Origin of the sequence: Metabacillus halosaccharovorans, from assembly GCF_002019635.1 — a bacterium.
GTDB lineage: Bacteria > Bacillota > Bacilli > Bacillales > Bacillaceae > Metabacillus > Metabacillus halosaccharovorans.
The window spans coordinates 1268472-1326142 of sequence record NZ_KV917371.1; the positions used below are offsets into that span (position 1 = coordinate 1268472).

Annotated in this window: 47 protein-coding genes (2 of these 47 cut by a window edge); 18 read left to right on the forward strand and 29 right to left on the reverse strand. The window is 37.8% G+C overall.

The features are described 5' to 3' along the window. From qoxA to BK577_RS05910, 10 genes are all read right to left on the reverse strand, one after another. Window positions 1–602 carry the 5' portion of a cytochrome aa3 quinol oxidase subunit II gene (qoxA, locus tag BK577_RS05865; RefSeq protein WP_078432071.1) on the reverse strand. It extends 343 nt beyond the left edge of the window, so only the first 602 of its 945 coding nucleotides appear in the window; it begins with the start codon at window positions 600–602; the stop codon falls past the left edge of the window. A 327-nt stretch (window positions 603–929) separates the two neighbouring features. Then, window positions 930–1910: a nuclease-related domain-containing protein gene (locus BK577_RS05870; RefSeq protein ID WP_078432072.1), complete on the reverse strand. Its 981-nt coding sequence runs from the start codon at window positions 1908–1910 to the stop codon at window positions 930–932. Window positions 1911–3171: 1261 nt separating this feature from the next. Further along, entirely contained in the window at window positions 3172–3633 is a 462-nt protein-coding gene (locus BK577_RS05875) for an SRPBCC family protein (protein WP_078432073.1), read from the reverse strand. Window positions 3634–3674: 41 nt separating this feature from the next. Continuing rightward, window positions 3675–5852, reverse strand: a complete 2178-nt coding sequence (locus BK577_RS05880) for a DNA topoisomerase III (RefSeq protein ID WP_078432074.1) — start codon at window positions 5850–5852, stop codon at window positions 3675–3677. A gap of 181 nt (window positions 5853–6033) precedes the next feature. Then, window positions 6034–6876, reverse strand: coding sequence for an STAS domain-containing protein (locus BK577_RS05885; RefSeq protein WP_078432075.1), 843 nt, complete (start codon window positions 6874–6876; stop codon window positions 6034–6036). 32 nt (window positions 6877–6908) lie between these two features. Continuing rightward, the gene (locus tag BK577_RS05890; protein ID WP_078432076.1) at window positions 6909–7541 is read right to left on the reverse strand and encodes a response regulator transcription factor; all 633 of its coding nucleotides are present in this window, start codon (window positions 7539–7541) and stop codon (window positions 6909–6911) included. Further along, window positions 7534–8580 carry a sensor histidine kinase gene (locus BK577_RS05895; protein WP_078432077.1) on the reverse strand — a complete coding sequence of 349 codons (1047 nt, stop codon included), beginning with the start codon at window positions 8578–8580 and terminating at the stop codon, window positions 7534–7536. Before BK577_RS05895 ends, BK577_RS05890 begins: the two co-directional genes overlap by 8 nt. Further along, a complete protein-coding gene (gene liaF / locus BK577_RS05900) occupies window positions 8577–9311 on the reverse strand; it encodes a cell wall-active antibiotics response protein LiaF (protein WP_078432078.1) in 735 nt (244 codons plus the stop codon). The genes BK577_RS05895 and liaF overlap by 4 nt, the downstream gene beginning before the upstream one ends. A gap of 104 nt (window positions 9312–9415) precedes the next feature. After that, a complete protein-coding gene (locus BK577_RS05905; protein WP_078432079.1) occupies window positions 9416–10063 on the reverse strand; it encodes a PspA/IM30 family protein in 648 nt (215 codons plus the stop codon). Window positions 10064–10264: 201 nt separating this feature from the next. Continuing rightward, window positions 10265–10612: a lmo0954 family membrane protein gene (locus BK577_RS05910; protein WP_078432080.1), complete on the reverse strand. Its 348-nt coding sequence runs from the start codon at window positions 10610–10612 to the stop codon at window positions 10265–10267. A 227-nt stretch (window positions 10613–10839) separates the two neighbouring features. On the opposite strand from BK577_RS05910, the gene BK577_RS05915 reads away from it, so the two are divergent. Together BK577_RS05915 and BK577_RS25910 are read left to right on the forward strand one after the other, a co-directional pair. Then, window positions 10840–12378 (forward strand): FAD-dependent oxidoreductase, encoded by a 1539-nt coding sequence (locus BK577_RS05915; protein ID WP_078432081.1) that lies wholly within the window; start codon window positions 10840–10842, stop codon window positions 12376–12378. A 141-nt stretch (window positions 12379–12519) separates the two neighbouring features. Further along, window positions 12520–12669 carry a hypothetical protein gene (locus tag BK577_RS25910; protein WP_169908122.1) on the forward strand — a complete coding sequence of 50 codons (150 nt, stop codon included), beginning with the start codon at window positions 12520–12522 and terminating at the stop codon, window positions 12667–12669. A 273-nt stretch (window positions 12670–12942) separates the two neighbouring features. Here the strand turns inward: BK577_RS25910 and cobA are convergent, their stop codons facing one another. The 5 genes from cobA to nirB (BK577_RS05940) form a co-directional block, all read right to left on the reverse strand. After that, window positions 12943–14370 carry a uroporphyrinogen-III C-methyltransferase gene (gene cobA, locus BK577_RS05920; RefSeq protein WP_078432082.1) on the reverse strand — a complete coding sequence of 476 codons (1428 nt, stop codon included), beginning with the start codon at window positions 14368–14370 and terminating at the stop codon, window positions 12943–12945. 72 nt (window positions 14371–14442) lie between these two features. Then, complete coding sequence (gene nirD / locus BK577_RS05925; RefSeq protein ID WP_026563013.1) at window positions 14443–14766, reverse strand: nitrite reductase small subunit NirD; 324 nt, start codon at window positions 14764–14766, stop codon at window positions 14443–14445. 94 nt (window positions 14767–14860) lie between these two features. Continuing rightward, window positions 14861–17272 carry a nitrite reductase large subunit NirB gene (nirB, locus tag BK577_RS05930; protein ID WP_078432083.1) on the reverse strand — a complete coding sequence of 804 codons (2412 nt, stop codon included), beginning with the start codon at window positions 17270–17272 and terminating at the stop codon, window positions 14861–14863. Between the two features lie 369 nt (window positions 17273–17641). Beyond that, window positions 17642–19774 carry an assimilatory nitrate reductase catalytic subunit NasC gene (nasC, locus tag BK577_RS05935; protein WP_078432084.1) on the reverse strand — a complete coding sequence of 711 codons (2133 nt, stop codon included), beginning with the start codon at window positions 19772–19774 and terminating at the stop codon, window positions 17642–17644. Between the two features lie 31 nt (window positions 19775–19805). Then, window positions 19806–22148 carry a nitrite reductase large subunit NirB gene (gene nirB / locus BK577_RS05940; protein ID WP_078432085.1) on the reverse strand — a complete coding sequence of 781 codons (2343 nt, stop codon included), beginning with the start codon at window positions 22146–22148 and terminating at the stop codon, window positions 19806–19808. A 285-nt stretch (window positions 22149–22433) separates the two neighbouring features. Here nirB (BK577_RS05940) and BK577_RS05945 point away from each other — a divergent pair, with 285 nt between their 5' ends. From BK577_RS05945 to BK577_RS05970, 6 genes are all read left to right on the forward strand, one after another. After that, window positions 22434–23639 carry a nitrate/nitrite transporter gene (locus BK577_RS05945; RefSeq protein ID WP_078432086.1) on the forward strand — a complete coding sequence of 402 codons (1206 nt, stop codon included), beginning with the start codon at window positions 22434–22436 and terminating at the stop codon, window positions 23637–23639. 120 nt (window positions 23640–23759) lie between these two features. Further along, window positions 23760–25241: a spore germination protein gene (locus BK577_RS05950; RefSeq protein WP_078432087.1), complete on the forward strand. Its 1482-nt coding sequence runs from the start codon at window positions 23760–23762 to the stop codon at window positions 25239–25241. An 11-nt stretch (window positions 25242–25252) separates the two neighbouring features. Further along, window positions 25253–26461 carry a Ger(x)C family spore germination protein gene (locus tag BK577_RS05955; protein ID WP_078432088.1) on the forward strand — a complete coding sequence of 403 codons (1209 nt, stop codon included), beginning with the start codon at window positions 25253–25255 and terminating at the stop codon, window positions 26459–26461. Between the two features lie 23 nt (window positions 26462–26484). After that, window positions 26485–27585: a GerAB/ArcD/ProY family transporter gene (locus BK577_RS05960; protein WP_078432089.1), complete on the forward strand. Its 1101-nt coding sequence runs from the start codon at window positions 26485–26487 to the stop codon at window positions 27583–27585. A 178-nt stretch (window positions 27586–27763) separates the two neighbouring features. Beyond that, a complete protein-coding gene (locus BK577_RS05965; protein ID WP_078433477.1) occupies window positions 27764–28156 on the forward strand; it encodes a MarR family winged helix-turn-helix transcriptional regulator in 393 nt (130 codons plus the stop codon). A gap of 14 nt (window positions 28157–28170) precedes the next feature. Further along, window positions 28171–29379, forward strand: coding sequence for an MFS transporter (locus tag BK577_RS05970; protein WP_078432090.1), 1209 nt, complete (start codon window positions 28171–28173; stop codon window positions 29377–29379). A 191-nt stretch (window positions 29380–29570) separates the two neighbouring features. Here the strand turns inward: BK577_RS05970 and BK577_RS05975 are convergent, their stop codons facing one another. The 7 genes from BK577_RS05975 to BK577_RS06005 form a co-directional block, all read right to left on the reverse strand. Then, the gene (locus tag BK577_RS05975) at window positions 29571–30554 is read right to left on the reverse strand and encodes an aldo/keto reductase (protein WP_078432091.1); all 984 of its coding nucleotides are present in this window, start codon (window positions 30552–30554) and stop codon (window positions 29571–29573) included. Between the two features lie 94 nt (window positions 30555–30648). Then, window positions 30649–31401, reverse strand: a complete 753-nt coding sequence (locus BK577_RS05980; protein ID WP_078433478.1) for a nucleoside phosphorylase — start codon at window positions 31399–31401, stop codon at window positions 30649–30651. Window position 31402: 1 nt separating this feature from the next. Further along, window positions 31403–32065 (reverse strand): sulfite oxidase-like oxidoreductase, encoded by a 663-nt coding sequence (locus tag BK577_RS05985; protein WP_026563004.1) that lies wholly within the window; start codon window positions 32063–32065, stop codon window positions 31403–31405. Between the two features lie 18 nt (window positions 32066–32083). After that, window positions 32084–33001 (reverse strand): ABC transporter permease, encoded by a 918-nt coding sequence (locus BK577_RS05990; protein ID WP_078432092.1) that lies wholly within the window; start codon window positions 32999–33001, stop codon window positions 32084–32086. Further along, a complete protein-coding gene (locus BK577_RS05995) occupies window positions 32988–34064 on the reverse strand; it encodes an ABC transporter permease (protein WP_078432093.1) in 1077 nt (358 codons plus the stop codon). Before BK577_RS05995 ends, BK577_RS05990 begins: the two co-directional genes overlap by 14 nt. After that, window positions 34048–35568 carry an ABC transporter ATP-binding protein gene (locus BK577_RS06000; protein ID WP_078432094.1) on the reverse strand — a complete coding sequence of 507 codons (1521 nt, stop codon included), beginning with the start codon at window positions 35566–35568 and terminating at the stop codon, window positions 34048–34050. Before BK577_RS06000 ends, BK577_RS05995 begins: the two co-directional genes overlap by 17 nt. Window positions 35569–35645: 77 nt before the next feature. Then, window positions 35646–36662: a BMP family protein gene (locus BK577_RS06005; protein WP_078432095.1), complete on the reverse strand. Its 1017-nt coding sequence runs from the start codon at window positions 36660–36662 to the stop codon at window positions 35646–35648. Between the two features lie 362 nt (window positions 36663–37024). On the opposite strand from BK577_RS06005, the gene BK577_RS06010 reads away from it, so the two are divergent. Next, window positions 37025–37483, forward strand: coding sequence for a DinB family protein (locus BK577_RS06010; protein ID WP_078432096.1), 459 nt, complete (start codon window positions 37025–37027; stop codon window positions 37481–37483). A 42-nt stretch (window positions 37484–37525) separates the two neighbouring features. Here the strand turns inward: BK577_RS06010 and BK577_RS06015 are convergent, their stop codons facing one another. From BK577_RS06015 to BK577_RS06030, 4 genes are all read right to left on the reverse strand, one after another. Further along, complete coding sequence (locus BK577_RS06015; RefSeq protein WP_078432097.1) at window positions 37526–38347, reverse strand: uroporphyrinogen-III synthase; 822 nt, start codon at window positions 38345–38347, stop codon at window positions 37526–37528. A gap of 307 nt (window positions 38348–38654) precedes the next feature. Next, window positions 38655–39554 carry a formyltetrahydrofolate deformylase gene (purU, locus tag BK577_RS06020; RefSeq protein WP_026562997.1) on the reverse strand — a complete coding sequence of 300 codons (900 nt, stop codon included), beginning with the start codon at window positions 39552–39554 and terminating at the stop codon, window positions 38655–38657. 77 nt (window positions 39555–39631) lie between these two features. Further along, window positions 39632–40084 carry a threonine/serine exporter family protein gene (locus BK577_RS06025; protein ID WP_078432098.1) on the reverse strand — a complete coding sequence of 151 codons (453 nt, stop codon included), beginning with the start codon at window positions 40082–40084 and terminating at the stop codon, window positions 39632–39634. 45 nt (window positions 40085–40129) lie between these two features. Continuing rightward, window positions 40130–40885, reverse strand: a complete 756-nt coding sequence (locus BK577_RS06030) for a threonine/serine exporter family protein (protein ID WP_264142442.1) — start codon at window positions 40883–40885, stop codon at window positions 40130–40132. A 162-nt stretch (window positions 40886–41047) separates the two neighbouring features. On the opposite strand from BK577_RS06030, the gene BK577_RS06035 reads away from it, so the two are divergent. Together BK577_RS06035 and ade are read left to right on the forward strand one after the other, a co-directional pair. Continuing rightward, on the forward strand, window positions 41048–43039 hold the full coding sequence (locus BK577_RS06035) for an alkaline phosphatase D family protein (RefSeq protein WP_078432100.1): 1992 nt from the start codon (window positions 41048–41050) through the stop codon (window positions 43037–43039). Window positions 43040–43258: 219 nt separating this feature from the next. Next, window positions 43259–44989, forward strand: a complete 1731-nt coding sequence (ade, locus tag BK577_RS06040; protein WP_078432101.1) for an adenine deaminase — start codon at window positions 43259–43261, stop codon at window positions 44987–44989. A 281-nt stretch (window positions 44990–45270) separates the two neighbouring features. Here the strand turns inward: ade and BK577_RS06045 are convergent, their stop codons facing one another. Then, complete coding sequence (locus BK577_RS06045; RefSeq protein WP_078432102.1) at window positions 45271–46293, reverse strand: HEAT repeat domain-containing protein; 1023 nt, start codon at window positions 46291–46293, stop codon at window positions 45271–45273. Window positions 46294–46533: 240 nt separating this feature from the next. On the opposite strand from BK577_RS06045, the gene treP reads away from it, so the two are divergent. The 7 genes from treP (at window position 46534) to BK577_RS06080 (ending at window position 55033) form a co-directional block, all read left to right on the forward strand. Beyond that, window positions 46534–47934: a PTS system trehalose-specific EIIBC component gene (treP, locus tag BK577_RS06050; protein WP_078432103.1), complete on the forward strand. Its 1401-nt coding sequence runs from the start codon at window positions 46534–46536 to the stop codon at window positions 47932–47934. 80 nt (window positions 47935–48014) lie between these two features. After that, on the forward strand, window positions 48015–49700 hold the full coding sequence (gene treC, locus BK577_RS06055; RefSeq protein ID WP_139367274.1) for an alpha,alpha-phosphotrehalase: 1686 nt from the start codon (window positions 48015–48017) through the stop codon (window positions 49698–49700). A 52-nt stretch (window positions 49701–49752) separates the two neighbouring features. Then, window positions 49753–50472: a trehalose operon repressor gene (gene treR, locus BK577_RS06060; RefSeq protein WP_078432105.1), complete on the forward strand. Its 720-nt coding sequence runs from the start codon at window positions 49753–49755 to the stop codon at window positions 50470–50472. A 294-nt stretch (window positions 50473–50766) separates the two neighbouring features. Next, window positions 50767–51999: a peptidase T gene (gene pepT, locus BK577_RS06065; RefSeq protein ID WP_078432106.1), complete on the forward strand. Its 1233-nt coding sequence runs from the start codon at window positions 50767–50769 to the stop codon at window positions 51997–51999. 352 nt (window positions 52000–52351) lie between these two features. Continuing rightward, window positions 52352–52792: a GNAT family N-acetyltransferase gene (locus BK577_RS06070; protein WP_078432107.1), complete on the forward strand. Its 441-nt coding sequence runs from the start codon at window positions 52352–52354 to the stop codon at window positions 52790–52792. A 180-nt stretch (window positions 52793–52972) separates the two neighbouring features. Further along, the gene (locus BK577_RS06075; RefSeq protein ID WP_078432108.1) at window positions 52973–54220 is read left to right on the forward strand and encodes an MFS transporter; all 1248 of its coding nucleotides are present in this window, start codon (window positions 52973–52975) and stop codon (window positions 54218–54220) included. Between the two features lie 87 nt (window positions 54221–54307). Then, window positions 54308–55033, forward strand: coding sequence for a DUF421 domain-containing protein (locus BK577_RS06080; RefSeq protein WP_078432109.1), 726 nt, complete (start codon window positions 54308–54310; stop codon window positions 55031–55033). A 200-nt stretch (window positions 55034–55233) separates the two neighbouring features. Here BK577_RS06080 and BK577_RS06085 read toward each other — a convergent pair whose 3' ends face one another. Together BK577_RS06085 and BK577_RS06090 are read right to left on the reverse strand one after the other, a co-directional pair. Then, the gene (locus tag BK577_RS06085; RefSeq protein ID WP_078432110.1) at window positions 55234–57267 is read right to left on the reverse strand and encodes an ABC transporter ATP-binding protein; all 2034 of its coding nucleotides are present in this window, start codon (window positions 57265–57267) and stop codon (window positions 55234–55236) included. Then, window positions 57268–57671 carry the end of an ABC transporter ATP-binding protein gene (locus BK577_RS06090; protein WP_078432111.1) on the reverse strand. It continues 1345 nt past the right edge of the window, so only the last 404 of its 1749 coding nucleotides appear in the window; the start codon falls outside the window, past its right edge — the gene reads right to left on this strand; the stop codon is at window positions 57268–57270.

Here is a 57671-nt window from a genome sequence, read left to right on the forward strand (position 1 = left end):
TACTCGCCTGGTGCATCTGCAGCAAGATGAAGTGTTGTAACGTGATCATTCATCGCATATTTTTGTCCACCAAGCTGTGGAATCCAGAAACTTGTAATCGGTCCATGTGAATATAACTTAAATTCAAGCGGACGATCAGTTGGGATATATAAGTAGTTAACTGTTTCAATGTTTTCCTCAGGATAGCTAAAATGCCATTTCCAGTTAGAAGATGATGCATAAACAACTAAAGGCTCTTTATCTCCGTAACCTTCAGGCTTTGCCTCTACAATATAGTTACTTTGAACAGATACAAAAGAAAGGTAAGCAACGATTAAAATTGGTACACCAACGCAAATCGTTTCAACCCATATATTCCCGTGAATATGAGGTGGCTCATAATCTGCAGGTTGCTTAGAAGCACGATATTTCACTAGCATGTAAATTAAAAGTCCAAATACAGCAAGAACAATAAATAGCATGATACCCATAGTTAATAGAATGTCACTTGCTAGTCTTTCAGCCTGAGGCCCCTTTGGATCCAAAACCAATAATGGCTCACATCCAGTTAAAACAGCAGCAATTGTTAACATCATTGCAAACAAAGACCATTTTAATTTCATAAAAGTACTCCTTTCTTTATCGCATAGACTCAACAGGATCTATACTTTAGTTAGTTTGACTAACATGTAAGTTTAAATTGTTTTGAACTGCTTTTGTGAAAAATTGAACATAGTGAAACTCACACTTACGAATGTCACAATGTTCTTTACCCACATCATAGCAGAGGACTAACCTGAAATTTACTTCTTTTAGGATTTGTCATGCAACGTTCAACGGTTGATCACGATTTTGTAATACTTTCTTCATAAAACGTTCACTTTTTTGGAAAAGATATTGCTTACATGGGTGGGTAGAAGATATAGAGGTAAAATTGGGATTGTGTGAAATTAACAATTTTGGAATTCTTTAAATGTTAATTCGTAGGTTTTACCTTTTGTTATACCTGAAGATGGCAATTTCATCGATTTTAGTATTCTTGAGACTAGAAAAGGTGAAGAGATCATTAAAAATTCTCTTGCGTGTTTGTTGGATATCTGTGATCCATATAAAAGATAATAATCTTTCAACGCTTGAACATGTGCATCTTTTTCACTTATTTTACATTGTTCACAATACCATGCTCCATTAACTCTTATCATAGGAAGATGGCTACACCCTGAACAAACTACTCCTTTACCTACTTCTGTCGAATTTATTTCATACTGATCAAGCACTGAAGTATCTAAAGGTGCATGTTCTTTTAGAAGCAATCTAGTTATTTTCTTTATATCTTTTGATGATAACATGTCTTTTGGATAGTTTCTTTCTATTTGATTGATTCGAGTGCTTAGATAATAGCGGTTTGCAACAATTTGATTGATGTTTTGATGTTTTGGAGACGTTTGGATAATGGCATTGGGGTGGCTGACAACAACTAGCGGCACAATAGGAATCGCTGGAATTTGCTTATTAGTTAACCATTGCTTCAGTTGAAGCATTTGCCTCTTAATTTGAGTGATTGGATCAGGAAAGACTGCTTCCTCTCCGTTATGAGTTCTTATTAGTTGGTGAAACTCTTGATCGAAGAAAAGTGTACCAGTAATATTTTTCACTTCTATTATTAAAATGAATTTTTGAGAAATAACAAGTGTATCTATCTGAAAATAATGATCGGATATATTTAACCTCAAATCATGAAAGATAAAGTACTCTTTTTCATCCAAGAAACTCAGAGGGTAGTTTAATGACAATTCACCTTGGTAACCTGCACTTCTTTTTGCTAAATTTTCTTTTATTAGGAGGTACTTTGGATGTGTAGTTGGAATTCTTCTTAATAATGCTTCTAATTTCAGTTTTATTAGAGGTACTTTTCGTTTTTTAACAATCATTGTACTATTCCACCTTTGTAAGTGACATGCTTTGTACCATTATAAGTAGGTTCACAGATTTTTGGTAACTTTTAAAACTGGATATTAGTTGTGTCTTCGTGGGGTGGAGCCTGATTTTGTTGAGTTTAATTACAGATTTTCCACTTTTATAAAGGTAATTTATTATTTTAGTAGGAAACTTTTGAATTGGATCTAAAAAGTGGGGCTATCTTGCTTTTGACTAGTCTCTTTAGTCTGCAACTGTACTTAATTTTGCAGGTTTGCCTCGTTTTTTTGCAGCTTTGTCTGTTTTTTTGCAAGCCCGCTGCTCTTTTTTGCAGCGTACGAGATTATTCTTGCAAATTCCCTGTTTTTTTTGCAGACAGCAAATATGCGCTTATTTCAATGATGATTAACCTATTAAAATGGCTCCTATATTTAAGATAGACCTCAATTTGTCACTTTCAAGCTACGCGGTGCACTCTATTTTGCAGGTTCACCTTGTTTTTATGCAACTTTGTCTGTTTTTTTTGCAAGCCCACTGCTCTTTTTTGCAGCGTACGAGATTATTCTTGCAAATTTCCTGTTTTTTTTGCAGACAGCAAATATGCGCTTATTTCAATGATGATTAACCTATTAAAATGGCTCCTATATTTAAGATAGACCTCAATTTGTCACTTTCAAGCTACGCGGTGCACTCTATTTTGCAGGTTCACCTCGTTTTTTTGCAACTTTGTCTGTTTTTTTGCAAGCCCACTGCTCTTTTTTGCAGCGTACGAGATTATTCTTGCAAATTTCCTGTTTTTTTTTGCAGACAGCAAATATGCGCTTATTTCAATGATGATTAACCTATTAAAATGGCTCCTATATTTAAGATAGACCTCAATTTGTCACTTTCAAGCTACGCGGTGCACTCTATTTTGCAGGTTCACCTCGTTTTTTGCAACTTTGTCTGTTTTTTTGCAAGCCCACTGCTCTTTTTTGCAGCGTACGAGATTATTCTTGCAAATTTCCTGTTTTTTTTTGCAGACAGCAAATATGCGCTTATTTCAATGATGATTAACCTATTAAAATGGCTCCTATATTTAAGATAGACCTCAATTTGTCACTTTCAAGCTACGCGGTGCACTCTATTTTGCAGGTTCACCTCGTTTTTTGCAACTTTGTCTGTTTTTTTGCAAGCCCACTGCTCTTTTTTGCAGGGTAAGATATTATTCTTGCAGATTTCCCGTCTTTTTTGCAATTCAGCTTTTGGCTATATCCAGCCTAAAAAGGGCCGCATTCAGCGGCCCACTCTCTCTTCAGCAATCTTCTTAATATACCGATTTCTGTTAATTAAAAATTCTTTCATATACTGCTCTAAAAACAGTTGGTCAGCAAGTCTACCAATGATGCCGAAGGGGGAGGTGTAGTCAAAAGTGTCGAGCATCAGGGTTCCGTTTTCTTTTTCGATAAATTCGTGGACGTGGTAGAAGCGTTTAAAGGCTCCTTTTTCCATTTCGTCGACAAATCTCTTAGGGAAATCGAATTCGGTGATACGTACGGTTAGGTTTTGCTTGACCCCAAAGTGTACAGCTTCCCATGTGACGGTTTCGTTTAAACCGATAAGGCCGCTAGTGACCCCTCCGACGGCACATTCATTTGTTTGGCTTGTGGACTCTGTATGAATATCGATATCACGCGCAACGTCAAAGCAGATGTCGCGTGGTGCATAAATAAACATATCTGTTTTAATAATTGGCACGTTGGATCTTCCTTATCTTTTTCGTTTCACAATTGTGCAGGTTAATCTTTAAGGTTCAATTTTGCTAATGCATCTGCTAACGCATTATTTGAGAAGTTATCATCCTGCTTTTTCATATAGTTTGACACTTCACGTTTTGATACCTTACTATTTTGGTTCTTTTTTCGTCTTTCCTGGAAGGTAGACATTTTTTCGCGATGGCCGCATTTGCATACAAAGATTTGACCTTCTCCTTGACCTCGCAGCTCTAGTTTTTTATGACAGTTTGGGCAGCGGGCATTTGTGACCTTGGAAATTCCTTTTCTATATCCACATTCACGGTCCTGGCAAACATGCATTTTCCCTTTTTTCCCGTTGACTTCCAGCATCAGCTTGCCACATTCAGGGCATTTACTTCCTGTAAGGTTGTCGTGCTTAAATTTTTGTTCACTATTTTTTATTTCATTTACTACTTCTTTCGCATATTGCTTCATTTCATTTAAAAAGACTTGTTTTGGCAGAGCACCCTTAGAGATTTTCGTTAGCTTTTGCTCCCAATCTGCTGTAAGGACAGGTGATTTTAACTCTTCCGGAACCAGGTTTAATAGCTGTTTTCCTTTTGATGTGATAAAAATCTCTTTACCTTTTTTCTCTATAAGAAAACTGCTATAAAGCTTTTCAATAATATCTGCTCTTGTCGCAACGGTTCCAAGTCCGCCTGTTTCCCCGATTGTTTTAATTAAATCCTTGCTTTCTCCAGCCATATATTTCGAAGGATTTTCCATAGCAGATAATAGTGTTGCTTCATTAAATCTGGCAGGTGGTTTTGTTTCTCCTGTTGTCTTGGAGATTGATCTAATTGCTAATGTATCCCCTTCTGTTATAGCAGGGAGAGTTTGATCATCTTCACTGTCTTCGTCTACGTGGTCACTGTAAACATCTTTCCACCCTAAGGAGATAACTCGTTTTCCTTTCGCTGAAAATGACTCATCACCAATTTTAGCGGTAACAACCGTTTGTTCATATTGGTAAGCTGGCGAAAGAACGGCAACAAAACGTTTTACAACAAGGTCATAGATTTTGCGTTCTTTATCTGTTAATGCACTTAATGGTACAGATTCTTCTGTCGGAATGATCGCGTGGTGATCTGAAACCTTTGCATCATCTGCAAATGATTTATTCGCTTTAATAGGCTTGCTTAAAATTTTAGCAATAGCCGGAGCATATGGTTTAATTCGGCATGCTTCAAGACGATCCTTTAAGGTTGGTACGAGATCACTTGTGATATAGCGTGAATCTGTTCGCGGGTATGTTAACACTTTATGCTGTTCATAGAGTTTTTGCATGATGGAAAGTGTTTCTTTTGCTGAATAGCCAAAACGTTTATTTGCATCACGTTGCAGTTCAGTTAAATCGTAAAGTGCAGGTGAGTATGTCTTTTTGGGTGTAACCTTCACACTTACGATCTTCGCGTCTTTTCCATTTAAATGATGCAGCTTTTTATCAATGTTATCCATATCAAATGTTTTTGTATCATTTGACTTTTTATCCTGCCATGTAAATGATAGCCCCTTCTCTGTTACTGCTTTTATACCATAGTATTTTTTAGGCTTAAAGTTGCGGATTTCTTCTTCACGTAGAGCGATCATTGCAAGTGTTGGTGTTTGAACACGCCCTGAAGATAGCTGTGCATTGTATTTTGTTGTAAGCGCACGTGTTGCGTTTAAACCAACAATCCAGTCTGCTTCTGCTCTTGCAACTGCTGATGCATATAGATTTTCGTATTCTTTTCCGCTTCTAAGCTTCCGGAAGCCCTCTTTAATGGCTTTATCTGTAACAGATGAAATCCAAAGTCTTTTAATCGGCTTATTTACATGAGCCTTTTCCAGTATCCACCGAGCGACAAGCTCTCCTTCACGCCCTGCATCTGTTGCAATCACAATGTCCCGCACATCCTTGCGCAATAACTGTGATTTGACAGCTTGAAATTGCTTGCCTGTTTTCTTGATAACCACCAGCTTAAGTGGTGAAGGCAGCATCGGCAAATCTTCCAAGCGCCAAGATTTATATTGATCTCCATAGCTTTCAGGATCAGCCAATGTCACAAGGTGCCCAAGTGCCCATGTAACAATATACTGATCTCCTTCAAGAAAACCATTTCCCTTTTTATGACAATTTAACACTCTAGCCAAATCCCTTCCGACTGACGGCTTTTCAGCTAGAACGACTGTTTTACTCATAGAAACATCCTTTCACAACTACATTCTGATTTCTATTATAGATGAATTTGGGACAAAGGGACAGTTGTCCTCGTCTGCCACGAACCTGACTTTTATGAAGACTGGGTAACGAAAGTATGGGATATTGAAGAGTGGGCTTCTAACTAAAAATAAAAAACGCAGATCTTTTGATCTGCGTTTTTTATTTTTGTACATACAACTGATCCAAAGCATTTGCTAACGATGCAGTTGTTTTAATTTCTCCAAAATCAAGTCCAAGCTGAATTGCTGTTTGTGCAATTTCAGGTCTAATTCCGGATAAAATTGCTGTAATACCAAGTAATTTCAATGCTCTTATAAGACTAAATAACTCATGTGCAACCATTGTATCAATAATCACAACACCTGATAAATCAATACACAAATATTCAACATCCAACGCGGCACATTGCTTTAATGTATTTTCAATAATTAGTTTTGCTCTTGCTGTGTCAATATCTCCTATTAAAGGAAGCAGAGCTATTCTGTTTTGAAGGGAAATAACCGGTGCACTTAGTTCATTAATGACTTCTTTTTGTGCTGCAAGTTGCCTCATTGTATTCTTATGTGCTTCATCAATATAAATGTAAATGGATAAATGGCATATCTTTCTCACTTTTTCTAACCAAAGGAAAAGTCTATCAACATCGATTTTATCCATATTTTGTTTGTAGAATTCCTTAATATAGGATATATAAACTTCCTGTGTTCTACCAAACTCTCTTACAACATAATGAACAGGTGTATTTAAATGCTTCTGATCGCGTGCTAGTTCCTCTGACCATTTTGTAAACTCACTGAAAAACTTACCTTCTTCTTCTTTAAAAATTTTATGTAAATGTAGAAAATAATCTTGATTCTGTTCTTTTAATGCTTGTATTACCTTTGGGTCTTTTGATGAATAAACAGAATTTGGATCTTCATCTTCTACCAGTCTGTACCAATCTTCTGTCATTTGCCAGGAGTTTTTTACTAGATATTCGTATAGCTCTATATTTCTATGCATTGACTGTCTCTCTCCCTACATTTTTTTCTTTTCTATTTTACAAGTGAATGTTTGAAAGCATATATGACTGCTTGTGTTCTGTCTTGTACATCAAGCTTGCTTAATATATTACTAACATGTGTTTTAGCTGTTTTCAAGGCAATAAATAATTCATCGGCAATTTCCTGATTTGTTTTTCCCTCAGTCATGAGCATTAAGATTTCCATTTCTCTTGAGGTCAATTGATCGTGCAGATGAACCGTATCTTTTTGGCGCATTTTCATCATCATTTTCCCCGTTACTTCAGGCTCGAGTATGGACTGACCATGAAAGGTGGACCGAACTGCGTTAGCAATTTCACTCGCTTTTGATGTTTTTAACAGATAGCTTGTTGCGCCTGCCTCAAGAGCAGGATATACCTTTTCATCATCAAGAAAGCTTGTGACAATGATAATTTTTGCTTCCGGCCATGCATTCATAATTTCCTTTGTTGCTTCGATTCCATCCATTTCATTCATGACTAAATCCATTAAAATTACATCCGGACGAAGCTCCAGACATAGCTCCACACCTTTACGTCCATTATCTGCTTCCCCAATTACTTCGATATCCGGCTGTGCAGATAGATAGGATGAAACACCGATTCTCACCATTTCATGATCATCAACAAATACGACTTTAATCATTTTCTTCACCACACTCTTCTTCTAAAATTGGAACCTTTACTTCTAATCGTGTACCTTTATTTTTTAAGCTGACAATTTTCATTGTTCCGCCTATTTCCACTGCTCGCTCATACATATTTTGTAATCCATAAGAGCCGGATTTTCCATCTTCCTGATCAAATCCTATTCCATCATCTGTTACACGCATAATTACAAATTCATCACGTTTTATCAGCAAAACATCTAGTGAAGTTGCTTTAGCATGGCGCAAAGTATTGGAGACAGATTCTTGTAAGATCCGAAATAAATGGTCCTCTACCCCTTTGTCTAAAGGAATCGGTTCTACTTTCCATTTTATATTCATTGTGACCTTTTGCATTAGTTCTACTAAAAGCTCCTGAATTCCTTCTTGAAGGGACTTTCCTTTTAAAGCAACCGGGCGCAAATGGAGTAATAACGCTCTCATTTCAAGCTGTGATTGATGAATGGTTGCTTCAATCATTTTTAGTTGTTTTGTTTCCCAATCATCTGACAAAGGCTTTGACTCTGTAACAGCTGACATCATCATGGATGCAGCAAACAACTGCTGACTAACGGAATCATGCAGCTCTCTTGCCAGCCGGTTTCTTTCCTGGGAGACCATTTCCTGAACTCTTCTTTCATGGTCCTCTGCCTTTTCATTGGCAATCTTTTGTGATAGTTTTGTTTGCTCTAGCATTTGTTTTTGAATTTTTGTTAACTTTGTTTTCATTTCTTGGATATCCGGCAATGGGTGTTGTTCGGTTAGAATGGGTCTCCCCTTTGAAATCTCTTGAATATCCAAGTCAATCGAGCGTATATGTTTTTTCCAGCTAAATCCGGTAATAAACCCAAAGCATACACCCGCTAAAATACTCACACTCGGTACAATATAAATAAACGGTAAATCCATTACGTTACGGGTCCATAATTCTCCCCATTCATGTAAAGGGAAGGCCATAAAAAAGAGAAGAGAAAAGATAACAAATGTAATAAGCGTAAAAATGGCACTGCTAATAATTTGCCGCTGAAGCATACTCATACTCTTTTCACCTCAAGCTTTCCTGAAATAGCTGAAGTGAAGATCTTCACCTTTTGATCGGCTTCTTTATATTGTGCAGTCTCGTAAATGACCGTCTCATTGACCACCCGCTGTTCAGATTCTTGAAAAATGGTGATCGTCCCTGCCATTGTAGAATGATGGATATGAAGTTCCACCTCATACGGAATCAAAATTTGAACATTTCCCACTAAGCTACGAATGACAATAACAGCTTCTTCCTTCGGTAAAACAGTATCACTTAAATCAATGACCGTATTTCCTATTCCGACTTGGATATTTATATCATTCCATTCATATGCATGTTCAGGTGACTTTTGGCTGGAAAAAAATTTATTTTCAAAGATTTTTTTCCGTTGTATAAACTGACCGGTTTCAACGGTTTCTTGAGGCTCAATAATAACAGGTTTCACTTGCTTTGGATTTTTTTGTGTTTGAAAGAATTGGACTATAAAATAAATAAGCAGTACAAATAAAAAGTAGCGAAGAGTAATCATATTCAGCACGGTCATAACAAGCCAGATCCATCCACCCCAATACAAGAGCTTGCCTAGAAAACGAGGTCGCCATTTCCGCCCTAAATAAATACTGCCGATCGAGAGGAGAAAGGTAACAATTAAGCCACCGTTAAAAAATAATACCTCTAAAAGAAGGAGGAGAAATCCTATTAAGATGATCCAATTTAAATAGTCTGAATTTATATTTTTAAACACGCGGCATTCCTCCTTCCTGTTTATGAAGAGTTCCTTGAAGTTGAAGTTTATATCATATGAAATAAGGCGCAGAGATCTACGCCTTTTTAGAATACCATGTTGTCTTATGATATTGCATTTGTTTCTTCTGTTTTTAACTGTTTTTCTAATGTAGCAATTCGTGCATCGATTGTACTGCGGTGATAATCCTGATTCACTTTTTGCTCAAGGCGGTCAAGATAGCTTTCCATTTCCTCAAAACGAGTGAAGGCTTTTGTTGAAAAGCTTCCTTGATCTACTACTTTGTTCATACGGTGATGTGCACGTGCAATATTTTCTCTGCCCATCAATTCCATTCTTTTTATATGCATATCCTTTACTTTATGCTTCATTTCCTCATACTTTTGTTCAAGCTCTTCAAGCTGGCGAGTCGTTTGCTGACGTGACTCCTCCAAGCGTGCAACTCTTTCCTCATAATGAGATTGTTCTTTTAAAGCAAATTCATATAGCTCTGTTTCCCCAGCTTTAAGCGCAATCTCAGCCTGGCGTTGACGTTTCTCAGCTAAATGAACAGCTTCATTATACTCCCGGTTGAACTCATCTTTTAATAAATATTGTCTTTCAACAAGTTTGCGCACTTTTTCTGTTTCAGCTTCACACTGTCTTAAATAATGATTTAGAACTGCGATTGGATTTTTTTGTTCCTTTTGATCTAAAGCCTCATGTAAATCTGCTGCAATGGTTTCCTTTAGTCTTGTAAAAATATTTGCCATTATAAATCTCTCCTTTTTAATATGTTGTTGACGCTTAAAAAATTATAAAATTCTTGAACCATGGATAAGCACATGACATCCAGCTCCAGTGCCTAGCCCCTCGAGGTCATAAGCCCCAAATGAATTGAAGACAAAGAACGTCTTCTATTCATTTGCGTCTTATGCTTGTCGGGACTTTTCAAGGCGCTTCCGCTTTTATGCTTATAGATTTCCTTTTAAGTCATTCCATTCTTTTTCAAAGTTAGTGAATGGGTCAGTACTTTCTTTCACCTTTTTAGATGGTTTGTTCCAGTTTTTATACACTACGTATAAAACGTAGATCGCTACAAATCCTAAAATGGCTGGAAGATTTGAAGCTGAAGCAAACAGGGCAATAACTCCAACGATTGCACAAACGACTTTCGTAAACGTTGAATCAGTTTTCAAAAATCCTTTGTACGCATAGTACATGATGAGAAGACTTATCCCTAAAGCAATCATCGGGGCCAAATTTGAAAGCAGCACCATAACAGCCACCCCACCAAGCAATACATAACCAAACTTTTTCATCTTTTTTCCTCCTTTTCTTTTTCTAGCATAAGAGTTTATGTTCTTATGCTGTGCTCCGTTTCTATGTCTTTATCTTACCTACATTCCGAATTTCTCAAAACGAGCCACAGCTTTATTTTGATCTACGACTTGAGACGTAGTATTGATCAGACTCTCTTTGATTGCATGTTTGTTTTGACAGTAGTTGGGAAAAAATAAACTAAGAAATAAACATAGGAGGCCTTTCGATGACAGAAGAATTCCCACAAGGAAAGATGCCATATGAGCCAGAGCCATTTTGGAGAGAATCTACTCAGGTCCATTCTTTTTCTCCTTTGACCATTGATACGGAAGTTGATGTTGCAATCGTTGGAGGAGGTATCACAGGTATAACAACAGGCTATCTGCTTTCGAAGCAGGGCATGAAAGTCGCTATATTGGAAGCTGATCAAATTTTAAATGGTACAACCGGCCATACAACCGCAAAAATAACCGCCCAGCATGGATTAATTTATGATGAATTTATTCAGCATCTGGGGGAAGAAAAAGCTAAGCAGTATTACCAAGCGAATGCCGATGCACTTGATTTTATTCGAAAAACGGTTGGAGAGCTTCAAATAGAATGTGATTTAACCGAAGAAGATGCCTATATTTATGCCATCAGTGATCAATACGCGAAAAAAGTCATGAAAGAATATGAGGCTTATCAAAGACTTGGTATACATAGTGAATTTGTTGATCACATCCCTTTTTCTATTGATATAAAAGGGGCAGCAGTAATGAAAGCACAAAGTCAATTTCATCCTCTCAAATACTTAAAGGTACTTGTTGATGAAATTGTGAAAGCTGGTGGTGAAATCTATGAAAAAACAACGGCTACTGACATCGATGAAACAACACCAAAACCGATGGTCATTACCCGTGAAGGTCGCCGAGTAACTTGTAAATACGCGATTGCCTGTTCACACTTTCCTTTTTTTGATGGAAAAGGATTTTATTTTTCAAGATTACATGCAGAGCGTTCATATATACTAGGAATTACCGCAAAACAAGACTTCCCGGGTGGAATGTATTATAGTGCCGATTCACCAACACGTTCTTTACGATACACGCCTATGAACGGTGAAAAGCTCATATTAGTTAGTGGAGATGGGCATAAAACAGGGCAAGGAACTTCCACACACAAGCACTACAAAGCACTTGAGCAATTTGCCGAAGATGTATTAGGAATTGAAGAAATCAAATATAGATGGTCTGCACAGGATCTATACACATTAGATAAAGTTCCATATGTTGGGCCAATTACTTCCAACAAGCCTAACATCCTTGTCGCAACAGGTTACAGAAAATGGGGCATGACAAATGGTACAGCTGCAGCGCAACTCCTTGCAGATCTAGTTTTAGAAAAAGAAAATGCTTATCAGGAGCTCTATAGCCCTTCACGCTTTTACGCTGATCCTAGTATTAAAAAATTCCTTACGCAAAATCTCGATGTTGCAGGGCACTTAATTCAAGGGAAGATTGATATTGCAGATAAGCGCATTGAGGATATTAGATCTGATGAAGGCTCTGTTGTGGTGGTGAATGGCAAAAGAGCAGGTTGCTACAAAGACAAGGATGGAAATATTAACCTTGTTGACACAACATGCACACATATGGGCTGTGAAGTAGAGTGGAATAGCGGTGACCGTTCATGGGACTGTCCTTGTCATGGATCAAGATTTTCAGTGACAGGAGATGTACTGGAAGGTCCTGCGAAAAAACCGTTGAAAAAAGTGGATATGTAATTTGGAAAAGCCTGCTAGAAGAGTAAGATAGTGCAGTCCTTTATGTGAATTTTTAACAATGAAAAAATCTCTTCTCTCTTCATGTTCCTCCCCAATATGGATAAGCTAACATTAACACCATGAATAAGGAGATGACCCAGCATGAAGAGAGAACAAATGGAAAAAAAACAACCACAATCGTATAAAGGAAAAGTATATCAAAGAAAATCTGAAGCCCTTTCGGAATATAATATTGCACTCGCAGACCAACCGCTTCCACAACCTAAGGATTATGAAGAAATCGAATATTGACACCCTCTAAAAGGCCATGAAGGACAATTATATTCCTTATTCTGTGAGTTTTGTCCTTCATGTGCTTTATGAAGGATATTTCTGTCTTTGATTTGGATTGGCTTGTCTTTCATACACCTTATAATGGACATCTCTCCTTTTGGTCTGGACTATTTTGCCTTTCATATACCTCATGAAGGACGATTCCTCCTCTTAATTTAGCCTACTTCGTCTTTCAAAAAATACCAAAACAAAAAGCAGCCCAATAAATGGACTGCATGCCAATATGTTTTCTTATAAAGATTCTATTAGTACATCTTTCTCATGTTTTCCTACTGCAAAACCATATTTCTTCAATGCTTCACATGCTTCAGCCGTTTCGCATACAAACTCTACCGATTGATTGATTTCCTTTGGAGAAATTCCATATTGGTTGCCTTTTTCCATCAGCAGCTTGACTGCTTCACTAGAAGTAAACACAATTGTTGTAAGAGTTGCATCTTCTAATGACCGGTTTATAATGGTTTCGTATCTTTCATCAATGGTGGTCTCATATACGGATGCAAAATGAGCATTATTTAAACAAGAACCTATCTTTTCTTGTTCTTCGGATCCAACCGTCAACATGCGGCCTTGATGTGACAGTTTATCTACATGCTCAGCGTATAACCCTTTTTCTTCAAGGATAGTGATCGCTGAATGATTTTGGCAATAGAGCTCTGCCTGTATTTTACGTATATCCACTTTACTCTTTTTAAGTTGAGCAAAAAAGGCTTCTACACTCTCTTTTGATAAAAATAAAATCTGTTCATAAACTGAAAGTTGGTCCAATACAGCAGAATCAATTGCCTTTTCTTTGACGATCCAACGTGGAAACTCAATGACATCTGCTCCTTGTTCCATCCATTTACTTGCACGATTTTCTTCCTCGGCTTTCCCGCGAACATAGAGAACTTGTTTTCCAAATAATGGGCGGTTTTCAAACCATTTTACTTTATCCCTTGTTGACACAATATCGCCCACTAATGTAATGGCCGGATTTTCTATCTTTGCTTCGCGAACCTTCTCTACAATTGTAGAAAGCGTTCCGACTACACTTTGCTGGCGGCTCCAAGTTCCCCAGCGAATGATAATAACAGGTGTATCAGGAGACTTACCGAATTGAATAAGGTTTTCACAAATATGCTCTAAATTTGAAACGCCCATATAGAAAGCGATCGTCTGAACACCTCTTGCTAACCCTTCCCAATCAATGTCCGGTTTGCCATTTTTAGATTTATCATGGGCTGTAACGACAGCAAATGATCCTGCATAATCACGGTGTGTTACAGGAATGCCGGCATATAACGGGGCAGCTATACCTGATGTTATCCCTGGAACAATTTCAAATGGAATTTGGTGTAATGCGAGCTCCTCCGCTTCTTCACCAACTCTTCCGAAAACACTCGGGTCGCCACCTTTAAGTCTAACAACAGTATGACCTGCAATTGCCTTTCGAACTAATGTGGCATTGATTTCATTCTGTCTCATGAAATGGCGTGTTGGCAGCTTTCCACAATAGATCAGTTCACAATTTGGCGGAGCATCATCAAGTAGGGAAAAATTTACGAGTCGATCATAAAGGATGACATCTGCTTTTTTAATGGCTTCCCTTCCTTTTACGGTAATTAATTCGCGATCACCGGGTCCTGCTCCAACAAGATATACTTTTCCTACACTCATTCTCTAAGTCCTCCCTTAACGTTATTCACGATTTAAGTAAGGGAAGATTGTTCTCTTACTTTATTTATAATTTTAAACTAACAGAAATACCTCTCCGTCATCAATAACTGTTTCATATGTTTTGACACATCCAAAATCTGGTTCTTGTACTTTTCCATCTTCAAGGCAGATTTTCCAGTCATGCATTGGACAAAATACATGGTCTCCACTAACAATCCCTTCGCTTAGCACTCCACCTTTGTGAGGACATTTATTTTCCACAGCTTTTATATTGCCGTTTGAAAGTTTGAAAACTGCTACTTCCTTATCCTTTTCTAGTATAACCGTTTTTCCTACTCGTTCGGGCAAATCAATTAATGCTCCAACATATACCTTTGCTTTTGTTAACTCCTTCATATCTCTGTTCCTCCTTGACGGAATATTCCGATAGTTACAATCAAAATTGGGTTAGCTATTTTAACATAGCCATTAGGTTAATAGAAAATTAAACTTAAGACATCTCCACCGTCTCAAATAGTTCTTTTGTTGTTTTCTTATCTTCAATAATCTCTTTCCAAGGATCTTTATAAACAGATAAGGTTTCATCCATGCGGGCATTTAGTTCAATGCGTTTTTGTTTATCGTCCAATACAGATTGGACATGTGCTAAGCCGACGCGTTCGATCCATGCAGATGTACGTTCTAAGTAGGTAGCTGTTTCACGATAGTATTGCAGATAAGCACCTGTGATTTCCATCGCTTCGTCATCTGTTTTAACTTTGTATAGTAAATCTCCACCACGTACGTGTGTACCACCATTACCACCGACATAAAGCTCCCAGCCACCATCAATTCCGATAAAGCCAATATCCTTAAAGCCGGATTCTGCACAGCTTCTCGGGCAGGCGGAGACAGCCATTTTGACTTTATGAGGTGTTTGCAGACCTTCAAATTTCTTTTCAAGACGAATACCCAAGCCCATTGAATCCTGTGTACCGAAGCGACAGAATGTTTCACCAACACATGTTTTTACCGTTCGTAATGATTTTCCGTATGCATAACCCGAATTCATATCTAAATCCTGCCATACTCTCGGTAGATCATCCTTTTTCACTCCAAACAAGTCAATGCGCTGTCCACCCGTTACTTTTACTAGTGGAATTTCATACTTCTCTACAACATCAGCAATTCGACGCAATTCACTGGCATTCGTTACACCGCCATACATTCTCGGAACAACTGAGTAAGTTCCATCCTTTTGAATATTGGCATGCATTCTTTCATTAACAAAGCGGGATTCCCTTTCATCTTCATATCCAATTGGGTTAACCATTGCTAAGTAGTAGTTAAGAGCCGGACGACATTTTGAACATCCTTCTGATTCCCAGCCGAGTACATTCATAACTTCTTTGATATGCTTTAAGCCTTTGGCACGGATTTCTTCGACGACTTCATCACGGGATAATGTTGTACAGCTGCAGATTGCTTCTTTCTGAGAGGATGCATCAAAATCAGAGCCAAGTGTAAATTGAAGAACATCGGCAACTAATGGCTTACAACCTCCACAGGAACGGGAAGCACTTGTGCAACCCTTAATTGCATCAACTGTAGTACAGCCCTGTTCTTTGATCGCTTGAACGATCGTTCCTTTAGATACCCCGTTACACCCGCAAATTATTTCATCATCAGGCATTGATGCAACTAAGCTTTCACCTGCTTCTTCTCCAATTGGCTGAAGAATGGTGATTTTTTCTGTATCTGAAATGTCTGCTTCCTTCTTAATCATGGAGAATAGGCGGCTTCCCTCTTTACTATCACCGAATAAAACAGCCCCGACAATCTTATTTCCTCTTAATACAATCTTTTTGTAGATTCCATCTTGTTCATCAAAGATCTTCAGAGACTTTTTGTCGTCTCCTTCCATAAAGTCACCGGCTGAAAATACTTCTACTCCAGATACCTTTAATTGAGTTGATAAAACAGAGCCTTTATACCCGTCAGTTGCCTTTCCGCAAATATGCTTAGCTAACACCATTCCTTGTTCATATAGAGGTGCTACCAAACCGTATGGAATTCCGTTATGTTCCGCACATTCCCCAACAGCGTACACATTTGGGATATTTGTTTGTAAAAAGTCATTTACAATAATCCCTCTGTTTACATCAAGGCCGCTTTCAACAGCTAATGAAATATTCGGCTTAATTCCTACTGCCATCACGACCAGGTCTGCTTCAAGTTGACTTCCGTCTTTAAACTTCAATCCTTCTACACGATCTTCTCCGTATATCTCGGCAGTACTTGCTTCTAATAAGAATTTCATACCTTGTTTTTCCAGTTCATTTTGAAGAAGCTTACCTGCTGTTTCATCTAACTGACGCTCCATTAAAGTTGGGGCAATATGGATAACCGAAACATCCATTCCTAAGTTTAGAAGACCGCGTGCCGCTTCTAATCCAAGTAATCCGCCACCAATAACCGCTGCTTTTTTGTACTTTTTTGAAGCATCAAGCATGATATCTGTATCTTTTATATCACGAAAAGCAGTAACGCCTTCCTTATCTGCACCGGGCAGAGGCAGGATGAATGGAACAGAACCTGTTGCAATGATTACTTCATCATAAGGTACGATTCTTCCCTTATCCGAACGAACAACCTTCATATCTGAATCAATTTTTGTGACAGTCTCGCCTGTAAACAGGGTAATATTGTTTTCCTCATACCAGTTCCAATCATTCAGGGTGATGTCTTTTACCTCTGTATCACCTTGCAGAACTTTTGATAAAAGAATTCTATTGTAATTTGGATGTGGTTCCGTCCCAAAAATGGTAATATCGAAAGCATCCTTTGAGATTTTTAAAATTTCTTCAACAGCTCTTACTCCGGCCATACCGTTTCCTATTAATACAAGCTTCTTTTTATTCAAGAAAATTGCCTCCCCTTGGAAAGTTTCTTTCACTATATCACGGTTAAATGAAATATTTTATATACATGTTAGGTTTTCTAACAAAGTTTATCAAGAATATTCACACGATACGGAAAGCGCAAGCGCCTTGATCAGCCCCGACAAGCATAAGCCAATTTTGAATAGAAGGCGCTCTTTGCCTTCAATTCAAAATTGGCTTATGACCTCGAGGGGCTAGGCGCTGAAGCTAGACACAAACACTATGTACAAAGCTTTATACTTTCTACCTCTTTATAAAAGCGGAAGGTCCTGGAGCTAGACACAAAAACTAATTATTATTCATATTTAAAAAAGGAAATCAGCTATACACCAACTTCCCTAAAAAACCATCTATATTTGTCTAATATTTACCGTACTTACTTTAAACCCAGGCATTTTGCAGGTTGGGTCCAGGTCCTCTCCTACAAGCATGTTTACGTTTTGATCTTCTGCCCAGTGAAAAGGTACGAATACAGTATCTTGCCTGATTTTTTCAGATATTTTACTTCTTACGGTAATTTTTCCCCGCTTCGATGCAACAGCGACAAGGCTATTTGGCTCAATTTCGTATTTTTTAGCTGTTTCCGGGTGAATTTCCAGGTAAGATTCAAAATTTCTTGCTGCAAGTGCTGAGCTTTTTCGTGTTTGCACTCCCGTTAAATAATGTGACATGATTCTGCCGGTTGTTAAGTACAACGGATATTCACTACAAGGCTTTTCTTTTGGTATTGCTGAAGTATTCGACACTGGAATCAAATTGGCTTTTCCATTCGGTGTTGCAAATGAATGTTCAAAAAGTCGTTCTGTTCCTTGATGATTTACCTCTGGACACGGCCAAAGAATCCCCTGCTCTTTTCTAATGCGATCATAGGTAATGCCGTAGTAATCAGCGATGCCGCCCCTACTCGCCTCCCTTAATTCATTAAAAATATCCTCTGCCTTTTGATAAGGAAAGTATTTTTCTTTTCCTAATACTTTTGCAATCTCACAAATAATTTGCCAATCATTTTTCGCCTCACCGGGACAAGGGCGGCTCGCTTCGCGCAGTGTGACGCGCCCCTCCAAATTTGTCATTGTCCCTTCATCTTCTAGATAAGAAGATGCCGGTAATATTAAATCAGCAAACTTGGCTGTTTCAGAAACAAATAGATCCACTGCAACTAAAAACTTTAATTTCTTAAGAGCTTCTTTCACAAAGATTGCATTTGGATTGGAAACAACAGGATTTGAACAGACAAGAAACATGCCTGTGATCTCTCCATCATTTATTTTTTGAAACATTTCGTAAGCTGAAACACCTTTTCTCGGCAGCTCATCTTTGTCAATTCCCCATACTTTTGCAACATGTGCCCGATGCTCTTCATTTTCAATTAATCGGTATCCCGGCAATTGATCAGCTTTCTGCCCATGCTCTCTCGCTCCTTGTCCATTTCCTTGTCCTGTTATGGCTCCGTAGCCTGAATAGGGTTTTCCAATTTTCCCAGTTGCGATTACAACGTTTAGAAAATTCCTAACAGCAACCGTTCCGTCTATTTGCTGCTCAACTCCCCGGGCTGTGAAAAGCATTCCAGATTCTTCAGCCGCAAATTTTGTTGCAGCTGTTCTAATTTGCTCAATTGGAACGCCTGTGAGTTCTGAAATCTCATCCAACGATAATGATTGAACATAGTCTTTAACCTCTTCAAATCCCGTTGCACGTTCATTAACAAAATCTTCATCAACTAAATTTTCGTCAATAATAACCTTTAAAAAACCGTTCGCCAATGCAGCATCCATACCCGGTTTCACCTTCAAATGCAGATCAGCCAATTGCGTTGTAGGAGTTTCCCTTGGATCGATCGCAATAATGTATGCACCATTTTCCTTCGCTTTTTCAAAGTAAGGCATGATTGTTGGCTGACACTCTGCAATATTTGTTCCCGCTAATATGATGACTCTTGTGGAAGGGATTTCCTTTAACGAGTTTGTCAGCCCGCGATCTAAACCAAACGTCTGATTTGCCGCAGTTGCTGCCGCAGACATACATAGGCGGCCATTATAATCAATGTAGGGTGTCTTTAAGCCCACTCTGGCAAACTTTCCAAGTATATATGCTTCTTCATTAGTAATTGATGCACTTCCATAGATTGATAATGCCTCATGCCCATCGACTGCTTGTATTTCCTCCACTTGTTTCTTGATATATTGCAAGGCTTCTTCCCATGAAATCCGAACAAACTCTCCATCTACTTTCAGCAATGGATGTAGAACACGATCTTGATGGAAAGGATGCTGGTGAGCATTCATTCCTTTAATACATAAACGTCCTTGTGATGTCGGGTTATCTTTTCCTATTGTTTTATAGGTTTTCCTTGAGACAACAGATTGTTCGATTAACTGCATTTTGCATTGCATACTGCAAAACGGACATTGTGTATCATAGACTTTTTCAGATTGAACCTCTTGTTGCTTCGTCCGGAAATACTTTAATAACAGATCAGTCAAGGTAGATCACCTCTTATTCTATTAATCTTATTTATAATGACTTCTCAACATGTGAATGTAGCTCTGCTTCCAACCGCTGAACGAGTTGTTCACATAATGTATCCTCAAATAATACTTCACGAATATGAATCATCCCTACCCGCTCAACCCAATCTCCCAGTTGTTCTAAATAGTTGGCTGTTTCTCTGTAATATTGAATGAGTCCGAAAATCATTTGCTTTGCCATCAACTCATGAGCAGCTACTGTGAAAAGCTCTCCCTGTTTTATCTTAGGAGATAAACTTCCTCCCACGTAAATTTCCCAACCTAGCCCGTCACCAATTACACATATATCCTTTGTTCTCATATCAACTTCTTTATGCTTGCAGCCTGACACACTGATGACAAGCTTGTGTGGTGTTAACAAAAATTCAAGCTCTTTTTCCAATTCAATTGACAGATTAAGAGAACGGTCATCTGTATGACACTGACATTCTTGTTCACTAAAATATGTGTTTATATGGCGAACAGTATTTGTTGCCACAGAACTTAGTCTAAGTTCTGTGCAAACAGCATGAATGCTTTCCTCTTTAATTCCTTTCAATTGGATTCGTTGTTCTGGTGTAATTCCGATGTCTGCTATTTTGTATTTATCCATCATATTTGCCAGTTTTTTCAACTCATCAGATGTTACTTTTCCTCCTAAAAGCTGTGGTGTGACGGAATACGTGCCATTACTCATCCTTTTTACCTTTACATCTTCAAATGGGTTTACAGCTTGGCTGATTCCCTCACGTTCAGGATAAATCATCGATAAATAATAGTGGATGGCCGGAACACAGCTTGAGCATCCTTCCATCGAGCGCCAATCAAGCTCAACAAAAACTTCTTGAATTGACGCTAGATTTTGTTGTTGAATTTGTAAAACAACTTCATCTTCTGTAAGAGCCGTACATGAGCAAAGTGACTTAATCTCGATAAATTCATCACATTCATCACTATGAATATAAGCAACCAGGTCTGTTAAAAGTAACTTACAACCGCCACATGAGCTTGATGCTTTTGTGCATTGTTTCACTTCTTTAACAGTTGTTAGGCCATGCTGTTGGACAGCTTCCATAATGGCTCCTTTTGTTACACCATTACAGTTACAGATGATTTCAGATCGTTTCATTGATTTGACTGTAGATGCGCCATTGTCTGTTGAGTGGAGAAGGCTGCGTTTGTCCTCATCATTTACATGCTTTCTTTTGACAATCATGTCTAGCACTTTCGATTGCTGACCTGTTTCTCCATACAATATTGCACCGACAATAATATCTCCTCGAAGCACTATTTTTTTATAGATGTCTTCCACTTCATTTAAGATTGTTAAGGTTTTGGTTGACTCATTCTCTTCAAAATCACCGACAGAAAAAAGGTCAACCCCCGGCACTTTTAAACTTGTTGATAAAACAGAGCCTTTATATCCCTCAACCGGTTTATCACAAATAAACTTAGCCAGAACTTTTCCTTGTTCATAAAGAGGTTTTACAAGACCGTAGACAATGCCATTATGCTCAACACATTCCCCAACTGCATATATATCAGGAATACTTGTTTCCATGAAATCATTAACGACAATCCCTCTATTTGTAGTCAGACCCGATTCCTTAGCTAAGCTGATATTAGGTACAACACCAACCGACATGACAACAAGGTCTGCTTCTACCTTTGTACCATCTGTGAATTCAACTTCCTCGACCCGATCGGTTCCACCTATTTCCTTTGTCACTTTTCCTAAAAGAAATCCGATACCTTGTTGCTCTAACTGCTTTTGAAGCATACTTGATGATTTGGCATCGAGCTGACGTTGCATGAGATAATCTGTATTGTGCACAACCTTTACATCCAATCCCAGATTTAACAATCCTCTAGCCGCTTCAAGCCCTAATACTCCGCCCCCGATTACAATTGCTTTTTTGAACCTCTTAGCCCCTTCAAGTATGGCTTCACAGTCTTCAATTGTCCGGAATGTGACAACTCCCGGTTTTTCAACCCCAGGAAGAGGTAGAACAAACGGTGAGGAACCTGTTGCAAAAATTAATTTATCAAACGAAATGGGCCGGTTTTTATCTGTTGTAATTCTTTTGAGCTTCGTATCTATTTTGGTTACTGTTTCACCCGAATATAATGTGATTTGGTATTTTTGGTACCACTCGATACTGTTAATTGTTATTTCCGGAAATGTTGTCTCACCCTGTAACACAGATGATAAGAGAATTCGATTATAGTTGACGTGAGGTTCACTTCCAATAATTGTTATATCAAATTGATGTTTATTTTGTTTTAATATTTCCTCCACACATCGGACTCCTGCCATTCCATTCCCGATTACTACCAATCTTTGCTTCATGTTAACCCTCCAGCACAAATGGTTAGACTTTTTCAATAAATCCATTATTTCATATATTAGTTCACAGAAAATTATTCTTGTCAGAAAAGCTAACACAAATTCTCAGTTTCTTCTTATGTCCTTTTTTTCATTTCCTTTACTTTTCATTTGTTCATATTTTCACGTTATATTTTCTTACAAGTATCTTTTCTACTGCTTTTTTGACCCCTATAATAAGCGACATACAACAAGACAGAAAATTAGAATAACTTTTAACCAGGAATGGAAAATGAAAGGAGATTTACAATGAAACTATCTGATTTAAAAACCAGCGGTCATCCAAAGACACTTTTTTCCTCTTTCTTGTATTTTGATGTAAGTTTTATGATCTGGGTAATGCTTGGAGCTTTAGGGGTATTTCTTACACAGGACTTCGGCTTATCTCCCTCACAAAAAGGGTTAATTGTTGCCACCCCAATTCTTGCAGGCTCATTTTTCCGAATCGTGCTAGGGATTTTAACCGATCGATTTGGTCCTAAACGAACAGCTATTTTGGGAATGACGATTACTTCGATCCCGCTTCTATGGGGATTATTTGCAGGAACAACCCTGCCAGAACTTTATATGATCGGGATCTTATTAGGGGTATCAGGAGCCAGCTTCGCTGTCGCACTTCCAATGGCTAGTAGATGGTATCCTCCACATCTTCAAGGTTTGGCAATGGGAATTGCAGGAGCAGGAAACAGTGGTACACTTCTTGCGACATTATTCGGCCCACGTTTAGCTGAACAATTTGGTTGGCATATAACAATGGGGTTAGCCCTTATTCCATTATTTATTACGTTTATCATTTTTATTATTTTAGCGAAAGATGCACCATCACAACCTGCACCACAGCCGCTTGCGAATTACTTTAAAGTTTTTGCACATAAAGATACTTGGTTTTTCTGTATTTTATATAGTGTAACTTTTGGTGGATTTGTCGGATTATCTAGCTTTCTAAGTATGTTCTTTGTTGATGAATACAATTTATCATCTGTTCAAGCCGGAGATTTCGTGACTTTATGTGTAGCAGCAGGAAGCTTCTTCCGTCCTGTTGGAGGGTTTATCTCAGATAAAGTCGGTGGTGTAAAGGTACTTTCTTTTCTTTTTATCGGTGTTGCAGTGTGTATGCTAGGGGTTAGTCAATTACCTCCTTTATTTGCTATCACAGCATTACTTTTCGTTGGAATGATGTGTTTGGGAATGGGAAATGGCGCCGTATTCCAACTTGTGCCACAACGTTTTCAAAAGGAAATCGGAATGATCACAGGAATTGTCGGAGCAGCTGGCGGGATTGGCGGTTTCTTCTTACCAAATATCTTAGGTACAATGAAAGAAATGACAGGTTCATACGCTTCTGGTTTCATCACATTTTCAATCATTGCATTGGTTGCATTTTCAATTCTTCTTTTGGTAAGCCATTCATGGAAGAAGGCTTGGAAGATGAAGGAAGATGCTGTGAAAATTTAATTAAGTATTTTAACACAAGCCCTGGCAATATTGTCAGGGTTTTTTGTTTGCATTTTTTTGGATAAAATTACTTCTTTAGTAACAAATTAAACCATAACTAGCTGTTAAGTGAGGGTTTATATGAATAATATGAACGTAATAATTCAATCTTCTTTAAAAGATAATCTATTTGAAATTAAAGAACTATTCGGAAACAGTTCTGACTTAAAGATCAGAGAACTTCTCCTTAATGGAAACCACACAAAAATAGCTATTGTTTATATTGATGGGATTGCTGATGATGAAAAAGTTGAGGAGCAGATTATTACTCCCATTTCATTATTTTCACCTTCTACTCATCAATCACCTTCTCAGCTAATCGGGCTATTTTTAAATCATGTCATTAAGACAAATCATGTAATGAAAATAATGGATATTCAAACATTAGCTGACAATCTAGTTAATGGAAATACCATGATCTTAATTGATAATCACAGAGAAGGCTTATGTGCCAATACATCAAAAATGCCTGAAAGAAGTCTGACACCCCCAGTTGCTCAACGAACACCTACGGGGCCTAACATAAGCTTTAATGAATCACTAACTTCTAACATCTCTTTAGTTCGAAACTATATAAAAGATCCTATGTTAAGAGTAGATAACAGTCCTCTTCAAGGTCAATCGAAGACATCTGTGTCAGTGGTTTATCTAGAAGGAAAAGTAGATAAAGAAATCCTTAAAAATGTATATACAAAGCTAAAAGAAGTGAAGATTGATATTATCTTGGACTCAAATTACATTGTTGAAGTGATTACAGCAGAGACAAAATCTCTATTTCCATTAACCTTTATGACAGATCGACCTGATGTGATTGCAGCGGAGATCATGGGAGGAAAGGTTATCATCTTTGTGGATGGAACTCCTTTTGCTCTAGCACTTCCTGCTGTACTTATACAGCTCTTTCAATCCCCTGATGACTACTATACGATGCACAAGGGAATTCAAAAGATAAGGATCGTGAGGATTTTCTTTTTCTTTCTTTCAGTCTTACTCCCAGCCTTTTATATAGCTTTTACCATCTATCATCCGGGTCTTGTACCTACACAATTATTGGTTGGGATTTTAGCTCAAAGGGAATTTGTTCCCTTCCCTACTATTATTGAAGTTTTGGTTTTTTATTGGCTTATTTTAATTATTACCGAAAGTTCATTAAGACTCCCCCAAGGAGTTGTATTGACTGTCACCATTTTTGCATCCATTACACTTGGACAACAAGCTGTAGAAGCACAATTAGTCCAACCAACTACATTAGTTGTCTTAGGAGCTTCATATGTCATGTCAAGCGTTGTTCCTACCTATTCACTTAACACTGTATCTAGGATCCTGACCTTTCGTTTTATTTTTTTATCATCTTTTTTAGGTCTGTTCGGGATCATGGTGGGACTTGTCGCTTTATTAATTCATCTATGCTCATTACGTTCATTTGGTGTTCCATACTTATCACCAATGGCTCCATTTAATCTTAAGGATCAGAAAGACGCCATTATCCGAAAACCAATACAGGATATTACTTCGAATGAAAAAGCATTTAAGCAAGAAGAACCAATGAAAAAACGAGATTAGGCAGGTTAAGCATGAAAAAATTAAATTGGCACTTAGTTCTTTTTTACTCTTTTCTCACGATTCTGAGTTTTTTTATCGGAAGAAATGTGGAAAACTCAACATTGAATAATTTTTCCATGGTCTCAGCTGTTGGGATTGATCAGGATGAGGAAAATATTTACCATATCACCCTTCAATTCCTAAATCCTCCTGCTCTTCAACGTAATGCAACAGGGGACCAATTAGGAGCTATTGTGTATGAAGAAAGAGGCCGAACCATTTCTGAGGCCATTCGGAAATTATCAAAACGGATATCAAGATCAGTTTTTTTAGATAATACAGATATCATTGTTGTAAGTGAAGAACTTGCCAGAAAAGGCATTACAGAGGTCGTCGATTTTTTAATTCTTGAACCAAATATTTCAGCAAACCTTAAATTTTTTGTTACAAAAGATGTTAAGCCTTCGGTAGTTCTACAAATGTTTACACCTGTTCATAAATTTTCAGCTTCTCGAATAAAAGAAACAATAGAAAATATAGAAGCAAATTATGGTTCAGCAAAGATTTTATATCCAAATAAAATTAAAAATTACCTAATGAATAAAGTTGTTGTAAATACTAGTATTCCATACTTGATTATTCAAGGGGATCCTTCTAAAGGAGTAACAAAAGAAAATATTAGCGCTTATTCATCACCCTCACAAATTATCATTGGGGGTATGGGATTTTTCAATGGAGATAAACTAATAGATTTCTTAGATGATGAAGAGGGCAAAACACTACTCATATTAGAAGGAGACTTGTTAAAAAAGACCATTTGGGAAGCAACATGTCCTAAAGATGAAAAAAATAAATTTGCAGCAATGAACATCACAGATACGCATACGAAACTTCATTTTAAACAACAAGAAAATCATACCCTTGCATTTACGATCAATTCAAAAGTGGTGGGGGAAATTTATGAGTCAAATTGTAATGTGAATTTTGAGCATCCCAATAAAGATAAGTATGAAGAACAATTTGAAAATGAAATTAAACAAAGCATGAAGGACCTAATTGAAAAGAGTCAAGAATATAACACTGATTTCATTGGATTCGCTAAAAACATCTACATGACTAAGCCTTCGCAATGGCATAATCTTAAAAATGATTGGAATTCTATTTTTCCTAATATGACTGTAGATGTAAATGTAGAAGTTAATATTACAGATACCGGGGAATCGACTCAAATCCCAAAATAATTTTTTGTTAGGATGATCTTACTATGAATACAGTGAAGATAAGCACATTCCAAGTGTTCTCCATGATAACGCTGTTTCTTTTAGGGAGTACAATTGTGGTTGGACTAGGCCTTGAGGTTGAGGAGAACGCATGGATTCTTAACATCTTTTCCACAACTGTAGGTATTGGCATCTTCTTTCTTTATACCTCCATACTAAAAAAAAATGATTGGTCCGAATTTCATGTGTTACTTGAAAAAGGTTTTGGAAAATTTTTAGGAAAGTTCTTATTACTTTTATATTCCATTTACTTTATCTATATTTCCAGCAGGGTGATAACGGATTTTTCTTATTTCATTAGTCAAACATTATTTTATCAAATTAAAAACTGGGTCATCTCAATTATCTTTATTATGTTAGTTTGCTACGCCTGTCTTCAAGGGTTAGAGGCCATTGCTAGAGCATCAGAAATTCTCTTTTTTATCACGATGATACTTGTTGTGATTTTATTAATTATTGCAGATATTTCCGAGGTCATTTCTTGGGAAAATATTCGTCCATTCTTTGACAAAGAGGACTTTAAGTTATCCTCACTCTTTACACGAATTACCTTTCCATATGGAGAACTAATTGTCTTTACCTTTCTCTTTCCTCATCTGAAAAACAAGAAGACTCTATTGAAAAGAGGCTGGGCAGCCATTTTATTAGCTGGATTTATTTTATTAATTATTTCAGAAACCATTATTGCTATTTTAGGAGCAAAAGTAGCTGCTATCTTTACCTTTCCACTTCTCAAAGCAATTGAAATGATTGAGTTTATTGATATTATTCAGCATATCGAAATTATTTCAGTTTTTAGTTTTTTCATCGTTGGTTTTGTGAAGGTTGCCATCTTTTCAATAGTAGGAACAAAGGGTTTTAGTCTATTACTTCCAAAGAAGATAAAAGCACACTTAATTGTTTATCTCGTAGGAGTTATTACATTTCTTCTATCAACACTTATGGATCGCAATCTTCCCGAGCATCTATTTATTGGGCTTAAGATTATACCAATATATTTGCACCTTCCATTTCAATTCGTTATACCTATTATTTTGTTTGTGACATTATTAGTGAAAAAGAAGTTGAGAATAATAAAAGATTGACTGTTAAGAGAATGTCCCTTAACAGTCTGGAAGGAGAAGAATCTAAACTGCCTTATCTTTTCTTTCACCATGAAACCTCTTTACAAACCACCGCTTTTTCTGGTATGTTTATATAGATATTTACCTAGGTAAATAAATTGAGGTGATAACATTGATCGAAACAAATAAGCTTTTCCATATGCTCTATCAAAAAACAAGACATATGACAAAGGACGTAAATGAATACTTACAAAAACATGGACTATATAGCTCACAATGGTCCATTCTTTATTGTCTAAAATCAAACGGTCCAATGACGCAAAGTGATATTTGGCGCTATTTAAATGTTGAAGCACCAACTATTACAAGAACACTAGTTAAATTAGAGGAAAGCGGATGGGTAAAACGAACACCCGGAAGTGACAAGAGGGAAAGACTTGTTTCTCTTACAGAAAAGGCACTCGATCTTCTCCCTGAGGTTGAGAAAGATGTAAAGAACTTCGAACAAACTATGGTTGCCAACTTAAAAGATGATGAACAAGAGCTTTTATATACTCTCTTGAAAAAACTTGGCAAATCAAATGAAAGTTAGGTGGAATGAAACATATGAATCAAACTGAAAAACAACCGATATGGACAAAAGGATTTATCAGCATTTTTCTCAGTAACTTCTTTATATTTCTGGCATTTTACGGATTACTCACTTCATTACCGATATACGTTGTGAATGATTTAGGCCGTTCAAGTGTTGATGGAGGACTAATTGTCACGATTTTCTTATTATCTGCTATTTTTGTTCGTCCTTTTTCAGGTAAACTTCTCCAGGATTTCGGCAAAAAACGCATGTTAATGATTAGTATGATTCTCTTTACAGTTTGCTCTTTTATGTATCTATGGATCGACAATTATGCATTGCTTCTTATTTTACGTTTTGTTCATGGCATTTGGTTCAGCATTGCCACAACTGCTACCGGGGCTATAGCTGCTGATATGGTACCTGTAAAAAGACGTGGTGAAGGACTTGGTTATTTTGTCATGTCAACGAACTTCGCCGTTGTTTGCGGACCTTTTCTTGCTCTTACTCTTTTACAATTCACATCGTTTACAACTCTTTTCTTTATTTTCGCATTTTTAATCACAGTCGGTGTATTGTTTACAGCTTTAAGTAAAGTAAATGAAGTAACCAGAACGGTTCCGGTCGAAAAGAAACGTCTTCAGGTACAGGATTTATTAGATGGAAAAGCACTGCCGATTGCCTTGGTAGGAAGCTTAGTTGCTTTTGCATATTCAAGTGTTTTATCGTTTATTTCAATGTATGCCAATGAATTAGAGCTATTAGATGCAGCGAGCTACTTCTTTGTTGTCTTTGCTGTTGTGATGATTGCGTCCAGACCTTTTAGCGGTCGTTTATTTGATACAAAAGGACCAAATATCGTCATCTATCCGGCAATCGCCTTTTTTATAGTCGGACTTTTATTATTAAGTATTTCTCACAATACTTTTATGTTCCTTTTAGCCGGTGCCTTCATCGGATTAGGATATGGAACCATTGTCCCTTGCTTCCAAACTCTTGCGGTACAATCAACCGAACATCATAGAAGTGCACATGCAACCGCCACATTCTTTACCCTTTTCGATTCAGGTATTGCTGCCGGATCTTTTGTGCTTGGAATCGTTGCTGCTCAATTAGGCTATCAAACTCTTTATTTATTAGCCGGTTTGTTTTTAATTTCAGTTGTGTTTATGTACAAATATGTGCAAAATCGAAAGAAGGTTTCTACTTCAGCAATGGAATTGAAAGAATCTAGCTTATAAGATACTGGAAAAACTGCTTACCACTGTTGGTAGGCAGTTTTTTTGTGGCAATAACCGATACAAGCTTCAGAATCTATCAACTTTTTCCGAAAATCTATCAACTTTCTCAAATAATCTATCATTCGACAAATTTCACACAAAAAAAGGTTAAAGCACATGTTTCGAATGCTTTAACCTCAACTTGCTTATTATTAGTAAACCCCGCGTATATTCGGGTGGATCTCTTCTGCATAGAAATCAGTTAATCTCTTCAGTTCCTCTTCACTAAAAGAAGGTACCTGAGTCGCCTGTAAGTTATCCTCAACTTGTTTCACTGTTTTGAAACCTGGAATAACCGTTGTGATCTCCTCATGATCTAAAATCCAGCGAAGGGCCGCTCGTGCCATATTTCCACGATCTTCAGCGATCCAGTTAAGCTTTTGACTTAGCTCCACTCCTTTTGAGAACTCGACACCTGCAAATGTTTCACCAACATTAAATGCCTCACCATCTTTGTTAAAGTTGCGGTGATCATCAGCTTCAAATGTAGCATTTGTTGAGAACTTTCCTGTTAGCAGCCCGCTCGCTAAAGGAACACGTGCCAATAAGCCGACACCTTTTGCTTTTGCCTGTGGAAGCAATTCAGGAATGGCCTTTTGGCGGAAAATATTAAAAATAACTTGAAGTGCTTTCACATTAGATTGATCTAAGCAGAATAGACCTTCTTCCACTGTTTCAACACTCACTCCATAATGGCGGATTTTTCCTTGTTGCTGAAGCTTATCGAGCACTTCAAAAACTTGTCCATTTTTAAGAATTTCCATTGGAGGACAATGAATTTGATATAGATCAATTGTGTCGCGTTGAAGTCTTTTCAAACTTGCTTCACAGTACTCTGTCACTGCTTTTTCAGAATAAGTTTCCGGATTGAAAATATCTCCTGCACGGCAAAACTTTGTTGCGATATGGATTTCATCTTCTTTTCCCTTTGTTGCCTTTGCCAAAAGCTCTTCACTATGGCCATCTCCATACACATCCGCTGTATCAAAAAAATTAACACCAGCATCCATTGCACGATCAAGACCTTTTAGTGCTTCTTCATCATCTGATTTTCCCCATGAGCCTCCGATCGCCCATGTTCCAAAGCTTAGCTCACTTATATGTAGATCTGTATCACCAAGTTGACGATATTTCATTTTGCTCCACCATCCCTTTTGAGAAATCGTTTTCCATACAATTTAGACAAACTTTATTATAGTACAAATAAAGCGCTAACAAAATTAATTTGCTTTATATTAAAGAAAAAGAGTGTGAACACATTGGTTGCTCACTCTCTGCCACCAATGCATCCAACGCAACAAGTGCTTCCTGCTCAATTGCCTTTGTGACGACATCAGTATGGGGATTATATTCATTACTCAAATCCGCATCTGCAAATCCATCGATAGCTAAGATCGCCCCCGTTTTTACTCCACGTATAGCTCCGATTGTAAATAATGCTGAATTTTCCATTTCTACCGCTAATACACCGGCCTGTTTGTATAGTTCATGTGAAAAAGGAACAACCCCTGAGTAAAACACATCCAATGTTAATGTGATTCCTTCATGAGCGTTTTGTTGTCGAATTGATGCTGCCTGAACCAATTTATCCACGATCTGACGATTCGCAATCGCAGGGAACCCCTCAGGCACAAGCTGGCGTGTTAAGCCATCCATTCTGACTGCTGCTGTGCTGATCACTAGATGTCCCGGCTGAATGTCTTTTTGGTAAGATCCGGCTGTTCCAACACGAATGAGAACCTCCGCTCCACCTTTTATTAATTCTTCAAAACAAACTGCTGCTCCCGGTGAACCAACACCATGACTCACAATCGCCACTTCAACACCATTCCAGCTGCCTCTATAACTGTGATATTCGCGATTTTTTGCAAGAGGCTGTCCATTATCTAGTAAACCAGCCATTTGTTCCGCACGGCCAGGATCACCACAAACGATGATTCTTTTCGGTAATTCCTCAGGATTTATTTTTAAATTAGGAAGCATATCAGTCATAATCTTTTCTCTCCCATTCATCCTCCGGAATCGGTAAATCTTCACCGGAAAATCTCTCTTCTTTGAACGGGTCTCCGTTTATATGAAAGCCATTTTGTTCCCAGAATCCGGGTTGATTTTCATCGATAAATTCAATTCCTCTAATCCACTTCACACTTTTCCAGAAATAAAGATGTGGAACAACAAGGCGCAATGGCCAACCATGTTTATCCGTTAACGGCTCATTTTCAAACGAATGGGCAAGCAGGACGTCATCCCGGTCAAGATCTGATAAAGCTAAGTTAGCCGTATAATCTTGATCTGCATGCAGCATGACATATTTCCCTTTTGCTTCAAGACCTAACTCCTTCATGAAATCTTGAAATTTCACACCTGTAAATGTGTTATCAAAACGGGACCATCTTGTCACACAGTGGATATCACTTGTAACCGATGATTGTTTCATCTTCATGATATCGTCATACGAAAGAGTCACTTCTTTATTAACAGCTCCAAAGATTCGAAGTGTCCATTTAGCCATGTCATAGGTGGGGACTTCTCCCTCGTGCAGTATTGGAAAACGCTCGGTTAGCACCTGACCAGGTGGGAGACGCTTCGCTAGTTTTGGGTCAACTGCCGGTACTTTCATACGTTTAATTCGATCTGCTTTTTTCATGTTTCCCTTCCTTTCTATCTATCTTCCGCTCTGTTGGTTACCTTGTTGTGATCCCATTCCACGATCTCTTAATAGGAACATAGCAATGATTGTGATGGCATACGGAAGCATTTGTGTAAATTGGGTTGGTAAAGAAAATCCTTGAAGTCTTATGCTCATCGCATCCATGAATCCGAATAATAAACTGGAGCCAATAATCCCAATTGGGTGTGATTGACCTAGCATTGTCGCTACAAGTGCGATAAATCCGCGCCCTGCTGTCATACCTTCAGTAAACATTGTCACTTGCCCTAGTGACAGCTGTGCACCTGCAAGTCCGCATAAAATACCGGACAAAGCGATAGCCATATATTGAAGTGATCCTACTTTTAGCCCTAAACTCCTCGCTGCCACAGGGTTTATTCCAACAGATAATACCCGAAAACCCGTTACCGATCTATATAAGAAAATATATAACAAAATGGCAATTAAAAATGATAAATAGACAAGTGGAGAATGTCCTGAAAATAAGGAACCGATGACTGGAATATCCTCAATAACCGGGATATCCCATTTTGGAAGTCCCTGCATGTTTTTATCATAATAAGCACCTTTCACATCGAATATTGTCCGAAGAGCAAAGGTGGTTAAACCAAGGGCTAAGAAGTTTATAGCTACACCGACAACGATATCATTTGCTTTCAGATTGATCGTCATAAAAGCAAATAGCATTGAAAACAACAATGACATGAACGCTGCGAATACGACAGCCAGAAACACACTACCTGTTACATGATTTCCTACGATAGCCGAGAAGGCACCGATTAAGATTAACCCTTCCAGCCCAACATTGAATAATCCTACACGTGCACATAATGCTCCACCTAATGCAGCAAGGAGAATGGGTGTTACCATGCGAATGGTCGAGCTTAATAGTGTTAAATCAAATAGTTCCATTTGAGCCACCCGCTTTCGATTTTCGTTTCCACCACTTCAACGTGATTTTTGCAGATATAAATAAGATTAAAACAGATTGAATAATACTGGAAACCTCAAGAGGAACCTGTGTATTTCTCTCCAGTCCCATTGCCCCTGTTTCAAGTGCAGCCAAAAAGATCGAGGTAACCGCCGTACCAATAGGATGAGAGTTTGCCAGAAGTGTTGCCATTAAACCTGTCCACGCTAATCCAGGTCCTGTTAGTGCACCATCAACAAAGCGGTATTGTGTTCCCAATACCTCTACCGTACCGGCAAGACCTGATAATGCTCCACTGATAAACATACTCGTCAGCATCACCTTGATTTTGTTCACACCGCCGTATGAAGCGAAAAATGGGTTGAATCCAAGCATTTTCACTTCATATCCTGCTGAAGTTGTCCTAAAAATGATATACATGATAAGAGCAGCTGCAACCGCAATAACAAAGCCCCAATGAACACTCATCCCTTGAAACAACTTTGGCAGCCTAACACTTTGATCAAGCATGGCCGTTTGTGCAAGTGCCGCTGAACCTGTTTTATCTTGGAATGGGTCTGAAACTAAGTAGCTTGCAAATAACACAGCTATATAGTTTAAAAGCAAGGTAGAAATTAATAGTTGAACTTTAAATTTAGCTTCTAGCCAGCCTGCAAACAATGACCATAGTCCGCCAGCAATAATTCCAACAAGTAAAACAAGAATCATTTTTCCAATTCCACTACCAGGCAAATAGACACCTGCAAGGGCGGCACTGACAGCCCCCAGTACCATTTGTCCCTCAGCACCTAGATTAAATACCCCTGCACGGAACGCCAGGGCCACACCTAATCCAATCAACATAATCGGAGTTGCTCTTGCCAATGTTGATGTAAGGAAATAAAAGTTACCAAAAGCACCGTTCCACATCTCTTTATATGAAGCAAGTACAGGCTCACCAGCAATGCTGATGGCAATGGCTCCTGTTATCAACCCGATAAGAATGGCAATGAACGGCTGAAGTAACGGGCGAAGTAATGGTATGAGACTAGTTTTTACTTTCATGATGATTCCCTCCTGCCATTAAAACACTGATTGCTTCTTCTGTTGCGTTCTGACGATCCATTTCCCCGGCAATTTCTCCTTCATACATGACGAGAATGCGATCAGATAATGCCATGATTTCACTTAATTCTGAAGAGACGAGCAGAACAGCTTCTCCTTTATTTCGCTTTTCAATAAGTGCTTCATGAATATACTCCATCGCACCAATATCCACTCCACGAGTTGGTTCTGCTGCAATTAAAATTGGTGTTTCCTGACCAAGCTCTCTTGCAACGATAAGCTTTTGCAGATTACCGCCTGATAAATTTCCTGCCTTTTCCTCAAGCGAGCCTGCTTTGATTTCAAACTTCTCAATCCAGCTGTTAACCAGCTTTCGGAATGGAGCCTTTCTTAAAAAGGAATAAGATCGATATTTAGTTTTTTTGTGATAGCCCATCAGACCTGTTTCTTCAACAGTCGCTTGTTTCGCTGCTCCCCATAAATAACGGTCCTCCGGAATATGGGACAACCCTGCATCGCGAATTGAAAGAACCGATTGGTTTGTCATATCCTTTCCGTCTAAATGAATGGACCCCTTTTTCACTGATCGTAATCCGGATATAACTTGAAGAAGCTCTGATTGGCCATTTCCTGAAACACCGGCAATTCCAACAATTTCTCCGCGATTCACAGTCAGAGATATATCATCTAATAAAGGCTTGTTGTCCTTTTCCTGTACCGTGACATTTTTCATTTCAAGAATTGCTTCCCCATTCATTTGCACACGTTCAGTTAAATCATGGAGCTCACGTCCTACCATTAACTTTGCCAGCTCATCAACAGATGTTTGTTCTTTTGTCACATTCCCTGTGACTTTTCCGTTGCGAAGAACGGTTATAGAATCGGCAACTTCCATTACTTCACGAAGCTTATGTGTGATAAGGATAATACTCTTTCCTTGATCAGCCAGCTGGCGAATTGTTTTTAACAGACCTTTGACTTCAATAGGAGTTAGCACGGCAGAAGGCTCATCTAAAATAATGATATCAGCACCCTGATACAGAACTTTTAAGATTTCAATCCGCTGCTGCTCTCCAATCGAGCAATTAGCTGTTTTCGCGTTCGGCCTAACTGGAATCTGATATGTTTCTACTAGTTCTTGTACCAACTCGGTTGCTTTTTTCCGATTAAAAAATCCTGCCTGCTTTGGTTCATGACCAATCACAATATTTTCAGCTGCAGTAAAATCAGGAAACAACATAAAATGCTGATGCACCATACCAATTCGATTTTTGATTGCATCTTTCGGATTGGCAAAAGTCACACGCTTGCCATCTATTAAAATTTCACCTGAGGTTGGCTGCTCCATTCCGTACAGCATTCTCATTAGAGTTGTTTTTCCAGCACCATTTTCACCAACTACTGCATGGACCTCCCCAGCTTTAAGCGAAAGTGAAATTGAATCATTAGCAATAAAGCTTCCGTACATCTTCGTCATATTTTTCATTTCTAACCGCGTTGCCATTTTTAAAGCCTCCCTCCGATAAGCATTGGGAAACCGACTGCAAAAGTTTGTAGTCGGTTTCGGATGGTCTATTCTATTTAGTTCTCTAAAGGATTTTTAACTTCCAGCTTCCCACTGACAATATCTTCTTTTAATGCTGTTACTTGATCAATGACTTCTTGTCCGACAAAGTCACTTAATGGTGTTTCACTCTCATGTGTAACATATGTTAAACCAACACCTTCTTCTTTTAAACCGTAAGCAACAACACCCGGCTCATACGTACCTTCAGAAAAAGCCTTGATTGTTTCGTAAGCTACTGCATCTGTTCCTTTTAACTGAGAAAGAACGATGTGCTCCGGGTCCAGCTCTGTACGGTCAATATCTTGTCCAGCAGTATAGAACCCTTTTTCTTCTGCAGCTTCAAATACACCAAGGTCGCCAACAGCTGCCGCACCAGCGATAAAATCTGCACCTTTTGATGCTTGTAATAAAGCAAGCTCTTTTGCTTTTGCAGGGTCATCAAAGCTTCCTACATAGTTCACAATATATTCCGCATCAGGATTTGTTGCTTTTAGGCCCTCTTCAAAGGCAACTGTCCATTTTTTTAATAGGGGAATATCCATTGCTGCTACCATACCAACTGTATTTGTTTTTGTTGATAGACCAGCCGCTGCACCTAAAAGGTAAGCTGCTTCATGTTCTCTAAAATTTACGCTACGTACATTTGGTAAATCAACGGTTGTATCAATTATCGCAAATTGTTGATCAGGATTTTCTCCTGCCACTTTCTTTAACGCATCCTCTGATTCAAAAGAAGACGTAATAATTAAGTCATAGCCTTCTGCAACAGCTACACGTAAGTTTTCTTCGATTGCAGAATGGTCTGTTGATTCAATTGTTTTAAGCTCAAAACCAAATTCCTCAGCAGCATCCTTAGCGCCATCGTCCATTTGCTGGAAGAAAGGGTTCACCCCGATTTTTTCCGGTAAAACAAGGGCAATTTTCTTTGCTTTTTCTTCTTTTTGATCGCCTGCTGAATTTGATGTTTCATTTGCTCCACAACCAGCAAGCAGGAATGTGAATAATGCAATAAACATAAATAACTTTTTCACGTAAGACCCACCTCTATTTTCGTGTTTTTTTCATCTACTGACAAATATACACTAACTTATCAGTTAAATAAACATTAAATACAAACATTTTTATATTTTTTGTTAAAAATGTTCGTATTTTACACAAAAATGCCCTTCCTTTTAAAAGGAAGAGCATTTTATCTAAATTTGTCGAAAAATTAAATTATTTCTTATTTTAAAGAAAAATGAAAATAATGCAAGATCTTTTTCTGAAATAATAATACTAAATTCGTTTTTGGATATAGATGTGGCGGGACATACAATGAAGCATAATTAAAGTTATTTTCTTAACTTTGGGATATAATTGTGTTGAATTGAACTTTTTTAGGGAGATGGTACGCATGGCAAGAATCAATGAGTTAGTTTCAGGCTGGATGAGACACCGCAAAGTACTACATGAACTACTTGATACATTTGAAGATCAACATCTTAGCTATAAACCATGGGAAGAAGCTATGTCACTTTCAGGGCTTGTCTTACATATTTCAGGTGCTATGGAAATGTTTGCTGATACTGTGAAAAATGGAGAGTTCACGCCTCCAACAGGGCCATCAAAAATCGAAACAATAAGCGAACTAAAAGCATTAGTAGAAAATCAAACAAATCAGACAAAATCTAAGCTGGAATTATTAACCGAAGATCAACTGGCTGCAATTGTTGAATTTGCCGGTATGAAGATGCCTGGCTTAGTACTGCTTGAAAGCGGAAAAGACCACGAAATTCACCATAAAGGTCAGCTATTCACATATGCTCGCTTACTTGGAGTTGAATCTTTGCCGTTCTTTGTTAGTCGGTCTTAAACAATAAAATGCCTGACATCCTTTTAGGATGTCAGGCATTTATTAGTTTGTGTTCTCTTCCAGCCCTTTATAATAATTGACCAAAGCAATGATGGCACTTCCCATACGTTCTTCCTCTGGAACAACCATTCTTGTAATTCCAACTTCTCTTAATGCCTGTGCTGTTACTTTTCCAACGGAAACAGCCATTACATTTGTAGAAAACGCCTCTAAGAGTTCCTTTTCCAGTCCATGTTCTTTTGCATATGACATTAAAAATCTGGCCTGCGGTGTACTTGTGAAATTCACTGCGTCTATTTTTCCAGCTAGAATTTCACGAACAAGCTGTTCCATCACTTCAGGCTTCGGCGGGATGTGCTTATAAGGAAGGATTTCCCGATATTCTGCTTGCTGTTCTTCAAGAAATTCAATTAAAAGGGGTGCTGGATCACCATGAAGCTGCAGAGCCACCCGGCAGCCTTTTAATGAATGTCCACGTAATTCTCTCACCAAACCAGCCGTACTTCCATCATCATCTCTTACATCTGGTGTTAACCCAAGCTTTTTAAGAACATTAACAGTCTTATAGCCTCTTGCCGCAATTTTTGCATTTGATAATGCTTGGAGGAATTGTTCACCTAATTCCATGTTTGCAGCTGTTTGATAAAGCTTGTCTGTTCCAAGTCCTGTTGTAAAGATGAGCCAATCAAAGTTACCTTCAATGAGGGCATGAATTTCTTTTTCTACATTTGTATCGTCTAAAAAAACAGTTCCCTGTGCCGGACGAATTAACGCTTGCCCACCTAAGTTTTCTACTAATTTACTTAACTCTTCAGATTTACGCTGACCTGCAAGGGCTATTGTTTTGCCATTTAGTCGCTTCATAACGTACCTCCGCTTACACTTTATTGCTCATATTGTATCACTTTTTTGAAAAGTTCGTTATCTAAATTGGCAGCTAGTTAATATGCTAGGTTCGAAACCGTTGGATATTAACTTTTGAGAGGTTCTTTAAGCGTAATTTTGCAAAAAAACTGCGAATTTTGCAGAGTTGGACATTTTTTTGCAGATTCTACGATTATTTTGCAAATCTTTAATTATTCTTGCAAGGTTGGCCTGCTTTTTTGCAAAGTCCACTTTTCCCCTTACTTCATTCAAAAAAGAGGTTCGAAAAAATTCGAACCCCTCTCATTTAAAAGACAATTGTTTTATTTTCATGAACAAGAATTCGATCCTCTAAATGCCATTTAACAGCTCTTGCCAGTACACTTCGTTCAACAGATCGTCCGATTTTCTTTAAGCTGTCAACATTGTCACGGTGATCGACACGGCTAATATCTTGTTCAATAATCGGGCCTTCGTCCAGGTCATTTGTTACGTAATGGGATGTAGCACCAATTAATTTTACACCACGTCCATATGCACGTTCATATGGTCTTGCGCCGATAAACGCAGGTAAGAATGAGTGGTGAATATTGATAATTTTATTTGGGTTTGCAGATACAAACTTTGGCGTTAAAATTTGCATATAGCGAGCTAAAATAATCAAATCAATATTGTGTTCTTTTAAAAGCTCCAGCTGCTTTTCTTCCACTTGTTCACGAATATCCTTATTTGCCGGGATATAGTAGAATGGAATGTTCAAAGGCTCGACAACTTCTCTTGCTTCCTCATGATTGCTAATAACCATGGCAATGTCTGCCATTAAATCGCCGCTTTGCCATTCCCAAATTAGCTCTAATAAACAGTGTAGCTCTTTCGAGACAAAAATGGCCACCTTTTTCATATTGTATACATGAGTCAGTTTCCATTCCATCGAAAATTCCTTCGCAATGTCACCAAATTGATTTTCCATCTCAGACGCTTTTTCCTTCAGGTTTGGACATTCAAACTCAATCCGAATAAAAAATGTACCGCCTTCAGGATTTGTCGAATACTGACTTGATTCAATAATATTCGCATTATGTGAAAATAAGAATTTCGAAATGGTAGATACAATACCAGGTTGATCCGGACAGCTAACTAATAAACGTCCGCGATTTTGATTGTTATCCTGAAATTGTTGTATTTGATTTTTTATAAATGCATTCATTTTTTAAAATACCTCACTATTCATAATTAAAACATTATACATTAGACTTACCAATTATTTAAGATCAAATTTATTCTTCATGATCTGATAGATTGTTTATTTCCTCTATTTTTCACCTTACGTATGATTTGATTCATCACTTCTGATAAAACCAATCCGATGGCAATTGAGCCTGAAATCATAAAGGCTTTGGCAGCAAGTGCTATTGCTTCATTATAATGATTTTCTACAACCTGCCGCATCGCATCATATGCTAAACCACCCGGTACTAATGGAATGATTCCTGAAACATTAAAAATGATAACAGGTGTCTTATGCCTCTTCGCGTAAAATTGACTAATAATGGCAATGAAAAATGAGGCAATCAACGTAGAAACCACGCTATCATTCGAATAGTCATACAGGCCGATATAAATCATCCAACCAATCATACCGACAAGCCCCGCCCGCAATAGAGCTTTTACAGGAGCATTAAAAATAATCCCAAATGCAGCTGATGCGACAAAGCTTGTGAACACCTGTTCAATCAAACAAAAACCCCCTTAAACATACGGAAGCGGCTCATTTGAGACTTCTTAATAAAACGAAAAGACAACCGCAACACCTGCTCCTATCGCAAATGCCGTTAAAAACGCCTCTGCACCTTTTGATATACCTGACACTAAATGGCCTGCCATTAAATCTCTAACAGCATTTGTAATTAATAGACCCGGTACTAATGGCATCACGGAACCAATGATAATCTTATCAAGTTCTGTTCCTATATTAAGGACCACAAAAAAGACTGATAATAGTCCGATTAGTAATGAAGCCAGAAATTCCGCAAAAAATTTTATTTCAACAAGTTGATGAATATAAATCAAGCTTGAAAATCCAATCCCTCCAGCCACAACAGCCGGTAAGAAGTCCGACCAAGTTCCTTGAAACATAATAAGAAAGCATCCGCTCGCAATAGAAGCAGCGGCAATTTGCACCCAAATTGGATAAGCATGTGCATCAAGCTCAATTACTTTTAACTGATGATACGCCTCTTCTACAGAGAGTTCTCCATTACTAATTTGCCTTGAGACTCCATTAACCTTTGCAACTTTTTGTAAATCTGTTGAACGATCCACAATTCTGACTAGCTGTGTGGGTGTTTTACTGCTAACAGAAAAAATAATTCCTGTTGGTGTGACATAGCTATGGGAATCTGCAATTCCAAAAGCTGCGGCAATTCTCATCATTGTATCTTCCACCCGATATGTTTCTGCACCACTCCTAAGCATAATCTTACCCGCCAGCAAACACACCTCGATCACATCAAAGGTTTGGTTTTGGTTATTCGTCACCAGCTCCACCATCCCATTGTAAAATATCTAGTTAGAGTTTAATGAAGAATTCATTTTTAAGCAAATCTTTCAACATAAACAACTTGTTATCGTCCTCACAAAAATCCTTAACTATGAATAACGTAGGATAAATACCTATTTTTCAAGGTGGTGACTGGACCAATGCAAATACCTATGATTTTATCCGGTCCTATCCTTCGTCGAGTAGACAATAATCAAGTGACAATTTGGTTGGCAACTAGTGAACATGTATCAATTACAGCAGAGGTATTGACCATTCAAAAATCACAAAAGAGCTTAAATTATGAGTCTTTCCCAGTCCAATCAAAAACAAAAACGATAAACTTAGGAAAAAAATTGTTTGTCCATTTAATTAACATATATCCAACTAAAAAAAATTTCCCTGTCGAAGAACTACTGGGCTATAACCTTTATTTAGAAAATGGCGCTCAAATGTATGATCTCGACAGCTTTCACTTATTAACCGCAAACCATCCAGATTCACTTGTTTATGAAGGATTAGACTATCCAACGTTTTATATTAGCACAAATAAAGAGTCGCCTGTTCTATATGGTTCCTGTCGCAAAGCACACGGAAAAGGACAAGATGCCTTACCGAGTGCTGATCAAACTCTCCAGCAACATCGGTTTGATCTTAATTTACGACCATGCTCTCTTTTTATGCTTGGAGATCAAATATATGCAGATGATATTGCAGACCCACTTGTCCCTTATCTCCAATTAATCACACACGAAATAATTGGTGAAAATGAAGATCTTACTTTAGTTGAACCTAAACTTCAGCAATATTTACATTACTTATACAAAATTCAAGGCAGACAGGAGATCATTGACACATTATGTAACTTTACATCCTCACATGCACACAACCATCTGATTTCCTTCGGTGAGTATGCAGCGATGTACCTGCTAAGCTGGAGCCCTGTTCTTTGGAATTTATTTCATCCAAATCATGATAAAGAACAGCTTCCAGAAAGATACGATGAACAATTGGAAGAGCTTCACGATTTTCGCCGAAACACATCAAAAGTAAGAAGAGTGCTAGCCAATATCCCGACCTATATGATCTTTGATGATCACGATATAACAGACGATTGGAACATCTCATCCGAATGGAACAAAGATGTATACGGAACGTCTCTTGGTAAACATATCATTTGCAATGGCTTAACAGCGTTTTGGGCATTTCAAGGTTGGGGAAATCAACCAGATACCTTTCATGATGATTTTATCGAAACCATGCAACAATATGTGAAAACATATCCGATTGGATCCCAACCCTATCAAAAGTGGCAGGATACACTATTATCTTTTGACTCATGGCATTTTATCGCACCGACAACACCTCTCACTCTTTGCTTAGATACTCGTACACTTCGAGAATATGATTCTTCGAAAGCAAAAGTAAAACTACTGCATCTCATAAACGAGACTGTGAAGACACCAATCTTAATAGGACAAAAGGGATGGACATTACTAGATCAATTGCTTAAAGATTCCAAATGGAAAAAAGGGAATATCCTTCGCATAGCATCACCTACACCTCTATATGGAGTAGATGTAATTGAATCTTTTTTAAAAAAGCAAGTGTATCCTTTTCAATACTTTGGTGCTTCCGTTCAGTATCAATTAGATTTTGAGGCGTGGAAATACAATTTAACCGGATTCTATTCTTTCCTTCACTTTTTATCAAAACATCAATTGAGAAAATGCATCATTTTATCAGGTGATGTTCATTACGCCTCAGCTGTAAAGGCAAATGTCAGCCTGAATGGTGAAGAGCTTTCCATTTACCAAGTAACAAGCAGTCCGATGAAAAATATAAGTTTTGATTGGTTAACAGGCAGCATGATAAAACTGATTGTGCGGCTTAACACTTTACGCAGAAATGAACCGATTCCGAAAAGGTTTGGCAAAAAAGATGGAGCATGGACTGAGTTGGAAAACTCAAATCACGATAACACCGTCACATACTGGGAAGAGGAAATTAGCTATCAGTCACTAGAACATGGAACTATTGTCGAAACACAAAATAACCTTGGGCTTCTTCAAGATAAAAAGACAGCCCTACAAAATACTTTACTGATAAACACAGAGGAGCAACTCCATTTTGACCCATTTAGAAAATCATAGATACCTTTCTTTCGCAAACATGTCAAAAACACCATGTAATATATGTTGACATGATATGTTACACGTTTTAAAATGTATGCTAATCTATAAGAAAATATAAAAATCTGGATGACTTCCGCAAAGAGAAAGTATCTTTTTCTTGCGGTTTTTTATTACAGTCATTTAAATAAAATCATTTTGGGAACTATACTACCGGCAAAGGAAAGGAGCTTTTTCCTAATGAATCATTCTTTAACTAGAAAACTAGCTGCATCAGCAAAGAAGGTAAAAGCTGATATCGTGATAAAAAACGGAAAATTCATTGACGTATTTAATGGTGAAATTATCGAAGAGAACATTGCGATTCAAGATGGAATCATCATCGGAATTGGTCAATATGAGGGTAAAAAAACCATTGATGCAAATGGGAAATATATTTCTCCCGGATTTATCGACGGACATGTACACATAGAATCCGCCATGGTCACTCCACAGCAGTTTTCACAGGTTGTCGTTCCAAACGGTGTTACTACAGTCATTGCCGACCCGCATGAAATTGCAAATGTAAGTGGTAAGACAGGCATTCAATTTATGATTGATTCCGCTAAAAACCTTCCTCTAAACATATTCTTTATGCTGCCATCCTGTGTTCCTGCAACACCATTTGAAAACGCAGGAGCTACATTATCAGCGAATGATCTAAGGGAATTTTATCAGGAAGACACTGTACTTGGTCTTGCAGAAGTAATGGATTTTCCATCCGTCTTTCATCAAGAACAAATGATGATGGAAAAGCTCTCTGACGCTCATCAACTTGGGAAAAAAATTGATGGTCATGCTGCCGGAATTACTGGAGATGCTTTAAATGTATATGCAGCTGCAGGTATTAAAACAGATCATGAATGTGTCACTCCCGAGGAAGCACATGAAAGGTTAAAAAGAGGGATGTATGTGATGCTGAGGGAGGGTTCCGCAGCCAGAGATGTAAAAGCCCTTTTGCCGGTTATCACAGAACGAAATGCAAGACGCTGTCTATTTGTTACAGATGATAAACACTTAGATGACTTGATTGCAGAAGGAAGCATTGATTATAACATTTCCCTATCTATTGAAAATGGAATTGATCCGATCACTGCCTACCAAATGGCGACACTTCATGCAGCCGAGTGTTTTGGATTAACAACAAAAGGTGCTATTGCTCCCGGATATGATGCCGATCTTATCTTTTTAGATGATCTGCATACCGTTAAAGTTAACCAAGTATTCATTAAAGGAGAACTCATTGCAGAAGAAGGTCATTGTGTACATTCTTCTTATAAAACAGATATGATACCTTCCTCCTTATTAGATACGATCCATATTAACGAAATAGGCCTTGAAGATATCCAAATACCTTGTCCAAAAGATGCATCAGCCAATATTATTGAAATCATCCCTAATAAAATTATCACAAAGCATGTAGTGGAAAAAGTTGATTCTGAGAATGGCCATTTCCAACCCTCGATTACAACGGATCAGCTTAAAATGACTGTGATTGAACGACATTCCTCTACAGGAAATATCGGGTTAGGTATTGTAAAAGGGTTCGGCTTAACGTCTGGAGCCATTGCTTCAACTGTTGCCCATGACTCTCATAACATCATCGCAATCGGGACAAATGATCAAGATCTTCTAAAGGCAATAGACGTTTTAAAAGCAATGGGAGGCGGCTTAGTTGTGGTGAAGGATGATGAGGTGATTGCATCATTGCCACTTGAAATTTCAGGTTTAATGACGACTGCTCCTTTTATTCAAATTAATGAAAGTCTGAAGGAAATAGACAAAGCCTTGTTTGAAATTGGGTTTTCTGGAAATTTTAATCCTTTTTTGACCATGTCATTTTTGGCTTTACCCGTTATTCCGGAACTTAAATTAACAGATTTAGGGCTGTTTCAGGTGAAGGATTTTAAGCATATTGAGGTTATTCAGTAGGGATGTTTCCAATATGATGCTGCCTCCTAATACAGGGAAACAAGTTCGTTCCATTACGCTCCCGACACAAGACTCGCCGGGGAGGAAGCTGAGCCTCCTCTGCTTCGCCTGTGGGGTCTCAGCCTTTCCTCTACTTCCCGCGGGAGTCACGTGTCTTCCGCTCCATTTCACTATAGGTTTAATAAACATTAGAAAACAACATACTTTTTGAAAACTTCAATAATAACCCTAACCTTATATCCCTTAAAAGCCAATTCTCGCTTTAGGGAATTCCCTTTTGTTCACCTCTTATGTAAAGCATCTTCCCACATCTCTAATTTTGGATGATCAATTCCGAGAATTTTGAAGTAACTGTATGCCAGAAGGTCGATGTCAATGAAAGATGATGATTCTATTTTATTTAAATAATCATGTATTTCGGGTTCTGCTAATGGTGATAGTTGATGGACTAATGCTTCGAAAATTGTTCCCTGTAAGTTTTCTTCAACCTGATGATAAGCTTTTCGTAATTCATTTACTGCATGTTCTGATTTTATATTTTCGATAATTGAAGTGGCAAAGATATTGGCTTCCTCATCACTTAGGTAAACCTTCATAGCTTCAACAACTTCATCTGTTTGGAATGTGATAAGTGCTTCGGATATTTCCTCCAACAGCATATCATCGTCTCTTGTTAAAAGAGAGGCGAGTTGAACTGTGGCTTCCTTCATCTCCATTAGCCCCATCATATAGACGGCCAAATATCCGTCATATTGAAACCATTCTTCATTTCTATTCGCTTCAAACATCATCATTACTTGATTCTTCGATATGTATTTCCTTTTCACCAGGGTAGATGCAATTTTTTTCGCTAAAAGATATGTATTCATATCAAAGTTGCTTTCACTTTCAAGTCTGGTCAGGATATTTATGTACTCCCTCCACACTTCATCTTCCGAGCCATCTACAAGCACTCTATAAAGATCCCAGTCTTGTTCTTGAAATATACCTGATAATAAATGCTGGTTTCTCAAGATGATATCAGGGGTAAAGTCCAGTAATAATTGGGCAAAAAAATGACGAATACTATCATGTACCTGGCCTAGTCCCTTTTCTACTACATTCGATGTCTCTTCATCCTCGGGATCCATCTTTACATATAAGAGAAGTGATGCTTTCTCAGGATTATCTATAGCTTCTTGGAGTAAAATCCTCGTCCATTCGCGTTTTTTATTCGGATAGTCGTGAAGAGTTTGGGCAATAAACTCTTGTAGAAACCGATCATTTGTTGTGATATATTGGTCAATTATTCTTTCATAAGTCATTTTTTATATTCCTTTCTGCTCACTCAAAACTCCTTTCAGTTTTACCATGTTATGTATCAGTAATTCAATGAAACAATGAATAAAATGTTTACTAAAAATGAAACCGATTTAATTTTTATTGACAACATGTATATACAAGTTTATGATAATACCATAGTTGTATATACAGATTTCAAAAGATAGTTCCTAAATGAAAACGCTATATAACAAAGAAAAGGATACTATACGGGAGGGAAAACCATGAGTGTCGATCAAAAACAAGTAAGTCAAATCATTGATGCCATTGGTGGAAAAGATAATATTTCCGCAGCCACACATTGTGTAACACGTTTACGCTTTGCTTTGGTTGATGAAGAAAAAGTAAATAAAGAAGCACTTGAAGACATTTCATTAGTAAAAGGGTCTTTTTCAACAAATGGACAGTTTCAGGTTGTCATCGGTCAAGGAACTGTAGATAAGGTTTACAAAGAGCTTGTTCAGCAAACAGGAGTAGGAGAGGCATCAAAGGACGATGTTAAGAAAGCTTCTGAGAAGAATTTAAATCCACTTCAACGCGCCATAAAAACATTGGCTGATATCTTTATACCGATTCTCCCGGCTATTGTAACCGCCGGGTTATTAATGGGAATTAATAATATCTTAACAGGACCAGGCATTTTCTTTGATGAACAATCACTAGTGGATGTTTATCCACAATGGGCAGACCTGGCTAACATTATTAACTTAATTGCTAATACAGCCTTTACCTTTTTACCAGGACTCATAGGTTGGTCAGCTGTTAATCGTTTCGGCGGAAGTCCTTTACTCGGAATTGTGCTCGGTTTAATGTTAGTACATCCAGATCTATTAAATGCTTGGGGATATGGTTCTGCTGAAGAAATACCTACATGGAACCTATTTGGATTAGAAGTGGAAAAAATCGGCTATCAAGGCCAGGTTTTACCGATTTTGGTTGCCTCATTCTTACTAGCTAAATTGGAAATCTTTTTAAGAAAACATGTTCCTGATGGGATTCAGCTATTAATTGTTCCTCCATTAACACTATTAATCACAGGTTTTGCTTCATTCATTGTGATCGGACCTGTGACATTCGCAATAGGAAATGTATTAACAGATGGAGTTATTGCGATCTTTGAAAACTTTGCTGCACTTGGCGGTCTTATCTATGGCGGATTATATGCTTTATTAGTTGTAACAGGTATGCATCATACTTTCCTAGCTGTTGATATTCAATTAGCAAATGCAGGAGGAACATTCCTCTGGCCAATGCTTGCTCTTTCAAATATTGCACAAGGCTCTGCTGCATTTGCAATGATGCTTATTTTAAAAGAAGAGAAACAAAAGGGCTTAGCGTTAACATCAAGTATTTCAGCTTGGCTGGGTGTTACAGAACCAGCCATGTTCGGTGTGAATTTGCGTTATCGTTATCCATTCATCGCAGCACTAATTGGTTCTGCTATCGCAGGTTTATTTATCTCCATTAATGGAGTGAAGGCATTTTCGATTGGAGTTGGCGGATTACCGGGCTTCTTATCAATTGATTCACAATTCTGGCCTTCATTCTTTATCGGAATGGCCATTGTCCTTGTTGTACCGTTTGGTTTAACCTATTTGTTAGCTAAAATTAAAAAGGAAAAATAATGCAAAAAGGGACGAGATGTTTGTCCCTTTTCTTGCGTTTCATCCATAGAAGTAAAAAATACACAACGGTGGTGTTTATATTGAATAACCCTTGGTGGAAAAAATCCGTCGTATATCAAATTTATCCAAAAAGCTTTTGCGATACATCCGGAAATGGTGTAGGCGATATTCAAGGAATTATTAGCAAGTTATCTTATTTGAAAAATCTCGGTGTTGATGTGATATGGTTAACACCTATCTATGCTTCACCTCAAAAAGATAATGGCTATGATATCAGTGATTATTACGCAATACATGAAGAATACGGAACAATGAATGACTTTGATGAGCTACTGGAAAAATCCCATCAGCTTGGCATTAAAGTGATCATGGATATTGTCGTTAACCATACGTCAACAGAACATACCTGGTTTAAAGAAGCGAAAAAATCCAAATCAAACCCATATCGTGATTATTATATTTGGAAAGATCCGAAAGAAGACGGTTCTGAACCAACTAACTGGGTTTCCAAATTTGGTGGTCCTGCCTGGGAATATGACGAAGAAACAGAACAGTACTACCTCCACTTATTCGATGTTACACAGGCTGATCTAAACTGGGAGAATGAAGAGCTGCGAAAAGAAGTGTACAATATGATGAACTTTTGGTTTGAAAAAGGGGTCGATGGCTTCAGACTTGATGTCATTAACTTAATCTCAAAAGACCAAAATTTCCCGGATGATGATGGTTCCGTTGCACCTGGTGACGGCAGAAAATTCTATACAGACGGTCCACGTGTACACGAATTTATTCACGAAATGAACAAGGAAGTCTTTTCAAAGCATGACAGTATGACAGTCGGTGAAATGTCATCAACAACCATTGATCACTGTATTCAATATTCAAATCCTGAACGTGAAGAATTAAGCATGACCTTTAACTTTCATCACTTAAAGGTTGATTATCCTAACGGGGAAAAATGGGCAATTGGTGATATGGACTTCCCTGCATTGAAAAAAATCCTTTCTACCTGGCAAACAGGCATGAATACAGGTGGAGGGTGGAACGCTTTATTCTGGTGTAACCATGACCAGCCAAGAGTAGTGTCCCGCTATGGAAATGATGCTGAATACCATAACGAGTCAGCCAAGATGCTGGCAACAACGATTCACATGATGCAGGGGACTCCTTATATTTATCAGGGAGAAGAATTTGGGATGACAGATCCTAAGTTTACATCTATTGAGGAATATCGGGATGTTGAGTCATTAAATATGTACAAAATATTGAAAGAAAAAGGAATGCAAGAAGAAGAGATTCTTGAAATTCTGCAGCATAAATCACGTGATAATTCGAGAACACCTGTCCAATGGAATGATTCAAAGCATGCCGGCTTCACAACAGGGTCTCCATGGATAAATGTAGCTAATAATTATCCACAAATTAATGCAGAAAACGCAGTTGCAGATAAAGACTCTATTTTTTATCATTATCAAAAACTTATAACCTTACGTAAAGAATATGATATTATCACAACTGGTCATTACGAGCTTTTAGTAGAAAATGATCCATCTATTTTTGCTTATTTACGAAGTACATCGACGGAGAAGCTTTTAGTGCTAAATAATTTTTATAACAAACCGGCAACATTTATCTTACCTGATTCTGTTGAGGTAGATGGATATAAGCCGGAAATCCTCATATCTAATTATGATGATACGGGATTGTCATTTAAGAATATGACATTGCGCCCTTATGAATCGGTTGTGTATCATTTACTAAAATAAGACGTTTTAACATCCTTCACCTGTTCATGGTAAGATAGGGATGGTGATAAAAATGAGACAAAATAAATACCTTACAATATATAAAGAATTAACAGATCGCATTAAATCTGGTGAGGTAAAGCCTGGTGAGGTTCTTCCCTCCGAAAATGATTTAACGATTCAATTTGATACGAGCAGGGAAACCATTCGTAAAGCTCTTAACCTTTTATCTCAAAACGGCTTTATCCAGAAGATTAAAGGGAAAGGTTCAGTTGTCATTGATGTTCAAAAAATGAGTTTTCCCATCTCAGGGCTGGTAAGTTTTAAGGAAGTATCCAAAAATCTACAGATGGAATCAGTTATTACAAGGGTTCATGATTTTGGTCTTATTAAGCCGGATGATTTTTTAACGCAACAATTGGATGCCACGAGTAGTGATGAGGTATGGAAGGTTACCCGTTCACGTGAAATAAATGGGGTTAACATCATTTTGGACAAAGACTACTTTTTAAAAAAATATGTCCCTACCCTTACAAAGGAAATTTGCGAAGGCTCTATTTACGAGTATCTTGAAAATCAGCTCAATTTAAATATCAGCTTTGCCAAAAAGGAAATTGTTGTAGAGGATTGTACAGATGAAGACAGAAAATACCTTGATTTAGAAGGCTTTTCTCATATCGTTGTTGTCAAAAACTATGTGTATTTGGAAAACACAAGTTTGTTTCAATACACCGAATCACGGCATCGCCTTGATAAATTCCGCTTTATTGACTTTGCAAGACGCAGCGTGTAACAAGCATTGGGCTTAAGAGCTCAATGCTTGTTTTTGTCTCCAAATTAGCAAGAATACTTTTTAGCATGATAAAATTAGAAAAGCGCAAGCGCCTTGATCATCGCCGTACAAACTGGAGGAGCATTGACTAAAGATTTAGGAAACACGGTAAGCGAAGCGAACCGATGTTGACTTATCGTAGGGAGATGATCTGAAGTTTGATAGGCGATAGGCACTGGAGCTGGACACCGAAACTAAGTACAAAACTTATAAATTCTGATAGAGATAACTCTAACAAAAAGGAAGGAATTCTATATGAAAAAAAAAATCATTGATCGTTTTACACGGTATGTTGTAATTGACACCCAATCTAACGAAGAAAATGAAGCTTGTCCATCTACACCTGGTCAACTTACTTTAGGTAAGCTTTTAGTCGATGAATTAAATTCTATCGGCATGAAGGATGTAACAGTTGATGAAAACGGGTATGTGATGGCTACTCTACCTGCTAATACAGATAAAGATATTCCTACTGTCGGGTTTTTGGCCCATCTTGACACAGCGACTGATTTTACAGGGAAAAACGTTAATCCTCAAGTTGTGGAGTCCTATGATGGTGGAGACATCATACTAAACCAAGAACTGGGAGTTATCCTTTCACCGAACCAATTTCCCAACCTGGCAAATTACCAAGGACATACTCTTATAACAACAGATGGAAAAACATTGTTAGGAGCAGATAATAAAGCCGGTATTGCTGAAATCATAACAGCGATGCGCTACCTTATTGCTAACCCTGATATAAAACACGGAAAAATCCGAGTTGCCTTTACTCCCGACGAAGAAATCGGCAGAGGTCCTCATAAATTTGATGTAGAGGCATTTGGAGCAGACTTTGCCTACACTATCGATGGGGGGCCACTTGGAGAGCTTCAATATGAAAGCTTTAATGCTGCTGCTGCAAAAATTACATTTAACGGAAATAATGTTCATCCAGGCACAGCAAAAGGAAAAATGGTGAACTCAGCGAAAATCGCCATGGCTTTTCAATCCAAGCTACCGGTAATGGAAGCACCTGAATTTACTGAAGGATATGAAGGGTTTTATCATCTCATTTCATTCACCGGTGATGTAGAAAAAACAAAAGTCCATTACATCATACGCGACCATGATAAACAAATTTTTGAATCAAGAAAACAAACAATTATAGACCTTGTCAATGAATTCAAGCAAGTTTATGGTGAAGACGCAATCGTACTGGAACTGAATGATCAATATTACAATATGAAAGACAAAATAGAACCTGTTAAATACATAGTAGATATCGCTTATCAAGCAATGGAAAACTTTAATATTACACCTATTGTTGAGCCAATTCGCGGAGGTACTGACGGCTCTCAGCTTTCCTATATGGGCTTACCAACTCCGAATGTATTCACAGGGGGAGAAAACTTTCACGGGAAATTTGAGTTTATTTCAGTTGATAATATGATAAAAGCAACAAATACAATTGTTGAAATCTGTAAGTTATTAGAAAAAAGGGCTTAAATTCCGCCTGAATCTTGAAGCGGAAGTAAAAAGATATGAAAGACTTTCTTTTCTATTTTAAATCCAGTTTTGTCCTTCATCACCGCTATGAAGGACTTTTCTTTTCTCATTTAACCCAGTTATGTCCTTCATCTATGCTATGAAGGACTTTTCTTCCCTCATTCTCTCCCGGTTTGTCCTTCAACTATGCTATGAAGAACTTTTCCTTCCCCATTCACCCCCGTTTTGTCCTTCACCACCTCTATGAAGGACTTTTCCTTCCCCATTCACCCCCGTTTTGTCTTACCGCAAAGCACATCAAGAGCCTCCATTCATATACTATGCTATCTGAGATTCTAGTGAGGTGCTTCTTATGATAATTAGGAAGGCAGATCAAAATGAAACAAACACACTTCTATATATGACGATAAATGTCATGTCTGAAAGCACCATGGGGTTGGTTCATAATGATGTGCAAATGGGAATGAATATGTTTGTACCGTTATTAAACAGTGGATCTTATTATCTTATTGCTGTTGACCAAAATCAAATTGCAGGGTGGGTACTAATTGGGCCTGATTTCAGTCCTGTTAATGTTCAGAAAACAGGGTCCATTACTTCTCTTTACGTTTTTCCGTTTTACAGAAAGATGGGGCTGGGAAAACAGCTCATGCAATCAGCGATCCAACAATTAAAAGCAGAAGGATTTCAAAAAGTTATGCTGAATGTTTATACAGGTAACCCAGCAAAGCAATTATATGAAACCCTCGGATTTACTGATATCTCTACTGTCATGGAGCTTACCATTAGGTAAATAATCTAACTCTTCTTTAGGGTTGGATTATTTTATTCTCTTTGGAATATACATAAATGTAAACGGAATCATTAATATGTTAATGCATTATTAACCAAATATTAAATTTTGCTAATGTTCTATTTTCTCCTTGAAAATCCTGTAAAATATGATTGTACATCTACTAGGGAGGCCATGAAAATGAGGCGTTTTTCAAAAGAAGAGAATAGTTGGATTTTCTATGATTGGGGTAGCTCTGCCTATTCTATTATTATTTCAACAGCTGTGTTTCCCATTTTTTATAAAAGCTCAGCGACAAATGCGGGGGTTAGCCCGGCAGATTCTACTGCTTATTTAGGATATACGATTGCCATTGCTACCTTTATTTTAGCGATGCTTGGTCCGATTTTAGGGACAATCGCTGATTATCAGGGATATAAAAAACGTTTCTTTTCGTTCTTTTTTTTACTAGGGATTGGGTTTACCGGAATTCTTGCTTTTATTCCCGCGGAACAATGGGTACTTTTGTTAGTTTGCTATACGCTCGCAACCATTGGTTTTTCAGGAACCAATATTTTTTATGATGCATTTTTAGTAGATGTGACATCTGAATCCAGAATGAATCTTGTGTCCGCACGCGGATATGGTTTGGGTTATATCGGAAGTACGATTCCATTTATCATAAGCATCGCAATTATCGTTTTATCACAAAATGGGATCCTGCCAATTTCAACTGTTATCGCAAGTAAAATAGCTTTTATCATCACAGCTGTATGGTGGGGAATTTTTACGATTCCATTGCTTAAGCATGTTCAACAGCATCACTATATTAAACGGGAACGAAATCCAATTATGAACAGCTTCAAAAGACTTTGGAACACCTTAACTGAAATTAGAAAACATCGGGCATTATTTTTATTTCTTCTCGCTTATTTTTTCTATATTGATGGAGTCGGAACGATTATCACTATGTCCACTGCATATGGAACTGATTTGGGAATTGGCTCAACAGACCTCCTTATTGTGCTCTTTGTTACACAAGTTGTAGCAGCTCCATTTTCTATTCTGTATGGAAGGCTTTCTGAAAAGTTTACAGGTAAAAAAATGTTGTATGTTGGAATCTTCATTTATATGATTGTTTGTTTATACGCATATTTTCTTGAAACAACCTTGGACTTCTGGATCCTGGCCATGCTTGTCGCTACGTCACAAGGAGGCATTCAGGCTCTAAGTAGATCTTATTTTGCCAAACTTATTCCAAAAGAGAAAGCAAATGAATTCTTCGGTTTTTATAATATTTTTGGGAAGTTTGCATCGATTATGGGGCCTTTACTTGTAGCAATGACTGCACAATTAACCGGTAATTCCAGCTTGGGTGTTTTTAGTCTAGTTATTCTCTTTATTATTGGTTTTGTGATTCTTACAAAAGTACCTGAACCTAAAGCATAAAAACACATCCTATAAAACAACTCATGTATCTATCTTTCTAATTATGGAAACCCTTTGCCTATTAATATCATTTAGGGAGGCAAAAGGATGGAAGAGACGCTAAAGGATTTGTTGCTTGTTCTTGGACGAATCGTGACAATCCTTCCTTTACTCTTGTTTACCACCATCTATATGGGAAAGCGAACAATAGGGCAATTACCCATTTTTGATTTTCTAATCGTTATCATCCTAGGGGCGGTTGTTGGTGCTGACATTGCTGATCCTGAAATAAAACATCTTCCAACTGCATTTACCATTGTAATGATTGGACTTCTTCAAAAAATCGTTACTCATTGGAAAATAAAAAACAGGAAATTTGGTAAGTTTATTACTTTTGAGCCAACCCTTGTCATTAAAGATGGTAACTTCTTAGTTGAAAACATGAAGAAAATAGGATATTCCATTGATAATATTCTTCAGATGTTGAGAGAAAAAGATGTCTTTGACCCTGCTGAGGTTGATTTAGCAGTCATCGAGGCAGATGGTGCACTGAGTGTATTGAAAAAGATCTCTAAGCAAACTGTAACGAAAGAGGATCTTACTATTCAACCAACTGGAAATACTATCTCCTTTCCTGTCATAATAGAAGGAAATGTCTATAAAGACTCTTTGAATTATTTAAACCTCGATGAAGAGTGGCTTCGACAACAACTATCTCAACATGGCATTATTGATTATCACCAAATCTTTTACGCATCTGTCAATCAGAACCAGGCGTTACATATTTCTTTAGCAAAAGAACCACAAACACCTCTCCCGCCTATTAGACATTAAAAGAGCTGGCCATCATTTTATGGCCAGCTCTTCCATTTTATGTTCCTGATCTCATATTACCTGTCTTACGTTTGTGAAGGATTTTCTTAACGATTGGGTAGATAATTGGCGCCCATTTTATGAGTTTTTTTACCATTTTCATGAACAATTACCTCCTATTACTTGTACCCTTCCCTCTACAAAGATAATTGAAACCTTAATTATCCCGTGTTTACCATTTCTTTGCCTAATTGCAATTGATGCATCTTATAGTATTTTCCTTTTTGCTCGAGCAATTCCTCATGATTTCCTCTTTCCACAATTTCCCCATGATCTAATACGAGAATTTGATCGGCATTTCGAATGGTCGAAAGTCTATGGGCAATGACGAATGTTGTTCTACCTTCTTTCACAACATTTAAGGCCTTTTGAATAATTGCTTCTGTTTCTGTATCGATATTGGCCGTTGCCTCATCTAAAATTAGAATGGCCGGATCATAGGCAAGGGCACGTGCAAATGAGATTAGCTGTCTTTCACCTGCAGATAAAGTACTTCCTTTTTCAAGCACAGGCTCCTCAAATTGCTTAGGAAGCTGTTTAATAAATCTTTCTGCCCCGACATTGCGCAGTGCCTCTCTAATTGTTTCTTTTGAGATCTCAGGATTATCCAAGCTCACATTCGTTTCTATTGTCCCCGTAAATAGAAACGGATCTTGTAAAACAATTCCCATATGCTTTCTGAGCTGTTGACGAGGAATTTCACTTGTGTCCATACCGTCAATCGTAATCATCCCTCTATTAATATCATAATAACGAAATAACAGATTGATAATGGAGCTTTTCCCTGAACCTGTATGCCCAACTAATGCCACTGTTTCTCCCTTTTTGGCTGTAAAAGAGATATTCTTTAACACATCATTCTCGCCATTGTAAGAAAAAGAAACATCTTTAAACTCGACATTCCCTTCAAAACGAGGGAGTTGTTCTACATTTACTTCTTCTCCTTTTTCATCGAGTAATTCAAAGACCCGTTCTGCAGCAACCCGCGCCTGCTCAAGCTGTGCAAGTTGATTGACGATATCTGTTACTGGCTGGAATAATCGGTTTAAATAGTCAACAAAAGCATAGAGAACACCAATTGAAATCATTCCTGCTGCTGTGAGTGATTGCCCGCCAAAGTACCAAATCAGTACAACAAAGGCAATGTTTCGGAGAACATTTACAAGGTTGTGTGATGTAAGGGCATTTAGACTTAAAAGTTTATTCTGATAAGTAAAGTGCTCCTTATTTAATACTTCAAACTCATTGATCGTTTGTTTTTTTCTTCGAAATGCCCTAATGATCGTCATACCTTGAATCGACTCATTTACCATCCCATTAATATCACTAACTCTTGTACGAATTAAATGATTATATTTAGAAGCAAATTTTCGATAAAGGACAGTCCAAGCTATAAGAATTGGTAAGAGAAGTAATGTGATCAAAGCAAGCTTTACATCCAGGAAAAATAGAGCAACAAAAATTCCCGTCATATAAATCCCACTTGTAAAGAAGCTTGCAAGCACTTTAACATATAATTCCCTTATGGCCTCTGTATCGTTCGTTACACGTGCCACTACCTTACCTGCCGGCAGGTTGTCAAAATATTGAATCGGCACCCGCTGGATGTGCTCAAAAACGTCCGTTCTCATTTTTTGAATAATGCGATTTGCCGCTTTTTGAAGTAATAGTGTTTTTCCATATTGAAAGATAGCTGCGATGAACAACAGACCTACATAAAAGCTGAGCAGCATAACAATTGGTCGAATTTCTGGCTGGTAAAAGGCCAACAGCTCTTGACTTGATAGTTTATTCACCTCATAGCTTACTTCTCGTGATCCGTTTTTAATTGTTAATGTATTCCCGGATATTGAGCGTTCTCCATCAAAAGGCAGATGCTCTGCTGTCACATAAAAAGAACGACCTACCTGCACAATTTGAAGCTCATTACTTCCAACTGAACTGCTCTCAGATATAGTCTCTTTCTTTTTGAATAATTGATCTTTATAAACGACCGTTTGATCATCCTTTTCCTGCACTTCAACCCAGGGTTTTTCAATTCCCATCATATGATGATCAATCATTCTCTTTGCGATAAACGGTCCTGTTAGTTCTGCTCCGACAGCAAAGGTTAACATAGCAAGAGCAATCAAGATCGTTCGTTTATAGAGAAGTGCATAGCGGAAGAGTCGTTTTCCTGTTGAATCTTTCTTCATTTAGCTCACCTCTCCATACGAATCAGCTTGTTGACGATCATGTTGCGTTTTATACCACTTGCCAAGCTGAATAAGCTGATCATGTGTTCCTTCTTCCACGATTTTTCCTTCATCCATCACAATAATCCAATCTGCATGCTGAACAGCAGATATACGATGAGCAGAAATAAACGTGGTTTTCCCTTTCCGCTCCTGTCGGATATTTCCGATAATTTTAGCTTCCGTTTTTCCATCAACGGCCGACATGGCATCATCCAGTAGAAGAATTTCAGGATCCTTTATTAAAGCGCGGGCAATCGAAATTCTTTGCTTTTGCCCACCGGAAAGAGCCACTCCCTTTTCTCCGACTAATGTTTCTAACCCTTTTGGAAGAACAGACAGGTCATTTTCAAAAGCAGCTAAGC

What these genes read in the sequence shown, in the direction of transcription:
- BK577_RS05870 (WP_078432072.1), bottom strand. Translation starts at nt 1,910, where the DNA reads ATGATTGTTAAAAAACGAAAAGTACCTCTAATAAAACTGAAATTAGAA.
- BK577_RS05880 (WP_078432074.1), bottom strand. Translation starts at nt 5,852, where the DNA reads ATGAGTAAAACAGTCGTTCTAGCTGAAAAGCCGTCAGTCGGAAGGGAT.
- BK577_RS05885 (WP_078432075.1), bottom strand. Translation starts at nt 6,876, where the DNA reads ATGCATAGAAATATAGAGCTATACGAATATCTAGTAAAAAACTCCTGG.
- BK577_RS05890 (WP_078432076.1), bottom strand. Translation starts at nt 7,541, where the DNA reads ATGATTAAAGTCGTATTTGTTGATGATCATGAAATGGTGAGAATCGGT.
- BK577_RS05895 (WP_078432077.1), bottom strand. Translation starts at nt 8,580, where the DNA reads ATGAGTATGCTTCAGCGGCAAATTATTAGCAGTGCCATTTTTACGCTT.
- BK577_RS05905 (WP_078432079.1), bottom strand. Translation starts at nt 10,063, where the DNA reads ATGGCAAATATTTTTACAAGACTAAAGGAAACCATTGCAGCAGATTTA.
- BK577_RS05910 (WP_078432080.1), bottom strand. Translation starts at nt 10,612, where the DNA reads ATGAAAAAGTTTGGTTATGTATTGCTTGGTGGGGTGGCTGTTATGGTG.
- BK577_RS05915 (WP_078432081.1), top strand. Translation starts at nt 10,840, where the DNA reads ATGACAGAAGAATTCCCACAAGGAAAGATGCCATATGAGCCAGAGCCA.
- BK577_RS25910 (WP_169908122.1), top strand. Translation starts at nt 12,520, where the DNA reads ATGAAGAGAGAACAAATGGAAAAAAAACAACCACAATCGTATAAAGGA.
- cobA (WP_078432082.1), bottom strand. Translation starts at nt 14,370, where the DNA reads ATGAGTGTAGGAAAAGTATATCTTGTTGGAGCAGGACCCGGTGATCGC.
- nirD (WP_026563013.1), bottom strand. Translation starts at nt 14,766, where the DNA reads ATGAAGGAGTTAACAAAAGCAAAGGTATATGTTGGAGCATTAATTGAT.
- nirB (WP_078432085.1), bottom strand. Translation starts at nt 22,148, where the DNA reads ATGAAGCAAAGATTGGTAGTAATCGGGAATGGAATGGCAGGAGTCCGA.
- BK577_RS05945 (WP_078432086.1), top strand. Translation starts at nt 22,434, where the DNA reads ATGAAACTATCTGATTTAAAAACCAGCGGTCATCCAAAGACACTTTTT.
- BK577_RS05950 (WP_078432087.1), top strand. Translation starts at nt 23,760, where the DNA reads ATGAATAATATGAACGTAATAATTCAATCTTCTTTAAAAGATAATCTA.
- BK577_RS05955 (WP_078432088.1), top strand. Translation starts at nt 25,253, where the DNA reads ATGAAAAAATTAAATTGGCACTTAGTTCTTTTTTACTCTTTTCTCACG.
- BK577_RS05960 (WP_078432089.1), top strand. Translation starts at nt 26,485, where the DNA reads ATGAATACAGTGAAGATAAGCACATTCCAAGTGTTCTCCATGATAACG.
- BK577_RS05965 (WP_078433477.1), top strand. Translation starts at nt 27,764, where the DNA reads ATGCTCTATCAAAAAACAAGACATATGACAAAGGACGTAAATGAATAC.
- BK577_RS05970 (WP_078432090.1), top strand. Translation starts at nt 28,171, where the DNA reads ATGAATCAAACTGAAAAACAACCGATATGGACAAAAGGATTTATCAGC.
- BK577_RS05975 (WP_078432091.1), bottom strand. Translation starts at nt 30,554, where the DNA reads ATGAAATATCGTCAACTTGGTGATACAGATCTACATATAAGTGAGCTA.
- BK577_RS05980 (WP_078433478.1), bottom strand. Translation starts at nt 31,401, where the DNA reads ATGCTTCCTAATTTAAAAATAAATCCTGAGGAATTACCGAAAAGAATC.
- BK577_RS05985 (WP_026563004.1), bottom strand. Translation starts at nt 32,065, where the DNA reads ATGAAAAAAGCAGATCGAATTAAACGTATGAAAGTACCGGCAGTTGAC.
- BK577_RS05990 (WP_078432092.1), bottom strand. Translation starts at nt 33,001, where the DNA reads ATGGAACTATTTGATTTAACACTATTAAGCTCGACCATTCGCATGGTA.
- BK577_RS05995 (WP_078432093.1), bottom strand. Translation starts at nt 34,064, where the DNA reads ATGAAAGTAAAAACTAGTCTCATACCATTACTTCGCCCGTTACTTCAG.
- BK577_RS06000 (WP_078432094.1), bottom strand. Translation starts at nt 35,568, where the DNA reads ATGGCAACGCGGTTAGAAATGAAAAATATGACGAAGATGTACGGAAGC.
- BK577_RS06010 (WP_078432096.1), top strand. Translation starts at nt 37,025, where the DNA reads ATGGCAAGAATCAATGAGTTAGTTTCAGGCTGGATGAGACACCGCAAA.
- BK577_RS06015 (WP_078432097.1), bottom strand. Translation starts at nt 38,347, where the DNA reads ATGAAGCGACTAAATGGCAAAACAATAGCCCTTGCAGGTCAGCGTAAA.
- purU (WP_026562997.1), bottom strand. Translation starts at nt 39,554, where the DNA reads ATGAATGCATTTATAAAAAATCAAATACAACAATTTCAGGATAACAAT.
- BK577_RS06035 (WP_078432100.1), top strand. Translation starts at nt 41,048, where the DNA reads ATGCAAATACCTATGATTTTATCCGGTCCTATCCTTCGTCGAGTAGAC.
- ade (WP_078432101.1), top strand. Translation starts at nt 43,259, where the DNA reads ATGAATCATTCTTTAACTAGAAAACTAGCTGCATCAGCAAAGAAGGTA.
- BK577_RS06045 (WP_078432102.1), bottom strand. Translation starts at nt 46,293, where the DNA reads ATGACTTATGAAAGAATAATTGACCAATATATCACAACAAATGATCGG.
- treP (WP_078432103.1), top strand. Translation starts at nt 46,534, where the DNA reads ATGAGTGTCGATCAAAAACAAGTAAGTCAAATCATTGATGCCATTGGT.
- treR (WP_078432105.1), top strand. Translation starts at nt 49,753, where the DNA reads ATGAGACAAAATAAATACCTTACAATATATAAAGAATTAACAGATCGC.
- pepT (WP_078432106.1), top strand. Translation starts at nt 50,767, where the DNA reads ATGAAAAAAAAAATCATTGATCGTTTTACACGGTATGTTGTAATTGAC.
- BK577_RS06070 (WP_078432107.1), top strand. Translation starts at nt 52,352, where the DNA reads ATGATAATTAGGAAGGCAGATCAAAATGAAACAAACACACTTCTATAT.
- BK577_RS06075 (WP_078432108.1), top strand. Translation starts at nt 52,973, where the DNA reads ATGAGGCGTTTTTCAAAAGAAGAGAATAGTTGGATTTTCTATGATTGG.
- BK577_RS06080 (WP_078432109.1), top strand. Translation starts at nt 54,308, where the DNA reads ATGGAAGAGACGCTAAAGGATTTGTTGCTTGTTCTTGGACGAATCGTG.
- BK577_RS06085 (WP_078432110.1), bottom strand. Translation starts at nt 57,267, where the DNA reads ATGAAGAAAGATTCAACAGGAAAACGACTCTTCCGCTATGCACTTCTC.